At 55.4% G+C, this 57,671-nt stretch carries 35 protein-coding genes, 1 tRNA gene and 2 pseudogenes (2 of these 38 running past the window's edge); 18 read left to right on the top strand and 20 right to left on the bottom strand.

The window, feature by feature from the left end; genetic code table 11:
* The 4 genes from ABRZ28_RS02740 to ABRZ28_RS02725 form a co-directional block, all read left to right on the top strand.
* Nucleotides 1-2,339: the 3' portion of a multidrug efflux RND transporter permease subunit gene (locus ABRZ28_RS02740; protein WP_330519433.1), read on the top strand. 802 nt of this gene lie to the left of the window's left edge; 2,339 of the gene's 3,141 nt are visible here — the last part of the coding sequence; the start codon falls outside the window, past its left edge; the stop codon is at nt 2,337-2,339.
* Entirely contained in the window at nt 2,336-5,434 is a 3,099-nt protein-coding gene (locus tag ABRZ28_RS02735) for a multidrug efflux RND transporter permease subunit (protein WP_330519432.1), read from the top strand. Before ABRZ28_RS02740 ends, ABRZ28_RS02735 begins: the two co-directional genes overlap by 4 nt.
* A 6-nt stretch (nt 5,435-5,440) precedes the next feature.
* A complete protein-coding gene (locus ABRZ28_RS02730; RefSeq protein ID WP_330519431.1) occupies nt 5,441-6,847 on the top strand; it encodes an efflux transporter outer membrane subunit in 1,407 nt (468 codons plus the stop codon).
* A gap of 1,565 nt (nt 6,848-8,412) precedes the next feature.
* Entirely contained in the window at nt 8,413-9,318 is a 906-nt protein-coding gene (locus ABRZ28_RS02725; RefSeq protein WP_330519430.1) for an alpha/beta hydrolase, read from the top strand.
* 113 nt (nt 9,319-9,431) lie between these two features.
* On the opposite strand, the gene yghU is transcribed toward ABRZ28_RS02725, so the two are convergent.
* Nucleotides 9,432-10,298: a glutathione-dependent disulfide-bond oxidoreductase gene (gene yghU / locus ABRZ28_RS02720; RefSeq protein ID WP_319606333.1), complete on the bottom strand. Its 867-nt coding sequence runs from the start codon at nt 10,296-10,298 to the stop codon at nt 9,432-9,434.
* Nucleotides 10,299-10,539: 241 nt separating this feature from the next.
* Here yghU and gss point away from each other — a divergent pair, with 241 nt between their 5' ends.
* Nucleotides 10,540-12,411, top strand: a complete 1,872-nt coding sequence (gss, locus tag ABRZ28_RS02715; RefSeq protein WP_319606334.1) for a bifunctional glutathionylspermidine amidase/synthase — start codon at nt 10,540-10,542, stop codon at nt 12,409-12,411.
* An 83-nt stretch (nt 12,412-12,494) separates the two neighbouring features.
* Here the strand turns inward: gss and ABRZ28_RS02710 are convergent, their stop codons facing one another.
* A complete protein-coding gene (locus ABRZ28_RS02710; RefSeq protein WP_330519429.1) occupies nt 12,495-13,913 on the bottom strand; it encodes a glycoside hydrolase family 32 protein in 1,419 nt (472 codons plus the stop codon).
* Nucleotides 13,910-15,286: a PTS transporter subunit EIIC gene (locus tag ABRZ28_RS02705; protein WP_319606336.1), complete on the bottom strand. Its 1,377-nt coding sequence runs from the start codon at nt 15,284-15,286 to the stop codon at nt 13,910-13,912. Before ABRZ28_RS02705 ends, ABRZ28_RS02710 begins: the two co-directional genes overlap by 4 nt.
* A gap of 700 nt (nt 15,287-15,986) precedes the next feature.
* Here ABRZ28_RS02705 and ABRZ28_RS02700 point away from each other — a divergent pair.
* Both ABRZ28_RS02700 and pbpC read left to right on the top strand, forming a co-directional pair.
* On the top strand, nt 15,987-21,989 hold the full coding sequence (locus ABRZ28_RS02700) for an alpha-2-macroglobulin family protein (protein ID WP_330519428.1): 6,003 nt from the start codon (nt 15,987-15,989) through the stop codon (nt 21,987-21,989).
* A gap of 59 nt (nt 21,990-22,048) precedes the next feature.
* Nucleotides 22,049-24,415 carry a penicillin-binding protein 1C gene (gene pbpC, locus ABRZ28_RS02695; protein ID WP_330519442.1) on the top strand — a complete coding sequence of 789 codons (2,367 nt, stop codon included), beginning with the start codon at nt 22,049-22,051 and terminating at the stop codon, nt 24,413-24,415.
* A gap of 19 nt (nt 24,416-24,434) precedes the next feature.
* Here the strand turns inward: pbpC and ABRZ28_RS02690 are convergent, their stop codons facing one another.
* A complete protein-coding gene (locus ABRZ28_RS02690; protein ID WP_319606338.1) occupies nt 24,435-25,016 on the bottom strand; it encodes a TetR/AcrR family transcriptional regulator in 582 nt (193 codons plus the stop codon).
* Nucleotides 25,017-25,131: 115 nt separating this feature from the next.
* Between ABRZ28_RS02690 and ABRZ28_RS02685 the strand changes: the two genes are divergently transcribed.
* Complete coding sequence (locus tag ABRZ28_RS02685) at nt 25,132-25,764, top strand: NAD(P)H-dependent oxidoreductase (protein ID WP_330519427.1); 633 nt, start codon at nt 25,132-25,134, stop codon at nt 25,762-25,764.
* A gap of 3 nt (nt 25,765-25,767) precedes the next feature.
* Here the strand turns inward: ABRZ28_RS02685 and ABRZ28_RS02680 are convergent, their stop codons facing one another.
* The 10 genes and pseudogenes from ABRZ28_RS02680 to ABRZ28_RS02635 form a co-directional block, all read right to left on the bottom strand.
* Nucleotides 25,768-26,727, bottom strand: a complete 960-nt coding sequence (locus ABRZ28_RS02680; protein ID WP_319606340.1) for a nucleoside hydrolase — start codon at nt 26,725-26,727, stop codon at nt 25,768-25,770.
* Between the two features lie 29 nt (nt 26,728-26,756).
* Nucleotides 26,757-27,677, bottom strand: a complete 921-nt coding sequence (locus ABRZ28_RS02675) for an ABC transporter permease (protein WP_319606341.1) — start codon at nt 27,675-27,677, stop codon at nt 26,757-26,759.
* Nucleotides 27,674-28,702 (bottom strand): ABC transporter permease, encoded by a 1,029-nt coding sequence (locus tag ABRZ28_RS02670; protein WP_330519426.1) that lies wholly within the window; start codon nt 28,700-28,702, stop codon nt 27,674-27,676. Before ABRZ28_RS02670 ends, ABRZ28_RS02675 begins: the two co-directional genes overlap by 4 nt.
* A complete protein-coding gene (locus ABRZ28_RS02665) occupies nt 28,699-30,216 on the bottom strand; it encodes an ABC transporter ATP-binding protein (protein WP_319606343.1) in 1,518 nt (505 codons plus the stop codon). Before ABRZ28_RS02665 ends, ABRZ28_RS02670 begins: the two co-directional genes overlap by 4 nt.
* A 57-nt stretch (nt 30,217-30,273) precedes the next feature.
* On the bottom strand, nt 30,274-31,299 hold the full coding sequence (locus ABRZ28_RS02660; protein ID WP_330519425.1) for a BMP family ABC transporter substrate-binding protein: 1,026 nt from the start codon (nt 31,297-31,299) through the stop codon (nt 30,274-30,276).
* Between the two features lie 692 nt (nt 31,300-31,991).
* Nucleotides 31,992-33,521: a multidrug efflux MFS transporter permease subunit EmrB gene (gene emrB / locus ABRZ28_RS02655; protein ID WP_330519424.1), complete on the bottom strand. Its 1,530-nt coding sequence runs from the start codon at nt 33,519-33,521 to the stop codon at nt 31,992-31,994.
* A gap of 17 nt (nt 33,522-33,538) precedes the next feature.
* On the bottom strand, nt 33,539-34,714 hold the full coding sequence (emrA, locus tag ABRZ28_RS02650) for a multidrug efflux MFS transporter periplasmic adaptor subunit EmrA (protein WP_330519423.1): 1,176 nt from the start codon (nt 34,712-34,714) through the stop codon (nt 33,539-33,541).
* Nucleotides 34,711-36,177, bottom strand: a complete 1,467-nt coding sequence (locus tag ABRZ28_RS02645) for an efflux transporter outer membrane subunit (RefSeq protein WP_330519422.1) — start codon at nt 36,175-36,177, stop codon at nt 34,711-34,713. Before ABRZ28_RS02645 ends, emrA begins: the two co-directional genes overlap by 4 nt.
* Before the next feature lie 584 nt (nt 36,178-36,761).
* Entirely contained in the window at nt 36,762-37,349 is a 588-nt protein-coding gene (locus ABRZ28_RS02640) for a TetR/AcrR family transcriptional regulator (protein WP_319606349.1), read from the bottom strand.
* Between the two features lie 116 nt (nt 37,350-37,465).
* Nucleotides 37,466-37,579: pseudogene (locus tag ABRZ28_RS02635) on the bottom strand (Arm DNA-binding domain-containing protein); the annotation flags it as partial.
* Nucleotides 37,580-38,173: 594 nt separating this feature from the next.
* Between ABRZ28_RS02635 and ABRZ28_RS02630 the strand changes: the two are divergent.
* The 3 genes and pseudogenes from ABRZ28_RS02630 to ABRZ28_RS02620 all read left to right on the top strand — a co-directional run bounded on the left by ABRZ28_RS02630 (nt 38,174) and on the right by ABRZ28_RS02620 (nt 44,068).
* Complete coding sequence (locus ABRZ28_RS02630; protein ID WP_330519421.1) at nt 38,174-39,055, top strand: hypothetical protein; 882 nt, start codon at nt 38,174-38,176, stop codon at nt 39,053-39,055.
* 404 nt (nt 39,056-39,459) lie between these two features.
* Entirely contained in the window at nt 39,460-43,251 is a 3,792-nt protein-coding gene (locus ABRZ28_RS02625) for a hypothetical protein (RefSeq protein WP_330519420.1), read from the top strand.
* Between the two features lie 104 nt (nt 43,252-43,355).
* A pseudogene (locus ABRZ28_RS02620) lies at nt 43,356-44,068 on the top strand (IS256 family transposase).
* 83 nt (nt 44,069-44,151) lie between these two features.
* On the opposite strand, the gene ABRZ28_RS02615 reads toward ABRZ28_RS02620, so the two are convergent.
* Nucleotides 44,152-45,360: a hypothetical protein gene (locus ABRZ28_RS02615; RefSeq protein ID WP_330519419.1), complete on the bottom strand. Its 1,209-nt coding sequence runs from the start codon at nt 45,358-45,360 to the stop codon at nt 44,152-44,154.
* Nucleotides 45,361-45,881: 521 nt separating this feature from the next.
* Between ABRZ28_RS02615 and ABRZ28_RS02610 the strand changes: the two genes are divergently transcribed.
* From ABRZ28_RS02610 to ABRZ28_RS02590, 5 genes are all read left to right on the top strand, one after another.
* Nucleotides 45,882-46,343: a hypothetical protein gene (locus ABRZ28_RS02610; RefSeq protein WP_330519418.1), complete on the top strand. Its 462-nt coding sequence runs from the start codon at nt 45,882-45,884 to the stop codon at nt 46,341-46,343.
* On the top strand, nt 46,340-46,546 hold the full coding sequence (locus ABRZ28_RS02605) for a helix-turn-helix domain-containing protein (RefSeq protein WP_009114533.1): 207 nt from the start codon (nt 46,340-46,342) through the stop codon (nt 46,544-46,546). The genes ABRZ28_RS02610 and ABRZ28_RS02605 overlap by 4 nt, the downstream gene beginning before the upstream one ends.
* A gap of 449 nt (nt 46,547-46,995) precedes the next feature.
* The gene (locus tag ABRZ28_RS02600) at nt 46,996-47,349 is read left to right on the top strand and encodes a type II toxin-antitoxin system RelE/ParE family toxin (RefSeq protein WP_009114532.1); all 354 of its coding nucleotides are present in this window, start codon (nt 46,996-46,998) and stop codon (nt 47,347-47,349) included.
* A 4-nt stretch (nt 47,350-47,353) separates the two neighbouring features.
* A complete protein-coding gene (gene proR, locus ABRZ28_RS02595; protein WP_330519417.1) occupies nt 47,354-47,656 on the top strand; it encodes a transcriptional regulator ProR in 303 nt (100 codons plus the stop codon).
* 495 nt (nt 47,657-48,151) lie between these two features.
* Nucleotides 48,152-49,024, top strand: coding sequence for an integrase domain-containing protein (locus tag ABRZ28_RS02590; protein ID WP_330519416.1), 873 nt, complete (start codon nt 48,152-48,154; stop codon nt 49,022-49,024).
* A gap of 451 nt (nt 49,025-49,475) precedes the next feature.
* Here the strand turns inward: ABRZ28_RS02590 and ABRZ28_RS02585 are convergent, their stop codons facing one another.
* Together ABRZ28_RS02585 and ABRZ28_RS02580 are read right to left on the bottom strand one after the other, a co-directional pair.
* Nucleotides 49,476-50,747, bottom strand: coding sequence for a tyrosine-type recombinase/integrase (locus ABRZ28_RS02585; protein ID WP_330519415.1), 1,272 nt, complete (start codon nt 50,745-50,747; stop codon nt 49,476-49,478).
* A 161-nt stretch (nt 50,748-50,908) separates the two neighbouring features.
* Nucleotides 50,909-50,984, bottom strand: a tRNA-Phe gene (locus tag ABRZ28_RS02580).
* 657 nt (nt 50,985-51,641) lie between these two features.
* Between ABRZ28_RS02580 and ABRZ28_RS02575 the strand changes: the two genes are divergently transcribed.
* The gene (locus tag ABRZ28_RS02575) at nt 51,642-53,798 is read left to right on the top strand and encodes an ornithine decarboxylase (protein ID WP_319603682.1); all 2,157 of its coding nucleotides are present in this window, start codon (nt 51,642-51,644) and stop codon (nt 53,796-53,798) included.
* Nucleotides 53,799-53,833: 35 nt separating this feature from the next.
* Here the strand turns inward: ABRZ28_RS02575 and ansP are convergent, their stop codons facing one another.
* Both ansP and ABRZ28_RS02565 read right to left on the bottom strand, forming a co-directional pair.
* A complete protein-coding gene (gene ansP, locus ABRZ28_RS02570) occupies nt 53,834-55,306 on the bottom strand; it encodes an L-asparagine permease (RefSeq protein WP_330519414.1) in 1,473 nt (490 codons plus the stop codon).
* Nucleotides 55,307-55,627: 321 nt separating this feature from the next.
* Complete coding sequence (locus ABRZ28_RS02565) at nt 55,628-56,038, bottom strand: DUF2628 domain-containing protein (protein WP_330519413.1); 411 nt, start codon at nt 56,036-56,038, stop codon at nt 55,628-55,630.
* Between the two features lie 379 nt (nt 56,039-56,417).
* Between ABRZ28_RS02565 and ABRZ28_RS02560 the strand changes: the two genes are divergently transcribed.
* Complete coding sequence (locus ABRZ28_RS02560; RefSeq protein ID WP_330519412.1) at nt 56,418-57,458, top strand: alpha/beta hydrolase family protein; 1,041 nt, start codon at nt 56,418-56,420, stop codon at nt 57,456-57,458.
* Here the strand turns inward: ABRZ28_RS02560 and ABRZ28_RS02555 are convergent.
* On the bottom strand, nt 57,421-57,671 hold the end of the coding sequence (locus ABRZ28_RS02555) for a helix-turn-helix domain-containing protein (RefSeq protein ID WP_330519411.1). 781 nt of this gene lie beyond the right edge of the window; the window shows 251 of its 1,032 coding nt (coding positions 782-1,032); the start codon falls outside the window, past its right edge — the gene reads right to left on this strand; the stop codon is at nt 57,421-57,423. The genes ABRZ28_RS02560 and ABRZ28_RS02555 overlap by 38 nt on opposite strands.

The raw sequence follows: 57,671 nt of genomic DNA, 5'->3' as shown, positions 1-57,671 counted from the left end.
ACAGTTATCAGTCGGCGTGGGCCAACCGCAGTCCGGCTATCGTCATCAGCGTGCAGCGCCAGCCCGGCGCCAATGTGATCTCGGTGGTGGATAACATTAAAGCCCAACTGCCGACCTTGCAGGCGGCGCTGCCGGAAGGCGTGAAAATGGAGATCTTGTCGGATCGCACGCAAACCATCCGCGCCTCCATCAGCGATGTGCAGTTCGAGCTGATGCTGTCGATCGCGCTGGTCATCATGGTCACCTTCCTGTTCCTGCGCAATATCGCCGCCACGCTGATCCCCAGCGTGGCCGTGCCGTTGTCGCTGGTGGGTACCTTCGGCGTGATGTATCTGGCCGATTTCAGCCTCAACAATCTGTCGCTGATGGCGCTGACCATCGCCACCGGCTTCGTTATCGATGACGCAATCGTGGTGGTGGAGAATATTTCCCGTCGGCTGGAAGAGGGCGAAAAGCCGATGCAGGCGGCGCTGAAAGGCTCGCAGCAGATTGGCTTTACCATCATCTCGCTGACCTTCTCGCTGATCGCGGTGCTGATCCCGCTGCTGTTTATGGGCGATGTGGTCGGGCGGCTGTTCCGTGAATTCGCCATTACGCTGGCGGTGGCGATATTGGTGTCGATGCTGGTGTCGCTGACCCTGACGCCGATGCTGTGCGCCTATTTGCTGCGCCATATCCCGCCGGAAAAGCAGTCGCGCTTTGCGCGCAAGGGCGGCGAGTTTTTCGACAAGCTGGTTCATGGCTACGATCGCCTGCTGACGGTGGTGCTTAATCATCAGAAACTGACATTGCTGGTGGCGTTGGGGACTTTCGTGCTGACGGCGCTGCTTTATCTGGTTGTCCCCAAAGGCTTTTTCCCCGCGCAGGATACCGGATTGATTCAGGGTATCAGCGTGGCGTCGCAGGATGTCTCTTTTGGTGAAATGACCAAACGGCAGCAGGCGCTGGCGGAGGTGATTTTACAGAATCCGGCGGTAGAGAGCGTCTCCTCCACCGTCGGGATCGACGGCAACAACACCAGCCTGAACAGCGGTCGTCTGCAAATTAACCTCAAATCGTTCGATGAACGCGACGATCGCGCCGATGCGGTGATCGCCGAGCTGAAACAGGCGGTGCGCAGCGTACCCGGCATCGCGCTCTATCTGCAATCGGCGCAGGATCTGACGGTCAATGACCAGGTCACGCCGAGCCAGTATCAGTTCACGCTGGATGACGCCGACAGCGAAAATCTGGTGAAATGGTCGCCCGCGCTGGTCTCGGCGCTGGCGGCCCGGCCGGAGTTCAGCGATGTGGTCAGCAATCTGCAAGATCAGGGACAGGTCTCCTATGTCGAGATGAACCGCGACAAGGCCGCGCGCTACGGCATTACCGCCTCGGACATTGATACCGCGCTGTACAACGCCTTCGGGCAGCGGCTGGTCTCGACCATTTTCACCCAGTCGAATCAGTATCGCGTGGTGCTGGAAGTCGCGCCGGACTATCAGCAGTCCCCGGCGTCGTTCGATGATATCTGGCTGGCCGCCGGCGACACGTCCTCCGCTTCATCTTCTTCATCTTCAACCGCCGGCATGGTGAAACTGACGTCGATCGCCGATATTCACCAGCGCACCGGCTCGCTGATGCATATGCGGCTGAACCAGTTCCCGGCGGTGACGGTATCGTTCAACCTGAACGACGGCTACTCGCTGGAAGAGGCGCAGCAGGCGATCGCCGACGTCGGCAAGCAACTGGCGCTGCCGTCGAGCATTACCCTGCGTTATCAGGGGGAAGCCGCCGCGTTCCAGAGCGCCAGCGGCAACACGCTGTGGCTGATTCTGGCGGCGCTGCTGACCATGTATGTGGTGCTCGGCATTCTGTATGAAAGTTTTATTCATCCGGTGACCATTCTGTCGACGCTGCCGTCGGCGGCGGTGGGCGCGCTGCTGATCCTGCTGCTGGCGGACACCGAATTCAGTCTGATTGCGTTGATCGGCATGATTCTGCTGATCGGCATCGTCAAGAAGAACGCCATTATGATGATCGACTTTGCGCTTGAGGCGGAGAATCATCAGCGCCTCAGCCCGCGCGAAGCGATCCATCAGGCCTGTTTGCTGCGCTTCAGACCGATCCTGATGACCACCATGGCGGCGCTGCTCGGCGCGCTGCCGCTGATGCTGGCGTCCGGCTCCGGCGCGGAGCTGCGACAGCCGCTGGGGCTGGTGATCGTCGGCGGTTTGATCGTCAGCCAGGTGCTGACGCTGTTCTCCACGCCGGTGATTTATCTGTGGTTCGACGGTCTGGCGCAGCGCGGCAAACGCTACATGCGTAAAGCGCGGCAGCCGTCGCAGGGCGGGGAATGAATATGGTGCGGTTGTTTATCTTCCGTCCGGTCGCCACGCTATTGCTGACGCTGTCGATTCTGTTGCTTGGCATGCTGGGGTATCGTCTGCTGCCGGTGGCGCCGCTGCCGCAGGTCGATTTCCCCACCATTATGGTATCCGCCAGCCTGGCGGGCGCCAGCCCGGAAACCATGGCCGCCACGGTGGCGACGCCGCTGGAGCGGGCTTTGGGGCAGATCGCCGGCATTACCGAAATGACGTCCAGCAGTTCCTCCGGCAGCACCAATATCATTTTGCAGTTTGAACTGAACCGCGATATCAACGGCGCGGCGCGCGACGTGCAGGCGGCGATCAACGCCTCCCGCAGCATGCTGCCGAGCAGCATGGCCTCGCTGCCCACCTACCGCAAAGCCAACCCGTCGGATGCGCCGATCGTGATGCTGGCGCTGACCTCGGAGACCCGTACCCCCGGCGATCTGTACGATCTGGCGGACAGCAAGATCGCCCAGAAAATCGCCCAGGTGAAAGGGGTTGGGGAAGTGTCGCTGATGGGCAGCGCGCTGCCGGCGGTGCGTATCGATCTGCAACCGCAGAAGCTGACCCACTTCGGCATCTCGCTCGATACCGTACGCGCCGCCATCGCCGCCAGCACCACCAATCTGCCGAAAGGCATCCTGAACGGCGCCAGCCAGTCGTGGGTGGTGGATGCCAACGGCCAATTGAACAAGGCGGCGCAGTACCGCAATCTGGTGGTCAGCTATCAGGATGGCCGCACGATCCGCCTGAGCGATGTGGCGACGGTGTACGACGCGATAGAAGATAAATACAAGGCCGGCTACTACAACCGGAAGCCGGCGGTGATGCTGGGGGTGACGCGGCAGGCGGGCGCCAACATGCTGGAGACCATCGATGCGGTCAAGGCGCTGCTGCCGACGCTTCAGGAGGAACTGCCGGCGGATACGCTGTTGAAGCTGGTGGTCGATCGCTCCTCCACCGTGCGCGCCTCGCTGTATGAAACCGAAGAGACGCTGCTGATCGCGGTGCTGCTGGTGATCGGCGTGGTATTCGTGTTCCTGCGCAATGTTCAGGCGATGATTATCCCGGCGCTGGCGCTGCCGGTCTCGCTGATCGGCACCTGCGCGGTGATGTACCTGCTGGGTTACAGTCTCGATAATCTGTCGCTGATGGCGCTGATTATCGCCACCGGTTTCGTGGTGGACGACGCCATCGTGGTGCTGGAAAACATTACCCGCTATATCGAAGCGGGGCTCAGCCCGGTGCGGGCGTCGCTGAGAGGGGCGCGGGAGGTCAGCTCCACCGTGCTGTCCATGACCTTGTCGCTGGTGGCGGTGTTTATCCCGATCCTGCTGATGGGCAGCGTGGTGGGACGGCTGTTCCGCGAATTCGCGGTGACGCTGACGGTGTCGCTGCTGATCTCGATGCTGGTGTCGCTGACCCTGACGCCGATGCTGTGCTCGCGGCTGCTGAAGCGCAAGCCGGCGGTGACGCGGCGTCCGCATCCGCTGTACCAGTGGATCGAAAATCAGCTCAACGCCTTGCTGGCGGCCTACGCCCGCGGGCTGGAATGGGTAATGAAGCATCAGCGCCTGACGCTGTTCAGCCTGCTGCTCACCGTGGCGCTCAACATCTTCCTGTACGCCGTGGTGCAGAAGGGCTTTTTCCCCACGCAGGACACCGGGCTGCTGATGGGCATGGCGCGCGCCGACCAGAACATCTCGTTCCAGGCGATGAAGCCCAAGATGGAACAGGCCGCCAAACTGATCGCCGAAGATCCGGACGTCGACGGGGTGATGGCGTCGATGGGCGGCGGCGCGTTCGGTTCACGCAACAGCGCCAATTTCTTCGTCCATCTGAAAGATTTCGACCAGCGCAGCGCGACGGCGAGCGAAATCGCCAACCGCCTGAGCGCCAAAGCGCAACATCTGGCCGGTATGCAGCTGTTTCTGATGGCGGCGCAGGATTTGCGCATCGGCGGACGCAGCGCCAACGCCAGCTACCAGTACACGCTCCAGGCGGACGATCTCGATACCCTGCGCGTCTGGACGCCGAAGGTGCAGGCTACGCTGGCGCAGATCCCGCAGCTGACCAGCGTGGATTCCGACTCCCAGACCGGCGGACAGGAAGTGATGATCGACATCGACCGCGATAAAGCCACGCGCTTGGGCGTGAACGTCAGCATGCTCGACACCCTGCTGAACAACGCCTTCAGCCAGCGGCAGATCGCCACCCTGTACCATACGCTTAATCAGTATCATGTGGTGATGTCGCTGGACGACAGCTTCACCGGCAACCCGGATATACTGAAAGAACTGTTCGTGATCAACGACGACGGCGATCGGGTGCCGCTCTCCGCGTTCACCCGCTTCAGCAGCGACAACGCGCCGCTGTCGGTGGCGCATCAGGGGCATTCCGCCGCCAGCACCGTCGCCTTCAATCTTCAGGACGGCGTCTCGCTGGAGCAGGCGCAGGCGCTGATTAAAAACGCCATGGCGAAGATCGGCCTGCCGGGCGACGTACAGGCCGGATTCAGCGGCACCGCGCGCGAGTTCGGCGAACTGACCGCGTCGATGCCGTGGCTGATTCTGGCCGCGCTGGCGGCGGTCTATATCGTGCTGGGCATGCTGTATGAAAGCTATATTCATCCGCTGACCATTCTGTCGACATTGCCGTCGGCCGGCGTCGGCGCGCTGTTGCTGCTGCTGCTGACCAATACCGAACTGACGGTGATCGCGCTGATCGGCATTTTGCTGCTGATCGGCATCGTGAAAAAGAACGCCATTATGATGATCGATTTCGCGCTGATGGCCGAGCGCGAGAAGGGGATGTCGCCGCAGCAGGCGATCGTTCAGGCGTGTCTGATGCGCTTTCGCCCGATTATGATGACCACGCTGGCGGCTTTTTTCGGCGCGCTGCCGTTGGCGCTGGGCAGCGGCGGCGACGCCGACCTGCGCAGTCCGCTCGGTCTGGCGATCGCCGGCGGTCTGGCGCTCAGCCAGTTACTTACGCTGTTCACCACGCCGGTGGTGTACCTTTATCTTGATCGCGTCAGCCGCGCCACTCGTCGTCAGTGGCAGCGTCTGCGCCATGCTGAATAACGACTTATGAAACTGAAAACTATCGCGTTTAGCCCGCTTTTCCTCGCGTTGTCGCTCGGCGGTTGCGCCGTGGGGCCGGACTATCAGCGTCCGACGACCAGCGTGCCGTTGCAGTATAAGGAAGCGCAAGGCTGGCGGCCGGCCACGCCGCAGGATCAGGTCGGTAAAGGCGAATGGTGGTCGGTTTACCATGACGCCACGCTCTCGTCGCTGCTCAGTCAGGTCAGCATCTCGAACCAGAACGTCGCGCAATATGAGGCGCGCTATCGCCAGGCGAAAGCGCTGGCGACGCAGGCGCGCGCCGATCTGCTCCCGACCGTCGGCGCGACCGGTTCCGGCGCCCGCAGCGGCAGTAAAACCAGCGCCGGCCAGCGTAGCGTCGACAACAGCTTCTCGGCGCAGGCCAGCGCCAGTTGGGAACTGGATCTGTGGGGAAAACTCCGGCGCACGCTGGAAGAGAACAAGGCCAGCGCGCAGGCCAGCCTGGCGGAGCTGGCGAATATCACGCTGAGCGCGCAGTCGGCGCTGGCGCAGGATTATTTCCAACTGCGCATCATGGACCAGCAGATCGCCTTGTATCAGCAGAGCGTACAGACCTATGAGCGTTATTTGCAGGTCATCGACAATAAGTACCGGGCGGGCGCGGAATCGCGCGGCACGCTGGCACAGGCGCAACTGCAACTGGAAAGCGCCAGAGCGTCGGCGCTGGACGTCGTCTGGCAGCGCGCGCAACTGGAACATGCGATTGCGTTGCTGATCGGCAAAGCGCCGGCGGAATTCAGCCTGGCCGCGGCGCCGTTGACCGCCGCCATGCCGGCGATCCCCAACGCCCTGCCGGCGGAACTGCTACAGCGCCGACCGGATATCGCCTACGCCGAACGTAATGTGGCGGCGGCGAATGCGGCGGTGGGCGTAGCCATCGCCGGCTACTATCCAGACCTGACGTTAAGCGCCAGCGGCGGTTTCAGCAGTTCCGCGCTGCATAATCTGATCTCGCTGCCGAATCGCGTCTGGTCGCTCGGCCCGGAACTGAGCGGCACGCTGTTGGATTTCGGCGCGACGTCGGCGAAGGTCGAGCAGGCGCGCGCCGCCTATGACGCCAGCGTCGCCAGCTATCGTCAGGCGGTGCTGGAGGGCTTCACAGAGGTTGAGAATTATCTGGTCGAATTGAACACGTTACGCGATGAGCTTGCCGCGCAGCAGCGCGCCGCCGACGCCGCCAGAGATTCCGCGCGTGTGACGCGCAACCAGTACGAAGCAGGGATGATCGACTACCTGGATGTCGCCGCCACCGAAAACACCAGCCTTAACCAGCAGCAAAATTTGCTGTCGCTGCAAAGCACGCAGTGGGTAACCAGCGTTGAGCTGATTGCCGCGCTGGGCGGCGGCTGGGATGGAATATCGACCCAGTGAGGCCAACCGTAACTCCGTTATTCCCAGCACTCCAACTCCGCCATCCCCGCGGCTCCACATCCGTCATTTCCGCGGCCCCACATCCGTCATTTCCGCGCCTCCACACTCGTCATTTCCGCGGCAGTAGGCGGAAATCAGCCGCTGAAACCGTGAATAGCCATCGACTGATGCCCGCCTGCGCGGGCATGACGGCGGGGTCATTCCCGCGGCCTCACACTCGTCATTTCCGCGCCTCCACCCCCGTCATTTCCGCGCCTTCACACCCGTCATTTCCTCGCCTCCACTCTCGTCATTTCCGCGGCAGTAGGCGGAAATCGGCCGCTGAAACCGTAAATAGTCATTGACTGATGCCCGCCTGCGCGGGCATGACGGCGGGGTAATTCCCGCGCCTCCACACCCGTCATTTCCTCGCCTCCACACCCGTCATTTCCGCGCCTCTACTCTCGTCATTCCCGCGGCTCCACACTCGTCATTTCCGCAGCAGTAGGCGGAAATCAGCCGCTGGAACCGCAAATAGTCATTGATTGATACCCGCCTGCGCGGGCATGACGGAGGGGTAATTCCCGTTCCTTCACACTCGTCATTTCCGCGCCTCCACTCTCGTCATTCCCGCGGCTCCACACCCGTCATTTCCGCGGCAGTAGGCGGAAATCGGCCGCTGGAACCGTGAATAGCCATTGATTGATGCTCGCCTGCGCGGGCAAGACGGCGGGGTAATCCCCGCGGCTTCACACTCGTCATTCCCGCGCCTCTACTCTCGTCATTTCCGCGGCAGTAGGCGGAAATCAGTCTCTGAAACCGTGAATAGTCATCGACTGATGCCCGCCTGCGCGGGCATGACGGCGGGGTAATCCCCGCGCCTCCACACCCGTTATTTCCGCGCCTCCACATCCGTCATTTCCGCGCCTTCACATCCGTCATTTCCGCGGCAGTAGGCGGAAATCAGCCGCTGAAACCGTGAATAGCCATTGACTGATACCCGCCTGCACGGGCAAGACGGAGGGGGAATTTCCGTGCCTCCACACCCGTCATTTCCTCGCCTTCACACCCGTCATTTCCTCGCCTCCACTCTCGTCATTTCCGCGGCAGTAGGCGGAAATCAGCCGCTGGAATCGTGAATAGCCATTGACTGATGCCCGCCTGCGCGGGCATGACGGCGGGGTAATTCCCGCGGCTCCACACCCGTCATTTCCGCGGCAGTAGGCGGAAATCGGCCGCTGAAACCGTGAATAGTCATCGACTGATGCCCGCCTGCGCGGGCATGACGGCGGGGTAATCCCCGCGCCTCCACACCCGTTATTTCCGCGCTTCCACACTCGTCATTTCCGCGGCTCCACATCCGTCATTTCCGCGGCAGTAGGCGGAAATCGGCCGCTGAAACCGTAAATAGTCATTGACTGATGCCCGCCTGCGCGGGCATGACGGCGGGGTATAGTCATCGACTGATGCCTGCCAGCATGGCGGATTTGCAGGAGAGACTTTGTCGTTAAACGTTAATCGCCGTAAAATGATTTCTGTAATGATTATTAAGTTATTAACGATACCAAAGATTAAGGGAGTGGATCATGCCATCGAAAGCGAGCATTCCGGCAGAGATTGAAAGACAGATAAAACAACTGGGGCCGGTGATTGATGTGCCGGCGACGAAAGCGCTCTATATGCCGCTGCTTGCAGACCAACCCACGGAAGGCGTGAGCGTCCACAAAGATATCGCCTACGGCGACGATGAACGACAGAACGTGGATATCTACCTGCCAACGACTGGCGCGGACAAAAAAAGCCCGGTGCTGATTTTTGTACACGGCGGCGGTTTCATTCGCGGCGATAAATCTTCGCTCAGCAATCAGGGCTATTTTTATGCGCGTCAGGGGATGGTCGTCGTCATCCCCAATTATCGTCTGGCGCCGGCGCACCAATGGCCGACAGGCGCGCAAGACGTCTCATCGGCGCTGGCATGGACGCGAGCGCATATCGCCGGATTCGGCGGCGATCCGCAGCAAATCGTATTGGCCGGGGAGTCCGCCGGCGCCGCGCATGTGGCCGCCGCCACGCTGATTCGTCGTTTTCATCCCGTTGAAGGGCTCAACATTGCCGGCGCGGTGCTGATCTCCGGGATTTATAACGCGCGACTGGAATATCTGGCTCGCCGACAACTGCGCATCCCCACCCCCGATCCTTTCGGCGACGCTTATTTCGGTTCGGACATCAACGATCGGGCCGATATGTCGACCGTCGAGCTGATCGATGCCGCGCCGTTTCCGCTGTTTATCAGTTATACCGAGCTGGATCCGATACCGATGCAGGTTGAAGCCGGAGAACTCTTTGCCCGACTGGTCACGCAGCATGGCTTTACGCCTGACCTGCATGTGGTGTATGGGCATAACCATCTCAGCCAGATGTACTCGGTCAATACTGATGATGCATCGCTCAGCGGCCCGGTGATGGATTTTTTAAGCAAGCGGTTTGCGTGAACGCCTGCCTGAATCGGCGCGGGTAATTTATGGCGCGACGCTGTCAGGGGGCGGCGACTTTTCAGGTTCTCACGATAAAAGCAACCGGGTGATAAACACCCGGCCGACGGCGCTTACGCCTGGCGTTTATCTTCGGTATTGGTATCGAAGTCGCCGGCGGCGTGGCGTTCATGCAACTGCTCGTTGAGCGGGCCATGGGTGCGATTAACGATGCGGCCGCGTTTTACCGCCGGACGATCGCCGATATCCTTCGCCCAGCGCAGCACGTTGGCATAGCTGCCCGCATCAAGGAATTCCGCCGCATTGTAGACGTTGCCCAGCACCAGATTGCCGTACCACGGCCAGATCGCCATGTCCGCGATGCTGTACTCGTCGCCCGCGACATATCTGCCGTGCGCCAGCTGTTTATCCAGCACATCCAACAGGCGTTTGCTCTCCATGGCGAAGCGGTTGATGGCGTATTCGATTTTTACCGGCGCGTAGCTGTAAAAATGGCCGAAACCGCCGCCAAGAAAAGGCGCGGAACCCTGCAACCAGAACAGCCAGTTCAGCGTTTCGGCGCGTCCGGCGGGATCCCGCGGCAGAAAATGGCCGAACTTCTCCGCCAGATAAAGCAGGATATTGCCGGATTCAAACACGCGGATCGGCGGCGTGACGCTATGGTCGCGCAGCGCGGGAATTTTGGAGTTAGGGTTAACGTCGACAAAACCGCTGGAGAACTGATCGCCTTCGCTGATGTTAATCAGCCAGGCGTCGTACTCCGCGCCGCTGACGCCGAGCGCCAGCAACTCCTCCAGCATAATCGTCACCTTTTGGCCGTTAGGCGTACCCAGCGAGTAAAGCTGGAGCGGATGCGCGCCGACCGGCAGCGCTTTCTCATGCGTTGCTCCCGAGATCGGACGGTTGATGTTGGCGAAAGCGCCGCCGTCATTTTGCTTCCACTCCCATACTTTTGGCGGTTGGTAACGGTTCTCTGACATATTGACCTGCCTTGTTGGTGGATGTACTGAAGCAGTTTAGCAGTTGCCGGCGAAGACGTTTAATTGCGCCTGCCGGGTGAAGCCTGAAGGCGGCGGAGACGGCGAATTTTTCGGCTTCGCATCAATGCCCTGCGCAATGAGTGCTATCATGAAGCCACCTCTGTCGGGTATTGCCTGGGCGGGATAATAGAGGGGTTTTCTACGGCCAACCGTCCGGGCAGCGTTAATTTGAGGTCAGGCAATGAGCAAAGGAACAACAGATAGTGACGCCCCATTCGGCACCTTGTTGGGGTATGCGCCAGGCGGCGTAGCGATTTATTCATCGAATTACAAAAGTTTGGACCCGCAGAACATGCCGGGCGACGCCTCGTTTCGCAGCTATATCGACAACGAATATATGGGGCATAAGTGGCAGTGCGTCGAGTTCGCCCGGCGTTTTCTGTTTTTGAATCATGGTTTCGTCTTTACCGATGTCGGTATGGCGTATGAAATCTTCTCTCTGCGCTTTTTGCGCCAGGTCGTTAATGACAATATCCTGCCTTTACAGGCGTTTGCCAACGGCTCTCAGCGGCCGCCGGAAGCCGGCGCGCTGCTGATCTGGCAAAAAGGCGGCGAATTTTGCCAGACCGGCCATGTGGCGGTGATTACTCAACTGGTGGGTAATAAAGTTCGCGTCGCCGAGCAGAATGTGGTTCATCAACTGTTGCCGCCGGGGCAGCAGTGGACGCGCGAGCTGAAGCTGGCAGTGAAAGACGGCCGTTACACCATTCACGATACCTTCGACGACACCGCCATCCTCGGCTGGATGATACAGACCGACGAGACGGAGCACAGCCTGCCGCAGCCGGTTATCCCCGGCGAGGCGTTGGTTATTCGCGGCGCGCGGCTGGACCAGCAGGGCCAGTTCGACGGCAAGTGGCTGGACGAGCGCGATCCCTTGCAATTGGCCTATGTGCAGGCGAACGGCGGCCATATTATCAATCAGGATCCCTATCAATATTTCACCATCACTGAAGACGCCGAGCAGGAGCTGATCAAGGCGACCAATGAGCTGCATCTGATGTATCTGCACGCCACGGACAAGGTGATGAAAGATGACGAGTTGCTGGCGCTGTTCGATATTCCCAAAATTCTCTGGCCGCGTTTACGGCTCTCCTGGCAGCAGCGCCGACACGATATGATCACCGGGCGCATGGACTTCTGCATGGACGAGCGCGGTCTGAAAGTCTATGAATATAATGCCGACTCCGCCTCCTGCCACACCGAAGGCGGACTGATCCTCGAACAGTGGCTCCGGCAGGGATATCCCGGCAAGGGGCATAACCCGGCGGATGAGTTGCTCGACGAGCTGACCGGCGCATGGAAACACAGCCTGGCGCGGCCTTTCGTCCATATCATGCAGGACAAGGATCTGGAGGAGAATTACCACGCCGGGTTTATGCAACGCGCGCTGACGCAGGCCGGTTTCGAGAGCAAAATCCTCTACGGGCTGGACGAGCTGCGCTGGGATGCGGCCGGGCGGCTTATCGACGGCGATGGCCGGCTGGTCAACTGCGTCTGGAAAACCTGGGCCTGGGAGACCGTTATCGAACAGGTGCGCGAGGTCAGCGCGGACGAGTTCGCGGCGGTGCCGATCCGTACCGGCCACCCGGATAATGAAGTGCGCCTGATCGACGTGCTGATGCGTCCCGAAGTGATGGTCTTCGAGCCGCTGTGGACGGTGATCCCCGGCAATAAAGCGATTCTGCCGGTGCTTTGGTCGTTGTTCCCGCATCATCGCTATCTGCTGGATACCGATTTTACGGTGAACGAAGAGCTGGCGAAAACCGGTTATGCGATCAAGCCGATTTCCGGACGCTGCGGCAGCAACATCGACCTGGTCAGCCACCATGATGAAGTGCTGGATAAGACTTCCGGCAAGTTCGTCGATCGGAAAAATATCTACCAGCAGCTGTGGTGTCTGCCTAAGGTCGCCGGCAAGTACATTCAGGTCTGTACCTTTACCGTCGGCGGCAATTATGGCGGCACCTGCCTGCGCGGCGATGATTCGCTGGTGATTAAAAAAGAGAGTGATATCGAGCCGCTGATCGTGCTGAAAGATAACCAGCGGTAGTCTGGGGACAGATGGCGGGCGATTCCCGCCATCTGCCGGGCCGATTAAGCCGCTAGCTTTTTTCCCCGTGCGGGGAGGCGGCTTTACTGCTCAATGTCAGCGCCGGTTTGGCTTGCTTTTAACGGCCAGTGGTCGAGCGCGATTTGCGCGCCGCCGCTAAACGTCACCTTCGGCTGTTCCGCCGGGAAGTAGCGGGAGGACATCACGCCCACGCCGTCATTAATAAAGATCTCCAGGCTGGAGCTGTCGCAGAGGATTTGCAGCTTCTTAACCTTGCCCTGCCAGTAACGAATCTCTTCCTCGCCGTTGCGCAACCCCTTACGACTTAACGTAATGCCCTGCTCATCGCAGGTCAGCCGCATGGTCTCGCCGAACTCCGCCTGAAAGTTTCCGGCCACCTGTAATTGGATCTCGGCGCTGCGGACATCCAGCGTCGGCAGCGCGTCGGCGGTTCCGCTGGCCTGCCGGCGGGTTCCGCGCAGCGTTTGCAGTTCGCGCGCCGGCGCCTGGCGGAGCTTGCCGTCGCGCACGCTCAGTTCGCGCGGGCAGGTCATCATATGTACCCAGCCGTGTTGCAGGGTGGGCTGCTCAAACTCATCCTGATCGGGTACGCCCATCCAGCCTATCAGCAGGCGGCGGCCATCGTCGGCAAGGGTGGTTTGCGGCGCATAAAATTCGTGGCCGCAGTCCAACTCGTGGAACTCGCCGTGCGGATAATCGCCGGTGGCGTAATCCAGCGTACCGAGCAGATAGCCGCACTGGTATTGGTTCAGATAGCGGCGCGCTTCGGCGGCGACGCCCTGCGGGCAACTGATCAGCACATCGTGGCCGTCGAGGTGGAACAGGTCCGGACATTCCCACATATAGCCGAATGCCGCGCTGCCCCGTACCTGGCTGCCGGCAATCTCGCCGATCAACGTCCAGTTCGTCAGATCGGGCGATTTCAGCAGCAGCACTTTACCTTGCAGTTGCGGATCCTGCGCCGCCAGCACCATGTACCAGCTATCTTCATGCCGCCAGACTTTCGGGTCGCGGATGTGGCCGGTGTAGCCTTCGGGTTGAGCGTATACCGGTTGTTTTTCGAACTCGCCCTGCGCATTCTGTCGGGCGATGCACTGCCAGGCGGTACGATCGCCGGGCAGCATCACGTTGCCGGTATAGATCAACACCAACTGCCCGTTGTCGTCCACCGCGGAACCGGAAAAGCAGCCGTCGATATCGAATTTTTCACTCGGCAGCAGGGCGACCGGCTCATGCCGCCAGTTCACCAGATCGGCCGAGCTCCAGTGGCCCCAGAATTTGTCGTCATGGTTGCAGGCCAGCGGATTCCATTGATAAAACAGATGGTAACGTTGCTTAAACTGAATAAATCCGTTCGGGTCGTTCATTAATCCCACCACCGGGGACAAATGCCACAGCGGTCGGTGGTGGTCGGATGGGGTACGCTGATGACCTTTCATCACCGCGAGCAGCGTTTGCTTCAGGAGGTGTTTTTCTCTCATTGGTCGCCCTTTTCGTTATAGCTGAACAATAAAGTAATAAAAAATGGCAGGCCGAAAGCCATGGCCAGACCAATCAAATGATTGACTAACGAACTGGCCTGAATAATGGCCAGCCCCGGCAAACCGGTCAGGCCCACGCCGGTGGCGTAAACCTTGCTGTAGACGACCCAGGCGCCGCCGATCGCGCCGCCGGCCATGGCGGCGATAAACGGCTTCACAAAGCGCAGGTTGACGCCGAATACCGCCGCCTCAACCGAACCGATGATCGCCGAGAAGGCCGCCGGAATGGCGATCTTGCGAATTTTACTGTCGCGGGTGCGGAACCAGACGGCCAGACAGGCGCCGCCCTGGGCGACGTTGGCCATCGACCAAATCGGCAGCAGATAGTTGACGCCGATATTGGGATTAATCAGCAGTCCGGCCTCGATGGCATGGAAACTGTTCTGGATGCCGGTCATCGCCACCACCGAATAGAGGCCGCCGAAAATCACCCCGGCAATCCAGCCGGTCTGCGCAATCAGCGTGGTCAGCACATAGGCGATGCCGTCGCCGAGCATGCGGCCGGCCGGGCCGATCACCAGCAGCGCGACAAAACCGGAAATGATCAGGGTCAGGAAGGGAACGAAAATGATCTCGACGATATCGGGAACGATGCGGCGCAGGCGCTTTTCGAGAAAGCTCATAAACCAGACGGTCAGCAGCACCGGAAACACCGTTCCCTGATAGCCGATCATGGCGATTTGCAGACCGTAGAAGTCCAGCGTATGAAAACTTCCCAATCCGCCCCAGATATTCGCCAGCGTCGGGTGCGTCAGGATGCCGCCGATGGTGGCGCCGAGAAACGGGTTGCCGCCGAAGACCCGGGCGGCGGTAAAGCCAATCAGCACCGGCAGGATGATAAAGGCGGAGGAACTGAACATTTCCAGCAACACGTAGACTGCGTTTTGCGAATCCAGCCAGCCGTAGGTTTTGATCAGGCTCATCAGTCCCATCAGCAACCCGGAGGCGATAATCGCAGGGATAATGGGGATAAAAACGTTGGACAGGGTGCTGGCTATGCGTTGGAAGTAGCTGAGATTTTTGGCGGCGTTTTGCGAGGCTTCTTCTTTTTGCGTCGAGTCATCGATCATCGCAACGTGGGCAAACGCGTCGTAAACGTCGTTAATCACACTGCTGTCGAAGACAACCTGTACTTGTCCTGCCTTGCGAAAACTTGCTTTTACCCCTTTGATCGCATCAATTGCATTCAGATCCAGCTTTGATTCGTCTTCCAGTACTATCCTAAGTCGTGTGGCGCAGTGAATGGCCGAAGCAATATTATCCTTGCCGCCCATCAGCGGAACGAGCTGCCGGGCTACCTGCTTGTAATCCATGAACTTCCTCGAAAACTTTAGCTTTATATACCCGTCATACTTCAAGCCGCAGGTGCGTTGGCTTTCCTCACTCACCCCAGTCACTTACTGGAGTAAGCTCCCGGGGATTATGAGAGACTTCCTGTCTCTCACCGCAGGCCAGCCGCTGGCTGGTCAAATTCGTTCCACACGAATTTGTCGTGGCGTCGCCGCCTTCCTGCGACTCGAATTATTTCGGGTATAAAATAGTGAACTTAATTTTTGTAAAATAGTGAAATCGATCACAAATAACATCTTAAACCGATGTATGTAAACACATAATCGCCTTGCGGTACAGTTTGTTAACGTGAGGATTGATCACGCCGATGCCGGTAGAACGGCGATAGTCCATCGCGTGCGAGTCCGGCCGCGCGGGCGGTTCGACGCCGATGACGGGCGAGGTGAAATGACGGCGCGGTTGATTTTCCAGGCTGAGAAAAATGGCCGTTCCATGATTTAAAACAGGTTGTTATGCATATCGTGCGATGGCTTTTTAGCGGTAGACTCACTACACTTTGGCGCGAACTCTGCATTTTTTTCAGCCGCTATTCTGCACAATATATTGTATTTAATAACAATCTAACTCAGACCGCTGACAAACCTATCGCCGCTCGTCGGACTTTGTCAGCGAACTCAATATCATTTTGCTTATCAAGCACAGAGACCGGGTGTACAGCGACAAATGGACTTACTTAAATTTATACTTCGCCTGCCTTTTATTTTGATAAAAGGCCTGTTTCACGCGCTGGGCCTGGTTCTCGGTTTGCTTGGCCGCGTTGTTAAACCGATCGTCGGCAATATCGACTGGCGCGCGCCGGGCTGGTGGACGGCGATGCGCGGCTGGCTGAAACGCGGTTTTCAGCGTCTGGAGAGCGGGGTGGATAAATACCCGCTCGCCGTCAGCGCGGCGATTTTGCTGTTGCTGTGCGCCGCCGGCGCAGGGGTTTATGGCTGGCACTGGTGGCTGAATCGGCCGCAGCCCATCGAACCCGCGCCGATGGCGTATCAGGAAACCCGCGTGTCGGTCGGCGCGCCGGGCGCGGTGAATTACGCGGCGCAGAGAATTACGCCGCCGGAAGTGCGTTTTTATTTCAGCAGTTCCGCCGCGCAGCTGACGGACGTGGGTAAAACGGTCGCGAAAGGGATCTCGCTGAAACCGGCCGCCGAAGGCCAGTGGAAATGGGCCAGCGATACAACCTTACTCTTCACGCCGAAAAATCCGCTGCCGATGGGCGCCAAATATGAAGTGGCATTCACGCCCGAAGCGCTGCTTGCGCCGCAAATCAAACTGGCGACCACGCGTTATTCCTTCACCGTTCCCGCTTTTGATTATCAGATCGGCGAATCCGAGTATTATCAGGACCCGCAGGATCCGCAAAAACGCCACGCGGTGTTTAACGTTAAATTCAACGCCCCGGTGGACGTCGCCAGTTTCGAAAAGCAGATTTCTCTCGGCCTGAACGTGGCGAAAGCCAAATCAGAGACCAAACTCAACTATTCCGTGGTCTATGATCAGAAGAAGCTCAACGCCTGGGTGCATTCCGAGCCGTTGAAATCCCTCGATCACGGCGGTTCGGTGCATCTCGCCATCGGCGAGGGGGTAAAAGCGTCGGTGCCGTCCAACGCGACCGCGCAATCCCGCGACGGCTGGGTCGCCGTGCCGACGCTGTACAGCCTGACGGTGAGCGAGGCCAGCGCGCAGGTGGTCGACGCCGGGGAGTCGAAAGGCGAGCGCGCGTTGATCATTGGTTTCAGCGACGCGGTAAAAGACCAGGATATCCGCCGGGCGGTGAAAGTCTGGCTGCTGCCGCAGCACGATCCGAACGACCCGGACGCCAGTCGCGATCCGGACGAGTTTTATTCCTGGGATGTGGACAGCGTGGAGAATAACGTGCTGGCGCAGTCCACGCCGCTGAATATCCGTTTGAACGAGGCGGAAAACGACTATCAGCCGCAGTTCAGTTTCCGCTTTGATGCGCCGGCGCATCGCTCGCTGCTGGTGAAAATCGACAATGTGCTGACGTCGTCCGGCGGCTATAAAATGCCGGAACCCCTCTACCGCATCGTACAGGTGCCGGACTACCCGAAACTGCTGCAATTTATGTCGCAAGGCTCGCTATTGTCGGTTAACGGCGATAAGCAAATCAGCGTCGCCGCGCGCAACGTGCCGGGGCTGCGCCTTGACGTCAAACGCGTGATCCCAAGCCAGTTGCAACATATCGTGTCGTTCAAGCGCGGCGAGTATTCATCGGCGCAGTTTAACCGGCTGAATGACGAATATTTTACCGAGCGCTTTCACTATCAGACGGCGCTGAATAACGACAAGCCGGGTGAAGTGAATTATCGCGGCGTGGATCTTTCGCGCTATTTATCCACCGATCCGCGTTCGCATCGCGGCATCTTCCTGCTGACGCTGTCGGAATGGGATCCGCAGAAAAAAGAAGCCGCCGTCGATAACGATGGCTATCAGTATGAAGATGAAAGCGAAGAGGCGTCGTCCATCGGCGATTCGCGCTTCGTGGTGGTCACGGATTTGGGGATTATCGCCAAGCGGTCGCAGGATAAAACCCGCGACCTGTTCGTGCAGTCCATCCACAGCGGCGCGCCGGTCGGCAACGCCAAAGTCTCGGTTATCGCTAAAAACGGCGTCACGCTGCTGACGCAATTCACCGATGCCGACGGCCATGCGCGTTTCCCCGCGCTGGACGTGTACGTCAATGAACGCCAGCCGGTGATGTTCCTGGTGGAAAAAGAGGGCGACGTGTCCTTCCTGCCGACCGATCGCTATAACGACCGCGGTCTGGATTTCTCCCGCTTTGACGTCGGCGGCGACGAAGCGCCGAACGATGCGCGCACGCTGGGCAGCTATCTGTTCTCCGACCGCGGCGTTTATCGTCCGGGCGATACCTTTAACATCGGCCTGATTACCCGCGCCGCCGATTGGGGTACGGGTCTGGCCGGCGTGCCGGTGCGCGCTGAAATTCACGATCCGCGCGCCAGGCTGATGAGCACCATTCCGCTGACGCTGAATGCCGAGGGTTTCAACGAACTGAGTTACGCCACCGACGAGAATTCACCCACCGGCGAGTGGTCCGTTTATCTCTATCTGGTCGGTAAGGACAATGAAGCATCCGCGCTGTTGGGCTATACCACGGTCAACGTCAAAGAGTTCGAGCCGGATCAGTTGAAAGTGAAACTGCAACTGACGCCGGAGCGCAAGCAGGGCTGGGTGAAACCTTCCGAGCTACAGGCGAATATCGATGTGCAGAACCTGTTCGGCACGCCGGCGCAGGATCGTCGCGTGGCGTCGAAACTGACGTTGCATCCGACATACCCGCGATTCGACGCGTTTCCGGATTACGCCTTTTACGAGAACCGGCAGAACCGGGACAGTTTTGAAACCGAACTGGAAGATCGCGTCACCGATGCGCAGGGCGCGGCGGCTATTCCGCTGGATCTCAACGCCTATGCCGACGCGACCTATCAGCTGCAACTGTTGTCGGAAGCCTTTGTCGCCGGCGGCGGACGTTCCGTCGCCGCCACCGCGCGCGCGCTGGTGTCGCCGAATGATTATCTGATCGGCGTGAAGCCGGACGGCGATCTCGGCTACATCAACCGCGACGCCGCGCGTCGTGTGAATATCATCGCCGTCGATCCGTCGCTCAAGCAAATTGCGCTGCCGGATTTGAAAGTGACGCTGTTCGAGCAGAAATACTTTTCCGTGCTGACCAAACAGGATTCCGGCGTTTACAAATACCAGTCGAAAATGAAGGAAGTTCCGCTGTCGGAACAGCCGCTGTCGCTGGCGGAGCAGGGCGGCGATCTGACGCTGGCGACGGATAAACCGGGCGATTTCGTGCTGGTGATCGAAGACGCGCAGGGCAAGGCGCTGAACCGCATCGCTTACAGCGTCGCCGGCAACGCCAACCTCAGTCGTTCGCTGGACCGCAACGCCGAACTCAAGCTGAAACTCAATCAGGGCGAATACCAGCCGGGCGATGAAATCGAAGTTTCGATCAACGCGCCTTATACCGGCAGCGGGCTTGTCACCATTGAGAAAGACAAGGTTTACGGCTGGCGGTGGTTCCACACCGATACCACCAGTTCGGTGCAGAAAATCCGTATTCCGGCCGGTATGGAAGGCAACGGCTATATCAACGTGCAGTTTGTGCGCGACGTGAACTCCGATGAAATCTTTATGAGCCCGCTGAGCTACGGCGTAATGCCGTTTAAAATCAGTACCAAAGCGCGGCAAAACGATCTGCGAGTCGCCGTGCCGCCGGTGATTAAACCGGGGGAAAATCTGCCGATTACCGTGACGACCGACGGCCCGCAGCAGGTGGCGCTGTTTGCCGTCGACGAGGGCATTTTGCAGGTCGCGCGCTATCGGCTGAAAGATCCGCTCGACTACTTCTTCCGCAAACGCGCGCTGGGCGTGGAAAGCGCGCAGATCCTCGATCTGATTCTGCCGGAATTCAGCAAGCTGATGCAACTGACGGCCGCGCCCGGCGGCGATGGCGGCGAGGGGCTGGATCTCAGCGTGAATCCGTTTAAACGTAAACGGGATAAGCCGGTGACGTACTGGTCCGGCATTACTGAGGTGAACGGCGAGCGGCAGTTCAATTATCCGGTGCCGGATTATTTCAACGGCAAAATCCGCGTCATGGCGATTTCCGTTACCCCGGACAAAATCGGTAAAGCGCAAACGTCGGCGACCGTGCGCGATAACTTCATCATGACGCCCAACGTGCCGGCCATGGTCGCGCCGGGGGATGAGTTCGACGTCAGCGTCGGCGTCAGCAATAACCTTAGCGATTTGCACGGTCAAAGCATCGCGATTGCGGTACGGCTGAACGTGCCGCCGCAGCTGGAAGTGGTGGGCAACGCGGTGCAAAACCTCTCTCTGGCGGAAAAACGCGAAGGGGTGATTAATTTCCGCCTGCGCGCCAAATCCATTCTGGGCGATGCGCCGCTGGCGTTCGAGGCCAAATACGGCGACAAAACCAGCCGCCGCGCCATCAGCACGTCGGTACGTCCGGCGATGCCGTTCCGCACCCAGTCGGTTATGGGCCGCATGAACCGCAGCCAGAACGTCGATAACCTGCGCCGGATGTTTGATGCCTATGCGGTGCGTAAGGCCGCCGTTTCCAACTCGCCGCTGGTGCTGGCCGGCGGGCTGTCGCAGTATCTGGCGGATTATCCCTACTACTGTTCCGAACAGATCGTCAGCCGCTCGGTGCCGCTGATGCTGGCAGGCGCGCACCCGGAAATGCGCGGCGATCTGAACCCGACGGAAAGCGCCAAACAGCTGAAAGATATGCTGGCGGTGCTGCGTTCGCGCCAGAACGATCGCGGCGCGATCGGCCTGTGGCGTTCGTCGCCGGAAGCCGATCCTTTCGTTACCCCTTACACGGTGCAATATCTGCTGGAAGCCAATGCCGCAGGCTTTACATTGCCGGTCGGTATGCTGGACGAGGCGAATGCGGCGCTGCGCGAGCTGGCGGCCAATCCGTCCGATGATTTGTATACGCTGCGCCTGCGCGCATGGGCGGTGTATCTGCTGACCCGTCAGGGCGAAATCACCACCAGCGCGCTGGCCTCGGTGCAAAACGCCATGCAGCGGCAGTATCCGGATAGCTGGACAACCGATCTCGGCGCGCTGTATCTGGCGTCGTCGTACCGGTTGCTGAAAATGGACGATGAAGCCAACGCGCTGTTGCAGCCGACCTGGAAACAGATGAGTCAGGCGTATGACAAAGCCTGGTGGACGCAAAACTACTTCGATCCGCTGGCGCAGGACGCGACGCGTTTGTATCTGATTACGCGTCACTTCCCGGAAAAAACGTCCGCCATTCCGCCGCAGGTGCTGGAAAATATGCTCAGGGCGCTGAAAGAGGAACGCTACACCACGTATTCCTCGGCCATGAGCATTCTGGCGCTGGAGAGTTATTCCACGCAGATCGCGGCGCAATCCGCCGCGCCGGACGGGCTGAAAATCACCCAGGTCGCTAAAACCGCCAATGTCGATCCGCAGCTGATTTCCACCTTGCAGGGGCTGTTCGCCAAAGGCGATTTCACCGCGGACGCCAAATCAATCCGTTTCGACAACGCCAATGACGCGCCGGCCTGGTATGTGGTGACGCAGGCCGGTTACGATCTGGCGCCGCCGGAGCAGGCCGTCTCCCGCGGATTGGAGATCACCCGCGATTACACCGACGAGCAGGGCAAACCGGTTACGCAGGCGACGTTGGGGCAGAAGATTAACGTACATCTGAAAGTGCGCGCGAATTCGACGCAAGGGCTGAGCAATCTGGCGATCGTCGACCTGCTGCCGGGCGGATTCGAGGTGGTGCAGCAAACGCCGCCGGCGCCGGAATCCGACGACGGCGATGAAGAGAGCGATGCGCAGGCGTCTGGCGCGTGGCTATCGCCGCTGGCGGCGGCCGGTTCCACCTGGGCGCCGGATTACAGCGATATTCGCGAAGATCGGGTGATCATTTACGGCAGCGCCGGCACCGACGTGCAGACGTTCGTGTATCAAATCAAGGCCACCAACACCGGCAGCTTCGCGATCCCGCCGGCGTACGGCGAGGCCATGTACGATCGCGAGGTTCAGGCGCTGTCCGTCAGCAAGCAAAAACTGGTGGTCGTGCCTGCCGATGAAGCGCCCGTTGCGAAAAAATAATCACCCGTCGTCCGCGCTCCGCCGAAAACGGCGGGGCGTAACCTGTGCAGAGTCTTAAGATGCGTAGCGCGCCGGCATTTTTCAACGCGGCGAAACGCCTGCTGCAAAATATCGCCATGGCCGTCTTGTTACTGGCGCTGGCGGCGCTGGCGTGTCGCCTGTGGCCCCATCCGCCCCTTTCTCAAGGCCAACCCTTTTCGTCGGTTTATTACGATCGGCACGGCGCGCTGATGCGCATCACGCTGGCCAGCGACGACCGCTATCGCCTGTGGACGCCGCTGGAGAGGGTTTCGCCGCTGGCGGTCAACGGCCTGATTTTGCATGAAGACCGCTGGTTTTATTACCATCCCGGTTTCAATCCGTTCAGCCTGCTGCGCGGCTTCTGGCATAGCTATATCGCCGGCGGGCGAATGATGGGCGGCTCCACCATCACCATGCAGCTGGCGCGCATGTATTGGCGCCTGAATACCCGCACGCCGTCGGGCAAGCTGATGCAGGTTCTGCGGGCGATACAACTGGAACTGAGCTACTCCAAACGCGATATTCTTGAGGCCTATCTGAACTACGCGCCCTATGGCCGTAATATTGAAAGCATCGGCGCGGCCAGCCTGATTTATTTCAACAAAGCGCCGCAGGATCTGACGCTGCCGGAAGCGCTGACGCTGGCGGTGTTGCCGCAGTCGCCGAGTTATCGCATCGACGGCAATATCGGCGTGTTGAGCGCGGCGCTGACGCAGGCGCGTAATCGCCTGTTCCTGCGCTGGCGGGCGCGCTACGGGGCGGACGGCGGCCAGCTTGCTTTGTTCAAACTGCCGCTGGCGCTGCGTCAGCCGGAAGGCATGCCGTATATCGCGCCGCATTTTATTGAGCAACTGCGTTTGCAAAATCAACAGCTGGCGCGAATCGATACCCGCATCGACACCACGCTGGACGCCGGTTTGCAGCAGCTCGTCGAGCGTCAGGTGAACGCCTTTATCACCCGCAACCGCCGCCACGGCATTCACAATGCGGCGGTATTGCTGGTCGATACCCGCGATATGGGCGTGCGGGCATTGATGGGATCGGCCGATTATTACAACCGCGCGATTTCAGGACAGGTGAACGGCACCAACGCCAAGCGCTCGCCGGGCTCGGCGCTGAAACCCTTTATCTATGCGCTGGGCATGGAGCAAGGGGTGCTGCACCCGATGACCATCCTGCGCGACGTACCCTCGGTGTTCGGCGCCTACGCGCCGGAGAACTTCGACCGCCGCTTTCTCGGGCCGGTCACCGCGACGGACGCGCTGAACTTCAGCCGCAATATCCCCGCCGTCTCTATCGCCGCGCAGCTGCGTCAGCCGACCTTCTATCAGTTCCTGCGCCTGTCCGGCGTCGCCAACCTGTCCAGTGAGAATCACTACGGCCTGTCGCTGGTGCTGGGCGGCGGCGAAGTGACGATGCAGGAACTGGCCAGGCTGTATGCGCTGCTGGCGAACCGCGGTGTGCTGCAACCGCTGCGCATGCAAAAAAACGATCCGACGCCGCAGCCGGTGCGTTTGCTCAGTGAAGAAGCCAGCTTTATGACGCTGGATATGCTGAGCCGGCATCGTCGTCCCGGCGATACGCTGGCGCAGGCCCGTTCCGCGCTGCCGGTATACTGGAAGACCGGCACGTCGTGGGGATTTCGCGACGCCTGGAGCGTCGGCATTTACGGCCCTTATGCTCTGGTGGTTTGGGTGGGGAATTTCGACGGCAGCGGCAATAACGCGTTTGTCGGCGTCGATGCGGCCGCACCGCTGTTTTTCAATCTTATCGACAGCCTACAGGCCAGTTATCCGACGCTACAGGCGCCGAAATATCCGTTGCCGAAACGGCTCAAGCGGGTGGATATCTGTCTTGCCAGCGGCGATTTGCCGACGCCGTGGTGCCGGCAACGGGGCAAAACCTGGTTTATTCCCGGCAAGTCGCCGATCAAGGTCGATACGGTTTATCGCCCGGTGCGGCTGGACAAACAAACCGGCGAAGTGGCTTGTCCGCCTTACGATGAAGATGCGATCCGCACCGAGGTGTTCGAATTCTGGCCCTCTGATCTGGCGAACGTGTTTGCGCAGGCCGGTCTGCCGAAACGTAAGCCGCCGGTTAATCGCTGCAAAGACGGCGGCGTGGAGATCGGCGGCAATCCGCCGCGCATCACGTCGCCACTAAAAAATACCGTTTACACGCTGCGGCAGTCGCAGCAGGGACGCGAGCGGATTTCCTTCAACGCGGTGACGGATGCCGACAGCAAAACGGTGTACTGGTTTGTGGATGATATTTATCTCGGCAGTTCCGCCAGCAAATCGACCATCGACTGGCGGCCGATCGATAACGGGCAGTATCGGATCCGCGCCGTGGACGATCGCGGACGCGCCGACAGCCGGTTGATTCGCATAGAAATCGTCGACTAGCGGCGGGTCAGCGGCCGCATTATCGCACCATCGAGATAATCACTCGCAGCAGTTCGTCCTTGGCTTGTTGTTCGGTAATGACGCCTGTAACCGCGGCGTAAGATAACCCTTCGGCGGAACCGAGCATGGCCCATAGCGCGGCTTCATGTAGTGTTCGACCGGCGCAGAAAGGTGCAAACAGCGCGCGACATTTCTCTGTAAACGTTGCGGCATACTCTTGTCTGATCTGCTCAAGTTCAGGGGTTCCGTTGAGCGCCGCCATGACATTAGGCATTTCATGTCCCTGGAGCAGTACACATTCAATGTATGAGTTGGCAATAACCGATGCCAGTTTCTCTAATTCTGGCTCTGTATTACGGATGATTTCATCCATCAGCGCCGTCTGGCGCCGATCGTATTCTTTATAAAGCGCGGCAAGAAGTCCGGAACGATTCGTGAAATGATCATAAACCACCGGTTTCGTCACGCCTGCCTGCTGCGCTAAATACCCCAGCGTAAGCGCGTCCGTTCCTTCTTCCCGAATGATCCGCCATGCAACTTCCATCAGTTGTACATAACGTTCTTCTCTGGCTAAACGCTGTCGTGCGCGTGGTTTGGACATGGCCGGCATTTCCTGTTGACCTGGTTATATACTAAAGGTAACTTACTATTGGTATCTTACTGTTAGTATATAAGACTAACGCTGACACCGTTTCACGGCAATGGGAGTATACGCAATGCATGCATTAATCGTTGTTTCTCACCCTGTTAATACCTCACTGACTCACAGTGTCGCAGCCGAAATTGCGCAAGGGATCGCAAAATCAAGCCCGCAAAATACGTATGAAATCGCGGATATTGCGCAGGAGGGGTTTGATCCGGTTTTTTCTGCGCCTGATATGGACGCTTTTCAGCAAACCGGCAAGACGCCGCCTGATGTCGTTGCGCAGCAGTCGCGTATTGATAATGCGGATGCGTTGGTGCTGGTCTTCCCGATTTACTGGTGGTCAATGCCGGGATTGCTGAAAGGTTGGATCGATCGCGTTTTTTCGAACGGCTGGGCTTATGAAGACACGCCTGACGGCAGCGTGATAAAAAAGCTGGGACATTTGCCGGTACATATTATTGCGCTGGGCGGCGCCAACCAAAGGACATTCGAAAAACATGGCTATTTCGACGCGTTTAATGCACAGATAGTTCACGGGATTTTCGACTATTGCGGCGCGCCGGTGGCGACATCTGAAATCCTGCTGATGCCGGAGCTGAAAACGCCGGACGCCTTTCTAAAGACCGCACGTCATATCGGTGGGCGTCTTTTTCAGACGCACCACGCGTCCGGCCGTGTTCGTGGTGCGCGGCCGATTATTTAGCCGCTAAGGCGTCGCTTCGTTCAGCATCACTTCCAGGAACTTGGTCTGGAAGCGCGTCGCATCCACATCCATTGCCACATGGGCATTAAACAGGTGGCGGGAAACCGGCCGACGATCGGGAATGACCTGTCCCCTCGACCATTCGCCGTGCAGTTCGATATGGGCGTATAACGGTTCGAGAGAGACGTAGCCGGGATCCTCGCAGACCGCAACGGCAAGCGGATCGTGAAGCGGGCAGCCGTCATTGTCGGGATGCATCTGGTTGTAGGAATTGACGTAAAAATCGACGATCCGCATCATGGTCCGGGCGGCATGGTCGCCCCTGGCGCGGATCTCGTCGATCATCGCTGAAGAGAGCAGGGTCTTCATCGTGACGTCCATCCCGATCAGCACGATTTTGGCGCCTGAATTTAACACGATGTGCGCGGCTTCCGGATCGTTATGCAGGTTGGCGTCGACCATCGGATTTTTGACGCCATGAATGCCCGGATGGAACAATGTCGAGCCCATGATGACGATCTGTTTGCAAAGCCCGGCGATTTCCGGCGCTTTGGCCAGGGCAAGCGCGACATTGGTCATCGGCCCGACCGGACACAGGGTGATTTCGCCGGGGTTTTCCTTGACCAGACGGATGATCAGATCCGTCGCGTGCTCATTCACCGGCGCGATCGACGGCGCCGGCAATGCCACATCCCCAATGCCGTTGGCGCCATGCACATAATCAGCCTCGCGCCTGAACGGCTTTAACAGCGAACGGCCGGCGCCTTTCGCCACGGGAATGTCGGGACGTCCGAGCAGCTCAAGTATTTTGAGCGTGTTTTCCGTGGCGATGTCGACCTCGGTGTTGCCGTAGATAGTCGTCAGCGCCTCAAGCTTAATGTTGGGATGGCGCACGGCGTAAAAAATCGCCATGGCGTCATCAATACCGGTATCAACATCCAGGATCACACGAGTGGGTGCCATGTCAGGTCTCCATATTTATTGTCGGCGGCTCAGGGCTGCGCGCTGAGTTTTCCGGCCAGCCCGCCGCTTTTCTTGCGATAGGAAAGGATTAACGCCAGCAGCGTGACCACGTAGGGCAGAACGTCGGTAAGCTGATTGGGCAGACCCTGACTCTGCAATTTGATAGACAGCGCATCCGCAACGCCGAACAGCACACAGGCGAGCGCGGCGTAAAGCGGATTATCGCGGCCAAGCATGCAGGCGACGACCGCGATCCAGCCGCGGCCGGCGCTCATGTCCTCAGAGAAAATACCGACGGTGCCGAGAGAAAGCTGCGCGCCGCCGAGTCCCGACAGCGCGCCGGCGATCAGCACGGTAACGATCTTATAGCGCCTGACGTTCACGCCCATACTTTCTGCCGCCCCGGCATCTTCGCCGACGCCGCGCAGCCGCAAGCCGATGGCGGTTTTGTACAGGACGATCGCCACCAGCGCGGTCACAATCCAGGCGAGGTAGGTGAGCGCCGTCTGCCGGGAAAAAATCGCGCCGAGCCAGGGAATGGAATTGAATGCCGCGATGCGAATTTTGTCGAGCGCGACAATCCCCGGATCGCTTAATACGCCGCTCACCCCGAACATCTGGCGCAGAAGATACGCCGTCATACCCGAGGCCAGCAGGTTCATACCGATGCAGATGACCACCGGGTCGCCGCGGAATACCGTGACGCCATAAGCCAGGATCAAAGAGAAAGTCATCGTGCCGACAAGGGCGATAATGACCCCGCCCCAGGCGGAGCCGGTGTAATAGCTGCCGGCGATTGCCGTGAAAGCGCCCACCAGCAGTTGGCCTTCCATCGCGATGTTGAACACGCCGACGCGGCCGCAAAGCGTACCCGCCAGAGAAGCAAACAGGATGGGCGTGATCGCCTGTACGGTCGAATTAATTAAGAAGGGACTGAATAATTCCATCATGAGTTTCGCCTGCCTACGCCGTGGCGAATGGCCAGAAATAAGATGATGACCGCCTGCAAAATCATGGTTAACACGCGCGGTATCTGTGTTTCTCGCTGCATGGCAAATCCACCGGTCTGAAGCGCCGCAAAAAACAGACCCGCCGCGATGGCGCCCAGCGGTTCGCCGCCGACGAGCAGCGCCGCCATCAGGCCCGACCAGGTATAACCGGGCGACAGCAGCGCCCCTTCCTGGAAGCGGAAAAGCGTTCCGAGCACAATGATCGCCCCAACCAAACCGGCAATGGCGCCGCTGGCGAACATCGCGGTCAGCATCTGACGAGCGCTGTTCACGCCGCCGTACGCCGTGAAGCGGGCATTAAGGCCGCGCAGGCGTAATTCGTAGCCGCCGATGCTCCGGCGATCGAAGAACAGCACCAGCGCAATGACCGCCGCCAGCAGCAGGATGCCGATATTAAGCGGGCCATAGAGACTTATCAGCCGGGCGGCTTCGGGAACAAGCGCCGTCTGGGCAAGACCCGTCGTGGCATCGCGCAGCACAAAACCCACCAGATAGGAGGTAATGCCGATGGCCGGATAGGACAAAAGCAGGCTCAGGATAATCATCGGAATGCCGAAACGAATTTCGCCGATGGCCGCCGCGGCGGCATACAGACCGGCGGCGAGCATCGCCAGCAGAACGGCGATTAGCGTAATCAGCAGGCCGGGGCCAGGCAGATAGAGCGGGACGATGGCGGCGACGAGACCGCCGATGGCAAGCTGCCCGTCTCCGCCAAGATTAACCATGCCGCCGCGTAGTGGAATGGCGGCGGCCAGCGTCATGCCGACCAGCGGTACGGCCCAGTTCAGGGTGTTGGGCCAGTTCGCCGGCGCAAGGGCGCCGACAACGATTTGCCAATAGGCGGCGATCGGATCGCCGCCGGACAGCAAAATCAGCAGTCCGCCGCTGACCACGCCGAAAAGGATGGCCAGGAGAATGGCCGGCGGACGGGGAAGGCGGGATATTGTCGATATTATCGCGCTCATGCCGCCTCCGTTTGCCGGCCGGCCATCAGCAGGCCAAGCCTCTCTTCCGTGGCGTCCTGAAGCGCGAGATTGGCAAGGATACGCCCTTCATACATGACCAGAATACGGTCGGCGAGCGCCAGGATCTCACTCAGCTCGGCCGACACCAGCAGGATCGCCGCGCCGCGATCGCGCTCGGCAATGAGTTCGCCATGGATAAATTCAATCGCGCCGACGTCAACGCCGCGCGTCGGCTGTTCAGCAATCAAAAGCGGCGCTTTATGCGTGAGTTCACGGGCGATCACCAGTTTTTGCAGATTGCCGCCGGAAAGCGTGCCGACCGGAACCGTATCGCCGCCGATCTTGACGCTGAAACGGGCTATCAATGCGCGGGCATGTTCGGCCACCGCCTGGCGGTTAATAAGAAAGCCGGATGAGAAAGGCGATTTCCGCTGATGTCCCATAATCAGGTTATCGGCGGCCGGTGCGGATTTAGCCGTACCGGTGACGGCGCGATCCTCAGGGACATAAGCAAGACCCGCCCGACGATGACTGGCGACATCGCTTGCCGTCACGTCCGTACCGGCGATGTTCACGCTACCCGCAGCCGGTCGGGAAAGACCGGTCAAGGCTTCGATCAGTTCATTCTGTCCGTTGCCGGCGACGCCGGCGATACCGACGATTTCGCCCGCCCGGACTTCCAGGCTCAGATGGTCGACCGTCGGCCGGGTTCCGGCGCCGACCACCAGATCTTTAACATCCAGCACTACCTCGCCGGGCGCGGCGGGCGTCTTTACCACGGAGGCGGCGACGGCGCGACCGGTCATCGCGCGGATAATTTCGTCCGCGCTGGTTTGACTGGTCAGCATACGATCGGCCACGCTGCCATTGCGCAGCACCGTGACGCGATCGGTGATTTCCATTACTTCATACAGCTTGTGGGTGACGAATAAGACCGTCCTGTCATCCGCGGTGAGATGACGGATAACGTCGAATAAGCCGTCCCGCTCCTGAGGCGTCAGCACCGCCGTCGGTTCGTCCAGAATGAGGATCTGCGCATTGCGATAAAGCGCCTTGAGGATTTCCACCCGCTGGCGCACGCCGATGGATAAGGCGCCGACGCGCGCCAGCGGATCAATCTGCAAGCGATAGCGCGCGGCCAGCGCCGACACTTGCTCCACCGCCGTTTTACGGCTGATAAAGCCCGAACGCCGCGGCTCGCAGCCGTAAACCACGTTTTCCCAGACGGAGAGGGAATCGAACAGTTTGAATGCCTGATGCACCATGCCCATCCCCCGATCGATGGCATCCAGGGCCGAGCGGTATTTCACCTTTTCGCCGCGCAGGATAATGCTGCCTTCATCGGGCGGCAGCATGCCATAAAGAATCGACATCAATGTCGATTTGCCGGCGCCGTTTTCGCCCATCACGGCATGAACCTCTCCGCGCAACACGCTCAGGTCGATATGGTCATTGGCCAACTGGCTGCCGAAGCGTTTGACGATACCGCGCGCTTCGAGCTCAATAGTTTGCATGCGTTTTAGCCCTGGAAAAATGGTTATGCTCTTGGCTTAACGTTAAGCACCCTTCACTCATTGCTGTTGCATCGGATCGGAAACGACGACTTTTCCGGCGATAATGTCATTTTGCAGCGCGCGAACCTTTTCGATGACGTCCGGATAGTTGGCGATCAGGCATTGCGACTTGTCGACGTCCGGCCGCAGGCCGGTTAGCGTCATGCCGCCTTCCGCCAGGCCGAGCGTAACGAACGACTCCCGTTTGCCGGACAGGATATCTTTCACGCCCTGCTCAATAGCGACATCGGTAAATTTTTCAACGTTATCCATCACCGCCCCAGGCGCCTGTTTGCACTGGTTGGTGTCGACGCCGAACGCAGCGGCGCCCGGAAAGTCATGTATCGCTTTGAAGATACCGCCGTTTGAACCCGATGATGCCGCAAGCACTCTATCCACGTTATCGGCAAGCATGGCATTGGCGCGCTGTAGCCCGCGCGCCGGATCGGAGAAGGGATTGTCCCCGCCGATCCACATATTCGCGGCGGTTTTGATCTCCGGTTTGACATGCTTCGCCCCGGCCAGGAACGCATCGTTATAGCGATGAACGAAAGGGATATCGAGGGCGCCGATAGCGCCGACTTTGCCGGTTTCGCTGGTCCATGCGGCCACCGCGCCCGCAAGGAAATTAGCCTCATGCTCACGGAAGACCGCACAATAAACATTCGGCAATGCTTTGGACGGGCAACTGTCGATATGCAGGAATTTCACATTCGGATGCCGGGCGGCCACGTCGGGGATAATGTCGTTGAATTCAAAACTGACGGAAACCACGATGTCGGCCTCTTTGGCCGCCGCTTCCAGGTTTTGACGTCGGGTTGTCGGATCGGTGCTTTCAAATATTTTGGCAACGCCGCCGGACTCTTTTGCCACACGTTGCACGCCAACGCCGCCAAGCTTCAGAAAATCATTAACGCCCAGAGCCTGAGGGGAGACGTAAATGATGACGGGTTCCGCCGGCGAGGCCAGACTTGGCCCGTTGAAAAAACAAGTGATGAAAGCAAGCGCCGCGCTAATCCCGAGGCTTCTTTTTTTGTTATTCACGAGTAATACTCCCTTCCTTTAAGGCTCTGTTTTCAATTGGGATAAATGACGATAATCAGAACGAAAAGCTTGTCTGTCGTTTCAAGAAGGCATACGAGGTTTTAATAACGGCATCTCATATTTTTTATGTGGTTTTTCACGATCAATTCCCTTTTAACGGCCGCAGCGATGAACATTAGCGGCAGGCAGGATTTTTCACCGGGGCAGGGATACGCACCCGTTCCGCGCCGCGCCAGGTTGTCGCGGGGCGATAAGCAATGAACGGTTGTAACGTGGATTGGGCGTCAATAGATAACAACATTCATGGTCCTGCCGTTCATTAAGAAACCTGAAAAAGTAAAGAATTATGAAAAACATAATCATGTCATGAGTTAACGTAATGTAAAGAAAATACTACTCAAAAGCTAATGCCATTTTTGTATATATAAATCGAAGACGAGGAACGTTTCAGAGCGCTTAATGCTCCATCCGACAGAGAAGGGGTACGAGGCCGTTAGTAAAATCAATCCGCAACACGCCGCGTTTGCAAGGAAACTTGAAGAGCGAATAGGAAAAAGACAGATGGCAAAAATTCTTGATGCTATGACGGAATTGCGCAATACGCTCGAAGAAGTCGTATGACCTGAAAAGCATATGGATGGTAAGCTTGGGGCAGCGTCAAAGCCGCCCCTTTTGCTTTCAGACAGTCGGCATCAGCGAGCGCCGCCTCCGCCGCTGCTGAACGGCGGACGAGCGAACCAGATTAATATCAGCAGTACCAGGAACGCCCCGCCGGATAACCAGAAGATCTCGTTGGCCGAAATAATCAGCCCCTGATTGGTGATTTCTCGCGCTATCCAGCCGGATGCCTGCTGGTGACTCATGCCCTTGCCTTCGAGTTGCTGGTAGATCTGCGTCGCCGCCGGATTAAACGGCATGATGTTTTCCGTGAGCTGCGTATGATGCAGCGACTCACGGTTTGACCACATCGTCGTGGTGATCGACGTGCCAATCGACCCCATCAGAATACGGATGAAGTTCGACAGACTGGATGCTCCCGCCATTCGTTCCGGCGCTAAGCCGGAAAAAATAATGGTGGTCAGCGGCATGAAGAAGCAGCCCACGGCGAAACCTTGAATAAACTGCGGCCACGCAGACGCGCCGAAATCCATCGACGGTTCGAACGTATACGCACGCCAGAAGAAGCAGTAGGCGTACATAATAAAGCTGAACGTCACCAGCCTGCGCATATCCAGACGGTGCGCAAAGCGGCCGATAATCGGCGATATCAGAATCGGCAATATCCCGACCGGCGCCGAGGCCAGACCCGCCCAGGTGGCGGTATAACCATAGGCTACCTGCAATAGCTGCGGCAGCAACACCAGCGAGCTGACATAGAGCATGAAGGCCAGGCTGATACATAGCACGCCGATGGTAAAATTTCGCGATTTAAACAACGATAGATCGACTATCGGGTGGTCGTCCGTCAGTTCCCAGACCACCAGGAAGCAAAGCGCGACCGCCGCCACGATGGCCAACACGATAATTTCGCTCGAGTTAAACCAGTCGAGCTCCTTACCCTGATCGAGCATCACCTGCAATGCGCCGATGCCCAGAACGAGGAGCATTAAGCCGACACGGTCGATCGGACGGATCTGCGTCGCGGTTTCGCGGCCCTTCAGCGTTTTCAGCGTCAGGAATACCACCGCCATGCCGATCGGCACGTTGATAAAGAAGATCCAGCCCCAATGATAGTTATCACTGATGTATCCGCCGAGGATCGGCCCGCAAATCGGGGCGACGATCACCGTCATCGACCAGAGCGCAAGCGCGGTACTTCGCCTGGCCGGCGGATAGTTATTCAGCAACAGACTTTGCGAAAGCGGGATCAGCGGACCGGCCACCACACCCTGTACCACACGAAAGAAAATCAGCATTCCCAGGCTGTTGGAGATACCACACAGCCAGGAAGCGAGGGCAAACAGCCCGGTCGACCACAGGAATAGTTTCACCTCGCCGATGCGTTTCGCCAGCCAGCCGGTGATCGGGATTGAGATGGCGTTTGCCACCCCGAACGACGTGATGACCCAGGTACCCTGAGAGTTCGAGGCGCCAAGATTCCCGGCAATGGTCGGGATCGCCACGTTGGCGATCGTCGAGTCCAGAACCTGCATAAAGGTGGCCATAGACAACGCCACCGTCATCCAGGCCAGCGGGGCGCCTACCAGCGGTTTATTTGCCACAGCGGCCTCCAAAGATTTTAGCCTGCATTGGCATGAATAACGTCTGCAATGATGGCATTGACCGGCGCCAGATCCAGCGTCAGAGCGGATGTCCGATACAGCGGTTCCGTACGGACGGTATTCGCCAGCACCAGACCATCCCGGTTTTGGGTATCGACCGTGACTCGCGCGGACAAACCGATGCGCAGCGGATGTTCCTCCACTTCCCGATCGTTGAGCTCAATACGTACCGGCAGACGCTGAACCACTTTGATCCAGTTACCGGTGGCGTTCTGAGCAGGCAACAGTGAGAACGCGCCGCCGGTGCCCATGTCCATACCGACCACTTTGCCGGAATATTTTACGTTTTCGCCATACATATCGCTGACGACGGTGGCCGTCTGACCGATGCGTATATTTTCCAACTGCGTTTCTTTAAAGTTGGCGTCAATCCAAATGTGGCGGGCGGGGACCACGGCTATCAACGTCGTGGACGGCGTGATCCGCTGCCCAATCTGTACGGCGCGGCGCGACACATAGCCATCAATCGGACTGCGGACTTTGGTGCGTTGCAGGGCGAGCCAGGCATCACGAACCTGAGCGGCGGCCTGTAAAACCTGCGGCTGCTGAGCAACCGGCGTATTCAGCACCATCGCCTGATTGGCGTTGTATTGCTGAACGGCGACATCGTATTGCGCTTTGGCCGTTTCCACGGCATCGCGGGCGTGTTGCAGCTCTTCACGACCAATCGCATCAACATTCCCCAGCACAAGGCGGCGTTTCAGGTCGGTTTGCGCCTGTTGCCATTGCGTCTGACGCAGCGCGATATTCGCCTGATACTGTTTGCCGTTAATGATCAACTGATGTGTTTGACGCACGCTGTTTGCCAGCGCCGTTTTAGCGCGCTCTAAAGCCTGTTGTGCATCGGTCGCATCGACCGACACCAGCACGTCGCCTGCTTTCACCAGGTCGGTGCTGTCGAAATTAACGTTGGTCACGCTGCCCGACACCTGGGCCATAATCTGAATCTGATTACCGGCGACATAGGCATCATCAGTAGACTCGACATGACGTAAAACCAGCAGCCAGTAAAACAGGCAGGCGATGGCGATAATGATGAAAATCCCGGTTAACGACAGCATCGCGACTTTCCGCGTTTTCTTTTTACTCTTCGGCGTTTGCGGTGTTGCCTGAGTTTCGGCATTGGCGCTCATGATCTTCTCCACATGTGTCTATTATGATTTTTGTCCGCGGCAGGGGCCTGATAGCCGCCCCCAAGCGCTTGGATGAGACGGATTTTCGCCTGCATCAACTGACTGCCGGCGCGAAGTTGCGCCTGCTGCTGCTGTTGAAACGCTAACTGGCTGCTTAAGCGTTCATCCCTTCCGATGATGCCGACGCGGTATCTTGCTTCCGAAACGCGATACGCCTCTTCAAGCGATTTCGCGGCGAAAGAGGCCTGCTGCAATTGTTCGGCACTGCTTTTCGAAAGGGTTATGGCATCCGCCGTTTGCTGGATGGCGTTCAGGATGGTCTGGTTATACGACTCGACGGACTGGTCGAATAACGCGGACTCTGCGCCCAGTTGGGCGCGCAAGGCCCCCGCGTGGAAAATCGGCAGCGAAATGGCCGGCGCGATGTTCCAGGCTTTACTGGCGGCTTCCAGAAGATTCGGGCTGTTGGTGGTCGTCAGACCGCCAAAGGCGCTGATAGCCAGGCTGGGATAAAACGCTTTTTTCGCGGCGCTGACGCGTTGGGAATAGGATTCCACCAGATCGCGCTGCGCGGTAATGTCAGGACGTTGGCCCAGTAAATCCAGCGTCAATTCGCCTTTCGGCGCCAGCGCGTCAGCCGATGGCGGCGTAACGGCGCGCAGCCCGTTCATCGCATCCGGGCCGCGTCCGGCCAGTGCGGAAAGCTGATGTCTCAGTTGTTCGCTCTGTGACGACAGCACGATGAGCTGCTGTTTGGCGCCGTCGGCCTGAGCCCGGGTTTGTTGGGGGATTTCAATTCCGTACACGCCGGCCTGATATTGCGCCTGACGCAAATCCGCCAGACGCCGATGGTTATCCACCTGGTTTCGCAGGACATCCTGCAACGCCAGATTGGCCTGCAATTGATAATAGGCCGACGCCACCGAACAGGTCAGCGTCAGCGCGGCTTCCGCCTGTTCAGCGCGGGAGGAATCCACCTGTGCTTGCGCGGCATTCGCCTGATTGCGGTATTTACCCCACCAGTCAAATTCATAGCTCAGATTCAGCCCGAGGCTGTTGCTGTTGTCGTAAATCGGCGCGTCAGGATAGCGGCTCAGGAACGGCGGAATGGTGTTTTTCGCCACGCGTTCACGCCGCATTGACCCGTTCAAATCCAGATAAGGGCCGTTGGCCGCATCGGCCTTTTCCATCACGCTCTGCGCTTCACGCACCCGGGCGGCCGCCTGACGTAATGATGGCGAGTTTTGCAACGCCGTGGTCATCAGCTCATCGAGCTGCGGGTCATTTAGACTGCGCCACCACTGCGGGCTGATGGACAGAGAACTGACTTTCTCCTGATGCAGATGAAGCTGCCGCGTATCGAGCAGCGACGACTGGGGAGCAATATGATTATCGGAGGCGCAGCCGGCCAAAATTAAAACGGCAAACAGCGGCGTAAGCCTCCGGCAAATTTGGAGTGGCATAGGGTTACCTGAAAGAAGATTAAAAAATTTACGCGATGCCGCGCTGGTTTCTAGGGCGTCACCGCCTTGAAATGACCATCCGGTAGCCGCAAATGACAATGCTGATCTTCATGTTTCAATTCCTTTACTTAAAAACAACTACAACGTTGGAGTTTAATTTAGTGCTATTTTCAATAAATGACAACTCCCTTTGAACAGAAAAGTGTGCGGCTCAGGCCTGAAGGCTATCCATTAAGCCGATGCAGCCCATCGAAAACGGGAATGCGGATCTTGTTATTGCCGGCGGCATAGGCCCGTTCCCTATGACTTGATTGGCACTGGCGCGTGCAGGCTGGGACAGGGAGAACCTTGATCTGATAGAGCTAATAAGTGCTTTGCGGCACAGACTTCGGCTGAAAATAAAGAGGTTAAGCGGGAATGTGAACGGCGGGGCGATCGCGTCAGGGCCACGGCGCCCGCATTCTTGTTATGAGTTACAACATCGGCGTCGGCGAAAAGGCCGCGCGATTCTGGGCGTTGGGGGAGGCAGGTCTGGCTCTCTTTGGCGCGATCTTCACGCCTTGAGGAACCTGCCCAAGGTTAATCTAGGGCGCCAGCGCCAGACGACGCGCCGCCAGCACGACAGACGCTCTGCGTCGGACATGTTCGCGAGCATCATCCGCTCCCGCAAACATACGCGCCACTTGTGGTAACGCCGCCCACCAGCCGGCCAGCCCCATAATCAGGAAAGCCAGGTGATCGGCATCAACATCACGGGTGAGTATTCCGGCTTCCTGGGCATCCTTGATGGCCTGCGTTTTGACTGTATAAAATTGACGCCGCACATCTTCATCGGGTACTTTTCCATCCAGCACCAACCCTTCCCAGCGCAGAAGCCTGTTGAGCTCCGGATGTTCAAGATGATAATCATAAGCCCGGCCGGCATATTCACCGATATCTTCAACAGTCAATGACTTAATCGCCACCGCCTGCGCGACTTTTGCCAGCTCTTCGCTCAGGACGGTCATGAACAAGGATTGTTTGTCGCCAAAATATTTATAAATTCTTTCTTTGTTAACGCCTGCGGTTTTCGCAATCAACTCAACGGTTGTTCCATCAGGCCCCAGCTCCGCAAACTGAACGACTGCCGCGTTCAAAATTTTTCGTTTCGTACCCTCGGTATCCCAGGCCATTGGTTACCCCTCTTTTTAATCTGCTGCATGGCAGAAATATTGAAAGCATGCTGAATTAAACAGCAACGTTGTAGTTGAAACTTTATCATCAAAATGAATATTAGTATAAGGAGGCAGAGCCTGGGATCGTTAGGTTTAATCAGCAGGTATAAACCTTGCGCGTCGCTGAGTTTGTAAGGTTTATCGAGTGGCTTGGCGCTGCGGATGGTTGTATCGGTGGATGGCGGTATCTGTCAGAGGCATGGTGGGGGCTCCATAGTTTATCGAACCGACAGGTCCCCAATTAGGCCCCCAAAAACTACGGATGTCAAAAAATCTGGTAGTACCCATTGGTACTCCAGATTCTTTTTAACTTACTGATTTTTTAACGTTCCCGGACGCATAAGGACATCCTGAAACTAAATTATGGTGCCCGGACTCGGAATTGTTCAGCTTTCTATTAAGTTGAAATGTAGCATAAATTTTAACCGTGGCTGTTGTCAAGACCCGTAGGTTGACTCTGTTTTGGTTTTTAGATCAAGCTAATAGCTCCATACACGAGAAAAAACGTCCGGTTCGTTCCTTCGGTTCGATTCCCTATGATACCTGTAAATCGTAATGAGATAAGCTTTATGCGGACTGTATATTGAAGCCGGTTATTCTAGATTATGGCTGGACCTAATTTGAGGTTAGGGTCAGCGGCCTGCCACCGGGTGTAGTTCTCTATGCCGGGGGCCGAGGTGGTGGCTATGCTCAAACAAAAGTCATGATGATGAGACTTCTTTAATTCTTTAACCGGTGTATTATTCGGTAAAGTATCACTGTCGTTTTAAGGAGGAAGTAGGGTGAAATTCTCATATCGGCACGGTTTTGATCCTGACTATAAAAATGAACCGATCCGAGAGGATGCTCCGTCCTGGCTGAAATCGATGTTCTTTGTCTCCATCCTCGACAAATTAATTTACGTAGACGGAGATAGTCGGGTCCAAAATATTGAAAACCGGCCTTTAGGAATAAAAGCGTTAATAGAACGTCTTTGTGCAGAGAACGGTCAGGAAACTGATAATGAGGATTATGACTCGTTTTATTGTTACGAGTCCTTAAAATTCAGGATCCAAAATCTAACCTGGTACCAATTCTATGATGCTGTGGAGCTTATCGGTCATCTGCTTAAAGAAAATGATTCGAAGAAAACTTTTTCGTGGGGACAGAAGACCTATGAAGAATTTAGTTTTTCTTCCTATCGTCAAAAAGTCAACGATCTGTTTTCTACTCATAAAATTGAATGGAAACTCAATGAATCGGCTGCTTTAGAGACTCCTCTGCCCACTGATCTAGAATTGAGGATCAATCAGGCTGATGCGTCTCTTCAGGACCGTTTTGAACCGGCTAGAAGACATTACGCTAAAGCCCGCTATTTTGCTTTGGGTTCACATAAAGATCCTGAGAATTCGATCAAAGAATCGATAAGCGCAGTAGAAAGTGTATGCCGGACGTTCTATCCGTCCGCATCAACATTGGGGGAAGCACTGAAACTCATGAAAAAAGAGAATACAGTTTCTCCACTACTTATCACAGTCATTGAGAAATTTTACGCTTACACCAACGCAGAACCTGCGGTCAGACACGGCAGCGATAAGGCATCCTCTGTGCTGGAATATGACGCAGAACTAGCTCTGCATATTTCAGCAGCCTTCATCAGAACTATTATTCAGAGAAAGTCTTAAACTCTCAAATTAATTCTAGATAAGTTATTATATCTAGACTTTTCATCATTAAATGATGATTTCTTCCTTTCATTTAGTACTGATATAAAATAGAGTTTTGGGGCCATCACTAAGTGATACGGTACCGAGATCATTTGTCATGCTGCGTTTGTGTAGCCCGTCTTTTTTATGATTGCTACCTTTTCGTTTCTAATTGAGCTTCCTTGCTCATCAAATAATTCGTTCTTATTATTTGGTTATGGGGTGAGATTAATCAATTTATTGCCGGGACCAAAGGCTACTGCAAGTGCCATGCTGACTAACAGTGTAATGGTTTACTGAATTTCTTACTGGAAAGGGGTTCTGTAACGGCATATCTCAGCATATTCTTTAATGGCATTATCTGTCTGGATAGGTGAAATATAATGGGACGTAAAGGTTCTGGGTCATCAGGTGCAGGGTCGCATGCTGGTAGGGGATTTCGCTATCAGGATGCGGTCGGGGCATGGTTGGCACTACGTTGTTGGAGTCAGGAACTCCACTATGGCGCAGTGATCCCTGAGGGGCGAGATGATTACGAATTACAGGGATCTACGGGTTCTGCTCTTGTACAAGTTAAGTCTCGTCGCGATCACATGGGGTTATTCCCGATTAGTGAGGTTGCTGGTTTTGTGCGGACGCTCTGGAATCGGTATGAAGCATCTCCGGATCCTGGCAAAGATCTGAATCTGATCCTTGAACGCCCTGTTATACAGGGGCCAAAAACAGATTATGCTCTTACTGAGCACGCTGGTTTAGCTGAAGCTCTGCGGGGAGACTCTCGTTGGAAATTACTTGCGTCCTGCACTCGTATCTGGATTGCTGCGGAACCTGCGGAAAAAGCAATTGAAACTATCAGCCATACACTTTCTTGCACGCCACTAGCGGCGCAAGTTTACTACGGCGAATTGTTAAACAACATTGGTGGCTTGGCTGATGCGAATGGGATGGTTAAGAACGGAAGATATGCAGGATTGGCTATATCCGATGTCGAAACGATTATTCGTCGAATGGAGCCCGTCCTTGATGTGGCTGGTATGGAAATGGCCCTTCGTGAAGGGTACTGCGATGCTATTGATTTTCTGACTACTGTAGATGAGCCTGCATTTTATCAGGGGGTTGATACCCGACCAGCCCATCTTGCCTCGGGCCTTGTTGTGGAAAGACCTGAGGCGCGTAGTGCGGTTCTGGCTGCATTGACAACCCAAAGAGCCGCTCTGATCGTTGGGGTGTCGGGCACCGGGAAATCAGCACTCATGTGGGAAACAGCCCGCGTTAGCCGACATACAGTACGCTGGTTTGAAATTACGCGTGGTGACAGCTTTGACGCCCATTTACTTATCCGTTTTGCCCGTTCATTGAGAGCCTCATCTACAGCGCCCGTTGGTTTTATTTTTGATGATGTAGGTAAAGGGAAAGCAGGCCTTTGGGATGGTCTGCTGCGTGAGGCAAGAGCCGGAAGCGGCATTCTTCTGCTCGGATCAATCAGAGAAGAAGATGCTTTTATGCTGACTACCCGGTCTCTCGCCGGAGAGGTTCACCCAACCGTAGAGGAAGCTGTCGCTGAACGTATTTGGCAACAGATTTCTCGCCAGGGGCAAACCACATGGGCTGGCTGGAGAGAGCCCTGGGCGCAAAGTAATGGGCTTTTGCTTGAGTATGCACATATCCTTACTCGTGGTGAACGGCTTGAAATGGTTCTTGGAGAACAGATAGATTGTCGCTTTCGGGAGGGGAGGGATGCAGAGCTGGCTATTCTTCGTATTACCGCACTGGCTGGCACTGTGGGGGCTATGGTTGATATTGACCGGTTATATGAAATTTTAGGCCTCTCTCAGAGCGATCTTTCCAGAGCGTTACGGCGGCTCATTGATGAACATCTGATTTCTGAATCCCGAAATGGGCAGTTGAGAGGGCTGCATCAGCTACGCTCTGCGGCTATTCTCAGCCTCTGTCATAAGTATCCGCCACCAACACTTTTGCACACCATCGCAGAAACAGTATGTGTGGTTAACAATATGAATCTGGATACTCTGGCTGCCTATGTCATCATCCATTATCCAGAGGCGACAGCTGTCTTGCTTAAGGCGATAGTAACCCGAATTGAGCGTGAGTGCGATCCTGTTTCATTAGTTACTGTGCTTTCAGGACTGGGGCAGGCACATATTGAGATGACCCTGCGGGCTTGGATCCCAGAGGTACGAGTGTTGGGGCTGGAACCGACTCAAATTACTGGCGTTGTTATGTTCGCTGTAGCCGATGCGGATCTTTCTTCTGATATTTTCCCTGAACGTATAAAAGATTCAATGCGAGCACTGCAAACCCGCTCCATTTCTGATCCCCGACTGACTTTACTCACCCAGCTTTCATCAACGGCGATTAAGCAGATAATTTCTGTGGCCTCAGTCCCAAACCTTCGTGGATTTCTGGGGGCTCTATTGGGAATAGAGATCCCGGCAAATATTCGACAGATGATTGCTGATGCAAGACCTTGCTTTGATGCGCTTGACCTTATGGCTATTGCAGATCTGCTGGGGGTAGCCCGACTTCTCGATCCTGATATTGCGATGGCATGGGCGAGTAGCAATATGCCAGAGCGATTAATTACGCGTATTCCACTTGAGATCCCGTGGGCTGGACAAGTCAGTGTTGAAACGGCGTCAGAAGGTCGGCTGCTGCGTAGTTCGATCTTCCATGTCGCACATTCGGTCCAGACAGACGTTCATGAAGACGTTGTACAACTTTGCACACTCCTGATTGGATTGGACCCAACGGCCGCAGTGGCTGCCGTTGATGCTGTTGCTGCGGGTGGTTTTCTCTCAGGTATTCCGGATTATCCCCTTGCAACTAAGCGCATCTCAAGAGAAAACCTGCCGCCATCAGCATTACCCGAATGGAATAAACGGTGGATAACGACCGCCGCCGGGCTGGTGGGGACAGAAAGCTATACGGATTATTTACAACGGGCGCTCGTACTGTTAAATAAACTCGTTCCGTTAGTCGAGAAGATTCTGGACGGAACCTTACGGAATAAGGCTCCTTCATCTAAAGTTCTGGAACAACTTGGGGCCGTGCATGAGGCTGCCCGGGAACTTACTCCACCAAAAGGAGGGGAGTTTATTGGTATAAATACAGAACTGCATGCCACTCCTGTTCAGAACATATTATTTTGTTGTTCCACAGATATGCTCCGGCGATTTATATCTCTGCCTGAAGGATATGGTGCATACATTGCGTGGCTGAAAGGTCTGCTGAAAGACATAGAGAAGAGTAAGGATTACCCTTGGGATCTCGTAGGTGGATACCCGGAAAAATCCTTTACGCGATTAAAAGAGTTGATCACGTCACTGCGTCTTCTGTCAGCAGAAGCGGGTACTCAGGGAATAAATCCGGCATGGCTATGGTTAGCTGAGGCTAAAGCGGCTGCGCGCGGAGGAGCATTGAGCAGCTCTGTCAGAGTGGTAATGCGTCAGTTCAATAAGTTAGCGTCTGGCTACCTGCTGGAAATAGAGACCAGATTGAAAAGTAGAGGGATTGAAATAGAACTCCATGCCCGTCCTGACTGGGAGGAGCTTTTGCCGTGGCCAACGTCAGAGTTTCTGGCGATCGTTGATCTTGAGTATCCTGAGGACTGGCCGAAATGGATTGAGGAAAATGGAGCACATGTTCAGACTGCAATTGGTGAGCATCGACGTCTATGGATTATTCCTCGTATTACCGGGATTGTGATATCTCGCCTTACCGTCAGCGCGATATTTAATCTTTTCGCATCCCCATATGCGGTTGATGACTGGCTTGATGAATTAAATTTGCATCGGCTTAACGATACGCTGACTCAGGCTGCACAGCCTGCATTATCGCTTATCAGCGAGCTTGACGGATTACGCCATTTTAATCTTGGAACAGAGAGTCGTCCTCATCTGGAGCAGTTTGTTCGTAGAGAAGATGAAAAATCACTAATTACCGCCTTGGTGGAATTTGAACAGATAGCAGAAGGTACGCCGGTTCAAATGTTACCCCGACAATTAAATGAAGAATGTATAGCAGGACGAGCGGCCATAGCTGAAGGGGAGATTGCTCTGTTGCATGGCCAGTTGACGATAGGAGGCGAAGCTTTACTAATGCTTCAATTCACCTTACTAACTCAGGATCTGGTGAATGCCTTAATACAAGTATAGATGTCGACGTCTTTAGTATTGTTTAAGATCCCATTAAAACGGAAGTCGGGAGTGTTAGAAATTCTTTGTCATTCCAGTAATATACAATCAAAAAGGAATGACATATGTCCCAACCCTTCGATTTTGACAAAGCGCTTAAGGCACTCCAGTCCGGCCAGGCATTAACGGGCAAGGATGGTATCTTAACGCCTTTAATCAAACAGTTAACTGAAGCTGCCTTGGCTGCTGAGCTCGACTCCCATCTGGCTCAGGATGTTGAAGCCAACTGTAAAAACGGTTCCCGTAAAAAGACCATTAAAGCCCCGACCGGTTCCCGGAAGCAATAAACAGCATTTATCCGCAGACAGAAGTTCAGTTATGTATCATTCACCAGATATGCAACTCGATTAAATACGTGGCGTCAAAACATCATAAAACCTTCATGGCAGACCTGAAGCCGGTCTATCGTGCCGTGTCGAAAGAGGCGGCAGAAACGTTGCTGGATGAGCTGGAGGTAAAATGGGGCCGGCAGTATCCGGTGGTGCTCCAGTCTTGGCGGCGCAAGTGGGGAAATCTGTCAGCGTACTTCCGCTATCCGGGCAATATCCGTAAGGTAATTTACACCACGAACGCGATTGAATCGGTGCATCGTCAGTTCAGGAAACTGACCAAAACCAAAAGCGCTTTCCCAAATGAGAAAAGCTTGTTGAAGCTACTTTAGCTGGGTCTGATGAACGCACTGGAAAAATGGACAATGCCCATCTAGACTTGGAATTTGACATTGTCGCAGTTAGCCATTTATTTTGACGGGCGACGTTATAACGTAATGACGCTGTAATATTTTTAACGTAACACAGAATTCTGAACGCTCTCCGGAAGCCAGAGTATATTTTTCTGGCTTCCATTTTTGTCGCTATATTTTTACTTCTTGATCTGACCTGTCGCATCAAAAAGCGTGTCCCAGAACCGAACATCTGGATCGTCTAAAACAACACAAGTTTTAGTCATTTTCTTCAAATATTTAATCTTCTTTTCATCATTAGTGGGTATAAATGTTGAAAAATCATTTTGGTAAGCATCATCTCTCAAATTAACAATATACAAAGGGCATATAAGATTAGTTGAACCCGGAGAAAAAAGGTTCGCTCCTTTAATATAGAAATCGTCCCCCATATCTGATGGTGTTTGTGTTTGCCATATACTGCCAGGAAACATTGCAGGTTTATAATTCTCACCACTCACTTTTACGTAGTGTGGGTTTTTATCTATTAAACCAATACTGCTCAGTGATGAATAGACAAAGATAGTAGATATGTTGGGGAAGATAAATATTATTGAAAAAACAGAAAACATAACCATAAAGGCGCAATTTTTAATGTTTTTAGAGACACTTCCATCTATCTTATTAATATGTTGTTTTTTTGTATCACGATAAAATACTATGGCAGGTAAGAATGTAAAAAAAGCAAATATGCTCATAAATAATAAAGCAATTAAAATCGATGTCGTGTTTTCCCCTTTGCTGGTTTTCAATAGCAGGCTGACAGGTATTGAAATGGATATTGTAGAGATAAAAATTATGAAAATGTTGAATGTTGCATGAGCGATTTCTTTAAAGAAACTCTTAAGCTTTGAATATTTATCACTGAAATCATAATTTATAATAGTGATCATACAATATATTGTCGCTATGAGGGTTATTATTATCAATGTGATATGCTCTGTAGATAATTTATACCCATTGCACCATCTGTTTACAAAATCTGTGTATGGTAGAAACACAAGGCATAAAAATGCTATTGATGATAGTAAGCTTATGACTGGCATTGCCGAAGTCAGGGGGATGTCATTGGATTTATTATTGTTGATTTTAAATAATATTAATATATAACTAGGTAAAACTAATGTTATGGCGATAAAAACAGAAAGGGAAAGAGCAGAAAGCAATAATGAAATAAGACCTGCATTTAAGGATAATGCATCAACGAATAAATCCATTCTTCCTATATTCTTCAGGTATGCCCATATGATAGTTCCTGATAGTATAGTCATATATGGAATAAGTTTTATAATTATTTTACTTAATGGAGATAGCAATGATCTTATTTCTTCTAAATTGTTATTTAACATCGTGATTTCCTTTAAGTCCTTTTGAGTTAAACATTACTGATAATACAAAATGGTCCGGTAGGCAACTGTCAAAACGTATAAAATTACGAAGCACTATTATAATTAATAGTATCTCAAAGTCTGCTATGTGGTATGTAGTAGCGTCCGGTATTGCCAAATGCATTGATTACGCTCTATGTAATGACAGAATAGCAAATTATTTTATAGGGGCATTGTTTTTTGCGATTGACTTTCCGCAACCTTGCTTGCTGTTAACCGCTAATCGCGGTATCTTTTACCCGCACCTGCAAAATCAGGTGCCGGGATTGGTCTCCCGAATACCATACTGGCGACATATGACGCGCCTTGCGTCTTTTTTTATGTCGTATGCTTAGCTATACCGAATTATGGTGGGCTGGGCGGGGGCACCGCAAGGTGCGCCGGTTCCAGTATGGCCGGTAAGACCAACTCCGTTCAGTCCACCACCCGTAAGATTGGTCTCTTAGGTGGTGGTTTAAACATCACATACTGGAGGCTGCCTTATGGCTACAACCCTCAACCAGACTCACCCATTACTTACAGTTCCTTTTAGCGCCGCCACGGATTTCACTGTACTGGCAGACTGTTGCGAGAAACTCGCAGAGACTCAGGCAGAAAGCTACGATCCTGTACTGAAGATGGCTCTCTGCGGTCGACTTGCCGCCGGTTTTGCGCTGCTGAAACCGGGCCTGCGCGATCCTATTCCGCCTCACCTGATAGACAGTCTGACCGTTGATACCTTGCCCAAAAACTCTCCCCGTTTTGCCCCAGATGCGGATACGCTTTGCGATTACTGTTTTACCCTGACTCAGCTTCTGCTTTGCCGGATGTTTCCGCCACAAGCGGAAGAACAATTGCGCTGGCTCTTGGCGGAACTGGTTGATTACTTTGCTGCTGACTTGAAAGCCCCGCGCTGGATACGCACCGCTGACGGCGTGAAATGCATTGATGAGGTGACCGCATGAACCAACAGGACTGGCATCCCGCCGATATTATTGCGGCGCTGAAAAAGCGCGGAACGTCGATGGCAGCGGTTTCGCGTAATGCAGGGCTAGCCTCCTCCACGCTGGCGAATGCGCTGACAAAACACTGGCCCAAAGGTGAAAGACTAATTGCTGAAGCGCTGGGCGTCGAGCCTGAGCAAATCTGGCCTTCTCGCTACCATTGATGTTCCACCGGCGCAGATCAAATACAGGTTCTGCGCCATTTCCTGTTTATCAGATTGCCAAAAATCGACCAATAATCCTTTAAAAGGGAAAAACAGTTTTCTCTTATCTGCACCTTGTGCTGAGCAGTAATATCCCTCCGGCACAAAATGCTTCATGACCTGAGAGAAGCGCCTGATGTATCAGGATGATCGCCTTTTACCGGCATCAACCTTTGAAAATGCCGGACCGCATTGCGGTTAAGGTCATTCTCTACTCTGCTTCACCTTCCCGCTGTTTTTGAGGCCTGCGCCGCAAAGCGACGACACATTTACACAACATGTAATGAATGACCGGAATACGCCTTTAGTTTCCCGGTAAAGAGGAATGCATTTCGCCTTGGGCGACTTCAGTCTCTTCATTATCGCTTTGCACCTATATAGGCTTTACACTATATTAATAAGGAGGTCCCGTGTGGACGATTAAAACAACGGACATATTTGACGGCTGGTTCAGTTCACTCAGTACCATCGATCGAACCAACGTGCTGGCATCGCTTATCGTTCTGCGGCAAAAAGGGCCGGGTTTGCCCAGACCTTATGCCGATACGATTAAAGGCTCTCGCTACAGCAACATGAAAGAACTACGCGTTCAGAGCCGGGGCGATCCGATACGGGTGTTTTTCGCCTTCGATCCTTACCGAACCGGCATTCTGCTTTGCGGCGGTAACAAGGTCGGCAATGAAAAACGTTTTTATGACCAGATGATCCCGGTTGCTGACCGGGAATTCACGAATTATCTGAAGACATTAGATGATAAGGAGTAACGCGATGGGCAGAACGCTCGAACAGCTTCTTGCGGATGAAAAACCGGAAGTCGTGGCCGACGCTCAGGTGATGGCGGCGGACATCCTGCTCAACATCCACCTTGCCGAACTACGTGAGATAGTGCAAAAAACGCAGGTGGAAATAGCACAGGCTCTGGGCATCAGGCAGCCTACCGTTGCCGGTATGGAAAAACCGGGGCGCGACTTGAAACTGTCCACGCTTAAACGTTACGTTGAGGCGACCGGCGGCAAACTGCGCCTTGATGTTGAACTGCCGGATGGTTCTCACTACGGATTTGTACTGTAAACACTGACGCTCCATGAAACGGAGCGTCAACCCCGTTATAACGGGCAGCGGCTCGCATTGCCGTAAGGCTTTGCTGCCGCGTGACCGTAATCCTGCACCAAAATTTCAATTTTCACTCACTGCGTCAGTCCAGTGCGTCACTTTAACCGCGCCAAGCGGGAAAGTGACGCACCAGCGCCATGTTACTGCACCAGACAATTCCACTTCGCCAACGCACGGCGGGATTCTGACACCGTGATTCAACCCACTTTCACTCACAGGAGAACTTGAACCGATACCGGAGGGGGATCAGGACGATCCGGGGGATAACCCGCGCAAGCGGGCGGCTGCTCAGAGAGCACCACCGAAGCCCCGCAACACCTCAACGGCTGCCGCCCCGGCGCTCAGGTATCGTTCGCAGCCCCGACAAAAAATCAGGGGCTATCGGCCTACGCGCCGGGGAAAAGTTGTATCAGATTTTGGCGTTGCGGCAATCATGAAAAGGAGAAAGAGAAAATGGGCATTCTGGAGCAGGAAATGAAAACGCTGGCGCGGCAGGCGGGCGGCAGTCATAAGACTGTTCACGATCGTATTAGGCTGGCGCAGCGTTTTTGCGATCGTCTGGTAGCGATGCAAAATGTGCAGATCCGGCGAGTGGAGCAACTGAAAGCCCGACATGTTGAAAGCTACATCCGGGAACGGCTGGAGCAGGGCATAACGAAACGCAGCCTGCAAAACGAAATGGCGGCGATCCGCTGTCTGCTGAAGCAAGCAGGGCGTGATCGATTAGCCACCAGTGAACGGCTGTCCAATAAATCTCTCGGCTTATCCGGCGCATCCCGCAACGGCACCCGGCAGGCCATTACGAAGGAGCATTATCGGCAGGTGCTGGAAACCGCTCGCGCAAAAGACGCGGGAATGGCGGCGGCGTTGGAATTATCAAGGTTGATGGGACTGCGTTCACAGGAAGCGGTGCAGTGTGCGCAGTCGCTTAGAACGTGGAAACAGGCGCTGGAGCGTGGTGAGTCCCGGCTGACCATCGTTTTTGGAACCAAAGGCGGGCGGTCTCGCGAGACGGTGATTTTGGACGCTGGCGCAGTTAGAAAAGCGCTGGAAAATGCGTTGGCTGTGGCGGAACAACGCAATGGCAGGCTGATTGACAAGCCTGATCTTAAATCCGCGATGAAATACTGGCACGGTCAGGCGTCGCGTATCGGTTTGACTGGCTCATACTCCCCACACTCATTGCGCTACGCCTGGGCGCAGGATGCCATTCGCCATTATCTGGCGCAGGGATTCAGCGAAAAAGAGGCGCTGGCGCTGACGGCGATGGATTTGGGGCACGGCGACGGGCGTGGACGCTATGTAGCGCAGGTCTATGGGCGTTGAAACGAAGGATAATTCCTGTATCTGGTGCAGTCAAAAGGGAAAAGGCTGAAAGGGTAAAGGAAAGCTAAGGGTAACAGCGCCAAACCGGAAAGGGCCAAAGGGCTGAAAAGGCCGTAACCGGCGCAGTTCGATGTTTGTTCAACGGATATCTGGTGCAGCTTTGTGTTTTTCCTGCGGCGGGATACTGGTGCAGTTGGCCGGAATAGCGGGTTCTGGCGCAGTGTCGTGTCGGCAGAAAAACCATCCTATGGTGCAGATTTTTATCGTCGCAATGACGATAAGCTTTACCTCAAAAATTACCCTTATTGATAGGTAACGACCTAAAAATATTCTGCCGGAATAATTTTAGGCGTTCCCCGATTGATCGTTAAAAATACGAAGGTAAAACCTTTCAGAAAGCAAAGAAGCAGATCCCGCTCGTCAGGATCTGCTCCTGTCAGAGAATTAACGGTCAGGCTGTACCCGCGGCCTTATGCTGCTGTGCATAAATATACGGCGCGACATATCCTTCGCGGTTTACGTCCAGATAATCCGACCACCACTGCATCATTTCGATTCTGGCTTCCAGATGCTCCGCTTTATGCACGTAGGCCGCCCGCACACCATTGCGCTCTTTGTGGCTCATCTGCCGCTCAATAGCGTCTTTTGACCAGCGTCCCGACTCGTTCAAGGCGCTACAGGCCATGGTCCTAAAGCCGTGGCCGCACACCTCGGTTTTGGTGTCATAGCCAATTACGCGCAGCGCCTTGTTGATGGTGTTTTCACTCATCGGCTTGTTCAGCGTATGTGCGCCCGGAAAAACGAATACCGATTCGCCGGAAATCACCTGAATCTGTTTCAATAGGGCGACCGCCTGCCGTGACAACGGCACCAGATGTTCATCCTTCATCTTTGCGCCACGCTCTGAGAACCTTACGCCTTTTACGGTTTCACGCTTTGCAGGCACCGTCCAGATATGGGCTTTCAGGTTGAATTCATCCCAGCGAGCGAGTCGCAACTCGCTGGAGCGCAGAAAAACATGCAGGCTTAATTCCAGCGCCAGACGAGTCAGCACCCGGCCTTTGTAGTTTTCCATTTTCTCCAGTAGTTCAGGCAGGCGTTTCAGCGGCAGGGCGGGGTGATGTTGGGTCACAACCGGGGTCACGACGCCATCCAGATCGTAAGCCGGATTATATTTAATCACGCCCTGCTGTACGGCGTGGCGCATGATTTTGGTCAGATGCTGGCGCACCCGTCCGGCAACGTCATGCACCCCTTTGTCGTCAATCGCCTTAACCAACTGCGCCAGATGGCGGGTTTCAACCTGCGCGATATCCATCGCACCGATCGCGGGGAAAACGTAGCGTTTCAGGCAGGTGAGGATCTTATCGGCGTGAGCGTCCGACCAGAGCTTAAGGCTGCTGGTGTGCCACGTCATTGCGACATACTGAAAGGTACGGGATTCATCAACGGCGGCGTTATCCGTTTTGCGGATCAAGGAAGGGCTGATGCCGGACGCCAGCAGTTTACGCGCCGTGTCGCGCTTTTCACGGGCTTCCGCCAACGTAATCTGAGGATAGCGGCCAAAGGCCAGACGGTTTTCCTTACCGCCGAAGCGATAGCGGAAATACCATAACTTAGCGCCGCTGGCGGATACCGTCAGGTACAGACCTTGCGAATCGGTAAGTTTGTAGGATTTTGCGAGAGGTTTGGCTGCGCGGATTTTACTGTCATTCAGGGCCATGTGAGGGTCTCCTTCGTTCATCGAACTGAACGACCCGCAATCTGACCCCAAATTTTCCGGATACGAAGGGATAAATCAAAACGCATCGGGAAAGATTTTTACGCCAACTTATTGAATTACATACACATGGGGATTTATAAGGAGGCATAAAAAAGGAAAGGTGGTGCCCGGACTCGGAATCGAACCAAGGACACGAGGATTTTCAATCCTCTGCTCTACCGACTGAGCTATCCGGGCAACGGGGCGCATTAAACCGTATTGCCTGCGCGGCGTCAACGGGTTTCTGTCACAAACCCGCGTGCTTGCTCTATTTTCAGGCAATATTGCTGTTTCCGGCAGCCGCTGTTTAATCTTCCGGCGACGGGTGAGGTTGCTTTCGGTTCGTCATGCGGGCGTTCGTTATCGTGTTGCGGGTTGATACAAAACCAAAGCCGGTCGTTTCTTGAATTTGGCGGAAAATAATGCCAATATTGCGCGGTTTTTAACTTCCTGTTCGCTTGAACGCCTTGTTCATCCCGTGGCTAAAGAGGGCTGCTGATATGTCGGATTCATTGCTCATGGTGCGAAATGCCTGCGCCGGATCTTTGATGACGGCGTCGTGCGCTTCTTGTTTCCGCCGCTTTTTCCTGTCTCTACGATTATCCCCCGCCACCATGCGGTGAGGCGTTCGTACGCTCACTGTTAGGCATGATTAAAAATAGAGTTCCGCTCTGATTTTACTGATGTCTATCGGATGGCGCTGGCTTCAGTTTGCTCATTCTTGACCTACAGTAATCACTGTGGGGATCGTGCGTTCGTCGTTACCGATCGGCATTGTGATTGGTCGGGATTGTTATCCCTGCGCCGTGTCTTCCGGACACGTACACTCATCCTTAACCGTTTGGGTTTGGTTAAATGAAACAGTTAAAAATTGCGGCTAATTCGGCGGTTGCCGCCCGTTTAATCACTGCACGAGAAATTGTTGCGCTAAGTCAGACTGATTTTACCGATGTGGCCGCGGTCGTCGTCTCCATTGAGGAAGCCCGCTGTGGAATTTTGTCGATATTGCATCACACCGGTTTTACCATCCCGGCTTTTGTGGCGCTGGATAACCATGTCGATTCACTGTCCGACATGTTGCCGGCAGGCAGCGAGTGGTTGCCGCTGGACGAGGACGGCGCCTATGCCGAGGTGCTGGAGCGCGCCGCGCAGCGCTATCAGGAGACGCTGCTGCCGCCGTTTTTCGATACGCTGGTCAAGTATGTCGAAATGGAAAACACCACCTTTGCCTGTCCGGGGCATCAGGGCGGACAATTTTTCCGCAAGCATCCGGCCGGCCGGCAGTTTTTTGATTTTTACGGCGAGAATATTTTCCGTTCGGATATTTGCAACGCCGATGTGAAGCTGGGCGATTTGCTGATCCATGAAGGCGCCGCCAAGAAGGCGCAGAAATTCGCCGCTCGCGTGTTTAATGCGGATAAAACCTACTTTGTGCTGAACGGAACCTCCGCGGCGAATAAGGTGGTGACCAACGCGCTGCTGACGCGCGGCGATCTGGTGCTGTTTGACCGCAACAATCATAAATCCAATCACCACGGCGCGCTGATTCAGGCCGGCGCGACGCCTGTCTATATGGAAACCGCGCGTAATCCATTCGGTTTTATCGGCGGGATTGACGCCCGCTGTTTTGATGAAGCCTATCTGCGTAATCTGGTGAGCGAAGTGGCGCCGGAGCGGGCTAATCAACAGCGTCCGTTTCGTCTGGCGGTTATCCAGCTCGGCACCTACGACGGGACGATTTATAACGCGCGTCAGGTGGTCGATAGCATCGGTCATCTCTGCGACTACATTCTGTTTGATTCCGCCTGGGTGGGATACGAGCAGTTTATTCCGATGATGGAGCAATGCTCGCCGTTGTTGCTGGATCTGAATGAAAACGATCCCGGCATTTTTGTTACCCAATCGGTGCATAAACAGCAGGCCGGCTTCTCCCAGACGTCGCAGATACATAAGAAAGACACGCACATTAAAGGCCAGCGGCGTTTCTGTAATCATAAACGCTTTAATAACGCCTTTATGTTGCATGCCACCACCAGCCCGTTCTACCCGCTGTTCGCCGCGCTGGATGTGAACGCCAAAATGCATGAGGGTACCAGCGGGCGCCGGTTATGGCTGGAGTGTGTGAAAATCGGCATTGAGGCGCGTAAGCAACTGCTGACGCGTTGTGATTTGTTTCAGCCGTTTGTGCCGCCGACGATAGCGGGGATCCCGTGGCAGGATCACGATACGGACATTATTGCGCATGATGTGCGCTTCTTTAATTTCGAGCCGGGTGAAAAATGGCACTCGTTTGACGGTTACGCGCAGGATCAATATTTTATCGACCCCTGTAAATTACTGTTAACCACGCCGGGAATCGATGCGATGAGCGGCGAATATACCGATTTTGGCGTTCCTGCGACCATTCTGGCCAATTATCTGCGCGAGCATGGCATTATTCCTGAGAAATGCGATCTGAATTCGATACTGTTCCTGCTGACGCCGGCGGAAGACAGCGTCAAAATGCAGCGCCTGGTAGAGGCTATCGTCCATTTTGAACGGCTGATCGCCAGAGATGCGCCGTTGAGCGAAGTGTTGCCCAGTCTGTATCAAAAATACGAACGACGTTATCGCGGTTACACTTTACGTCGGCTGTGTCAGGAAATGCATGACTTCTATGCCGGTCACAATGTGAAAGACTTGCAGAAAGCGATGTTCCGTAAAGCGGACTTTCCCGCGGCGGCGATGCTGCCGCAGGAAGCCAACAGCGAATTTGTGCGCGGAAATATCGAACTGGTGCCGATAGCTGAAATCGCCGGCCGAATCGCGGCGGAAGGCGCGTTGCCTTATCCTCCGGGCGTGTTGTGCGTGGTGCCGGGCGAAGTATGGGGCGGGGCGGTGCAGCGCTATTTTCTGGCTTTGGAGGCCGGGATCAATCTGCTGCCGGGATTTTCCCCCGAGCTGCAAGGCGTCTACAGCGTGGCGGAGGAAGACGGCGGCAAACGGCTTTATGGCTATGTGATTGAGCAGTAATGACGACAGGCCCGGTTCACCGGGCCTGTTCGTCTTCAGATGGCGGCGGACTCCTGCTCCCGGCTTTCATCTTCAGACGCCTGGCTGGCCTTGCGCTTGCGCAGCCCTAACCAGCCCGCGGTCAGCATTAATGCCAGAATGGGAAGGGAAGCGATAGTCCAGGTTCCGTTCGGGTAGTCAAACGCCATCAGCACCAGCACGCCCAGCAGAAACGCCAGCGTCAGCCAGGAGGTCACCGGCGCCCACGGCATTTTGAAAGACACCGGGCTGGCTTTCCCCTGAGAAATGGCCTTACGCAGCTTCATCTGGCAGACGATGATGAATCCCCAGGAGGAGAGTATGCCCAGCGAAGCCACATTCAGGACGATTTCAAACACCTGGGACGGCACGATGTAGTTAAGAAAAACGCCGATAATATGAATGCTCACCGTCACTAAAATGCCGGTATAAGGAACGGCTTGGCGACTCATCTTCGACAGAAACTTCGGGCCTGACCCGCCCAGCGACAGCGAGCGCAAAATGCGCCCGGTGGAGTACAGACCGGAGTTCAGGCTGGATAGCGCGGCGGATAACACGACAATGTTCATAATCGAGTCGATGTATGGCACGCCCAGTTTGCTGAAAAAGGTCACGAAAGGACTTTGCCCGGCCTGATAGGCGTTCCAGGGCAGCAGACAGACCAGCAGGGTGATGGAGCCGACATAAAATATGCCGATACGCCAGATCACGCTGTTCACGGCTTTCGGCAGCACGGTTTCCGGATTCCGGCACTCGCCGGCGGTAATACCGATCATTTCCACGCCCGCGAAGGCGAAAATCACCCCTTGCATCAGCACCAGCGCAGGCAAGAGTCCGTGCGGGAAGATGCCGCCGTTATCGGTGATCAGATGCAAGCCGGTCTGGTTACCGTCCAGGGGCGTGCCTATGCCGAGATAAACGCTCCCCACCACCAGAAACAGAGAAATAGCGGCCACTTTGATCAGCGCGAACCAGAACTCCATTTCGGCAAACCATTTCACGCCGATCAGGTTCATCATGGTGACGAGAGACAGGGCAATCAATGCAAAAAGCCATTGCGGCACGTCGGCGAAGGTACCCCAGTAGTGCATATAAAGCGCCACCGCGGTGATGTCGACGATGCCGGTCATGGCCCAGTTGAGGAAATACATCCAGCCCGCTGCATAAGCGGCTTTTTCGCCTAAAAATTCACGGGCGTAGGAGACGAAGCTGCCGCTGGTCGGACGGTGGACGATAAGCTCGCCCAGCGCGCGCAGAATGAAAAATGCGAAAATGCCGCAGGTCAGGTAGACCAGCGCCAGCGCCGGGCCGGCCATCTGTAAACGCGCGCCGGCGCCGAGAAACAGTCCGGTGCCGATAGAACCGCCGATGGCAATCATTTGAACGTGACGATTACCTAATCCTTTGTTATAACCTGCTTCATGTGAGTCCAGCCAACGTCGTTTTTGGTTTGCATCATGTCCGCTATTTGTTCTTTTGCTTTGAGTCATTACTTACCTGTACACCTGTCGGTTACTCATGTTTAATTTTGTAAGATGTTGAATTTAAATATGTTGTGTTTTTTATTTGCTCTGAATTTGTTAAACCGATTTTGCCAATTCAAAGGTAATGGCGCAAAAAATGGCGTCAATGTTACCCTTTCTCGACATGGGTGGCAAAAATGCGTTTCCGCAGAGGGGGACGGTTGGCCGGCATTATTGCAGTCAGTAAGGCTGCCTTACTGACTGTCGGATACGCGGATGGCGGTGCTTAACGGGATTGATGACTCGCTGTGCGGCGCTTTATTTTTTCAGACACGATTGTTTTACGTCTTATAATATTCCTTCGAATGGATTCCAACTTTTGCTGCCTTTTACCTCGTTGAGATAATAAGCGTAATTTGCCGTTATTCCCCAAATCATCGCGGTTAAGAGATTAATAATCAGATCGAAGACAGCCGGGAAGCGCGAGCCGGTCGCCTCTTCCACCATCAACTGAATAACACTGAATACAGCTATTATCGCAATCAGGGCGAGGTTTTTTCGCCATAACCCGATGATGAAGAAATAGATGCAGCCAAAGAAGAATGCATAGTAATTCATATTAATCAGCAGGCGCCGGAAAAACTTTTCTTGCCTGATGGCGATGCGGAATTCTTTTGTTTTTGGTGCGCCGTATCGCTCAAAAAAATCGAAACGGGTTTGCCATTTTTTCGAATACTTACCTGTTTCCGTTGTTTTCATGGTGCTCCCTTCTCTTATTTGATCATCGGACTTGAATAATCAGTGCGGCGCAATTTTACTATCAGATAGGTTATCTTGCTATAAAATATCGACTCGCCGCAGTCTGAAAATACCAGGCTAACATAATGATTTAAAATTGTATTATTAGCAGCGTCTGTTCGTGCGCAGGAGGCGGTCATAGGCGCCGTCATGCTATTTTGCGATTCCCCGCGATGCGCCGTTTTAGCAAATAAAAGGTACTAAATAGCGTTTTAGGTCTCTTGCAACGGTAACTTTCAGTAAAAAGGCGACGTTCATTTATTCCCTTCATTGTTCACATCGCCGCGTATACGCATTTTTGCGCGGTAAACGTTGTCGGGGGCTAGCGGAGCTTTCCATTATGAAATTCTTTTTTATCGTTTTTACCTGGGGTTGTCTGTTGTGTTTCTCGTCGCCGACCTCTTCAGCTGTGGGCTATCGGCAGTTGGATTTGGCCGACGATCGGGGGGGACGAGCGCTGAGCGGCGTCGTGCTGTATCCGACGGATGCCGCCGGGGATACGGCGCCGCTCGGCGAGAATACCGCTTTTTTCGGCGTGCCGGTGATTAACGATGCGCCGCCGCGGTCAGGTTTACATCCGTTGGCGGTGCTTTCCCACGGTTATGGCGGAAACTGGCGCAATCAACTTTGGCTGGCCTACGCGCTGGCGCAAAAAGGATATATCGTGGCGGCCATTAATCACCCCGGCACCACATCCTTCGATATGAAACCCGCGCTGGCGGCGAAACTTTGGCTGCGGCCCGACGACATCAGCCGGGTGATTACCGCTTTGCAGGAAAGTTCGGATATTGCAGGGAAGACGGCATCGGAGCAGGTTGCCGTGATCGGACATTCACTGGGCGGCTGGACGGCATTAGCCGTGGCCGGCGCGCGTTTCAACGCCGAACGGTTCGCAGAGGATTGCCTGACGCGGCCACAGCTCGCCTCCTGCAAAACCTATCAGGCGATCGGCGCGGGAAAGGATGCAAAGTCGAGAGCGCGGATTGATGCGTCTGCGCGGGATCAACGGGTCAGCGCGGTCGTTTCGCTCGACCTCGGACTGGCGAGCGGCTTTACCCCGGCGAGTCTTGCCGCCGTGAGCATACCCGTACTGGTTATCGCCGCCGGCGTTCCCGATCCCGTTCTGCCGGCCTCGCTTGAGTCACAGTATCTGATGAAGTCTCTGCCGGGAGAAATGTCCCAATATTGGGAGAGCGCTGATGCCACGCATTTTAGCTTTATGCAGCTTTGCAAACCGGGCGCGGCAGACCTCATCAATGCCTCAGATCCGGGTGAGGGCATTATCTGCATGGATGGCGCCGGGGGTTCCCGCGAGGCTATTCATCTTGCGCTGATCGAGAAGATCAGCGGCTTTCTGGCGCAGGCATGGCAACGGCGCTAGCGGCGGCTGATGAAGCGTTGGCGCGTCGCCACTGGCTGGGAGTCATTCCCGTGGATTTCAAAAACTCCCGATTGAAGTTTGATTTGGTCTGGAAACCGCAGGCCAACATGATGTCGGTGATGCGTTCATCCGTCTGGCTGAGTAATCGCCGGGCCTCATCAATACGATAGCCGTTCACGATTTGAGAGATATTGCGTCCGTAAACGCGATTAA

Origin of the sequence: Brenneria sp. g21c3 (genome assembly GCF_040240345.1) — a bacterium.
Lineage (GTDB): Bacteria > Pseudomonadota > Gammaproteobacteria > Enterobacterales > Enterobacteriaceae > Brenneria.
This window is presented reverse-complemented; position numbering and strand designations above follow the sequence as displayed.

What these genes read in the sequence shown, in the direction of transcription:
- ABRZ28_RS02735 (WP_330519432.1), top strand. Translation starts at nt 2,336, where the DNA reads ATGAATATGGTGCGGTTGTTTATCTTCCGTCCGGTCGCCACGCTATTG.
- ABRZ28_RS02730 (WP_330519431.1), top strand. Translation starts at nt 5,441, where the DNA reads ATGAAACTGAAAACTATCGCGTTTAGCCCGCTTTTCCTCGCGTTGTCG.
- ABRZ28_RS02725 (WP_330519430.1), top strand. Translation starts at nt 8,413, where the DNA reads ATGCCATCGAAAGCGAGCATTCCGGCAGAGATTGAAAGACAGATAAAA.
- yghU (WP_319606333.1), bottom strand. Translation starts at nt 10,298, where the DNA reads ATGTCAGAGAACCGTTACCAACCGCCAAAAGTATGGGAGTGGAAGCAA.
- gss (WP_319606334.1), top strand. Translation starts at nt 10,540, where the DNA reads ATGAGCAAAGGAACAACAGATAGTGACGCCCCATTCGGCACCTTGTTG.
- ABRZ28_RS02710 (WP_330519429.1), bottom strand. Translation starts at nt 13,913, where the DNA reads ATGAGAGAAAAACACCTCCTGAAGCAAACGCTGCTCGCGGTGATGAAA.
- ABRZ28_RS02705 (WP_319606336.1), bottom strand. Translation starts at nt 15,286, where the DNA reads ATGGATTACAAGCAGGTAGCCCGGCAGCTCGTTCCGCTGATGGGCGGC.
- ABRZ28_RS02700 (WP_330519428.1), top strand. Translation starts at nt 15,987, where the DNA reads ATGGACTTACTTAAATTTATACTTCGCCTGCCTTTTATTTTGATAAAA.
- pbpC (WP_330519442.1), top strand. Translation starts at nt 22,049, where the DNA reads ATGCGTAGCGCGCCGGCATTTTTCAACGCGGCGAAACGCCTGCTGCAA.
- ABRZ28_RS02690 (WP_319606338.1), bottom strand. Translation starts at nt 25,016, where the DNA reads ATGTCCAAACCACGCGCACGACAGCGTTTAGCCAGAGAAGAACGTTAT.
- ABRZ28_RS02685 (WP_330519427.1), top strand. Translation starts at nt 25,132, where the DNA reads ATGCATGCATTAATCGTTGTTTCTCACCCTGTTAATACCTCACTGACT.
- ABRZ28_RS02680 (WP_319606340.1), bottom strand. Translation starts at nt 26,727, where the DNA reads ATGGCACCCACTCGTGTGATCCTGGATGTTGATACCGGTATTGATGAC.
- ABRZ28_RS02675 (WP_319606341.1), bottom strand. Translation starts at nt 27,677, where the DNA reads ATGATGGAATTATTCAGTCCCTTCTTAATTAATTCGACCGTACAGGCG.
- ABRZ28_RS02670 (WP_330519426.1), bottom strand. Translation starts at nt 28,702, where the DNA reads ATGAGCGCGATAATATCGACAATATCCCGCCTTCCCCGTCCGCCGGCC.
- ABRZ28_RS02665 (WP_319606343.1), bottom strand. Translation starts at nt 30,216, where the DNA reads ATGCAAACTATTGAGCTCGAAGCGCGCGGTATCGTCAAACGCTTCGGC.
- emrA (WP_330519423.1), bottom strand. Translation starts at nt 34,714, where the DNA reads ATGAGCGCCAATGCCGAAACTCAGGCAACACCGCAAACGCCGAAGAGT.
- ABRZ28_RS02645 (WP_330519422.1), bottom strand. Translation starts at nt 36,177, where the DNA reads ATGCCACTCCAAATTTGCCGGAGGCTTACGCCGCTGTTTGCCGTTTTA.
- ABRZ28_RS02640 (WP_319606349.1), bottom strand. Translation starts at nt 37,349, where the DNA reads ATGGCCTGGGATACCGAGGGTACGAAACGAAAAATTTTGAACGCGGCA.
- ABRZ28_RS02625 (WP_330519420.1), top strand. Translation starts at nt 39,460, where the DNA reads ATGGGACGTAAAGGTTCTGGGTCATCAGGTGCAGGGTCGCATGCTGGT.
- ABRZ28_RS02615 (WP_330519419.1), bottom strand. Translation starts at nt 45,360, where the DNA reads ATGTTAAATAACAATTTAGAAGAAATAAGATCATTGCTATCTCCATTA.
- ABRZ28_RS02610 (WP_330519418.1), top strand. Translation starts at nt 45,882, where the DNA reads ATGGCTACAACCCTCAACCAGACTCACCCATTACTTACAGTTCCTTTT.
- ABRZ28_RS02605 (WP_009114533.1), top strand. Translation starts at nt 46,340, where the DNA reads ATGAACCAACAGGACTGGCATCCCGCCGATATTATTGCGGCGCTGAAA.
- proR (WP_330519417.1), top strand. Translation starts at nt 47,354, where the DNA reads ATGGGCAGAACGCTCGAACAGCTTCTTGCGGATGAAAAACCGGAAGTC.
- ABRZ28_RS02590 (WP_330519416.1), top strand. Translation starts at nt 48,152, where the DNA reads ATGGGCATTCTGGAGCAGGAAATGAAAACGCTGGCGCGGCAGGCGGGC.
- ABRZ28_RS02585 (WP_330519415.1), bottom strand. Translation starts at nt 50,747, where the DNA reads ATGGCCCTGAATGACAGTAAAATCCGCGCAGCCAAACCTCTCGCAAAA.
- ABRZ28_RS02575 (WP_319603682.1), top strand. Translation starts at nt 51,642, where the DNA reads ATGAAACAGTTAAAAATTGCGGCTAATTCGGCGGTTGCCGCCCGTTTA.
- ansP (WP_330519414.1), bottom strand. Translation starts at nt 55,306, where the DNA reads ATGACTCAAAGCAAAAGAACAAATAGCGGACATGATGCAAACCAAAAA.
- ABRZ28_RS02565 (WP_330519413.1), bottom strand. Translation starts at nt 56,038, where the DNA reads ATGAAAACAACGGAAACAGGTAAGTATTCGAAAAAATGGCAAACCCGT.
- ABRZ28_RS02560 (WP_330519412.1), top strand. Translation starts at nt 56,418, where the DNA reads ATGAAATTCTTTTTTATCGTTTTTACCTGGGGTTGTCTGTTGTGTTTC.